53 protein-coding genes, 1 tRNA gene and 1 riboswitch (1 of these 55 only partly in view) are annotated in these 57,069 nt (G+C 71.1%); of the genes, 42 read left to right on the top strand and 12 right to left on the bottom strand.

The annotated features are described in order from the left end of the window. Positions 1-1,596: 1,596 nt before the first annotated feature. The 5 genes from J4557_RS30440 (at position 1,597) to J4557_RS30460 (ending at position 5,323) form a co-directional block, all read left to right on the top strand. On the top strand, positions 1,597-2,322 hold the full coding sequence (locus J4557_RS30440) for a site-specific integrase (protein WP_208270200.1): 726 nt from the start codon (positions 1,597-1,599) through the stop codon (positions 2,320-2,322). Then, entirely contained in the window at positions 2,316-2,708 is a 393-nt protein-coding gene (locus tag J4557_RS30445; protein WP_208270201.1) for a tyrosine-type recombinase/integrase, read from the top strand. Before J4557_RS30440 ends, J4557_RS30445 begins: the two co-directional genes overlap by 7 nt. Then, the gene (locus tag J4557_RS30450; RefSeq protein ID WP_208270202.1) at positions 2,705-3,043 is read left to right on the top strand and encodes a helix-turn-helix domain-containing protein; all 339 of its coding nucleotides are present in this window, start codon (positions 2,705-2,707) and stop codon (positions 3,041-3,043) included. The genes J4557_RS30445 and J4557_RS30450 overlap by 4 nt, the downstream gene beginning before the upstream one ends. Positions 3,044-3,135: 92 nt before the next feature. Next, positions 3,136-4,590, top strand: a complete 1,455-nt coding sequence (locus J4557_RS30455) for a site-specific integrase (protein WP_208270203.1) — start codon at positions 3,136-3,138, stop codon at positions 4,588-4,590. A 64-nt stretch (positions 4,591-4,654) separates the two neighbouring features. Continuing rightward, on the top strand, positions 4,655-5,323 hold the full coding sequence (locus J4557_RS30460; RefSeq protein ID WP_208270204.1) for a hypothetical protein: 669 nt from the start codon (positions 4,655-4,657) through the stop codon (positions 5,321-5,323). Positions 5,324-5,521: 198 nt separating this feature from the next. Here the strand turns inward: J4557_RS30460 and J4557_RS30465 are convergent, their stop codons facing one another. Next, on the bottom strand, positions 5,522-6,115 hold the full coding sequence (locus J4557_RS30465; RefSeq protein WP_208270205.1) for a TetR/AcrR family transcriptional regulator: 594 nt from the start codon (positions 6,113-6,115) through the stop codon (positions 5,522-5,524). Between the two features lie 27 nt (positions 6,116-6,142). On the opposite strand from J4557_RS30465, the gene J4557_RS30470 reads away from it, so the two are divergent. The 8 genes from J4557_RS30470 to J4557_RS30505 all read left to right on the top strand — a co-directional run bounded on the left by J4557_RS30470 (position 6,143) and on the right by J4557_RS30505 (position 15,666). Then, positions 6,143-6,724 carry a nuclear transport factor 2 family protein gene (locus tag J4557_RS30470; protein ID WP_208270206.1) on the top strand — a complete coding sequence of 194 codons (582 nt, stop codon included), beginning with the start codon at positions 6,143-6,145 and terminating at the stop codon, positions 6,722-6,724. A 70-nt stretch (positions 6,725-6,794) separates the two neighbouring features. Next, positions 6,795-7,745 (top strand): quinone oxidoreductase family protein, encoded by a 951-nt coding sequence (locus tag J4557_RS30475; protein WP_208270207.1) that lies wholly within the window; start codon positions 6,795-6,797, stop codon positions 7,743-7,745. Positions 7,746-8,050: 305 nt separating this feature from the next. Further along, entirely contained in the window at positions 8,051-8,254 is a 204-nt protein-coding gene (locus tag J4557_RS30480; protein WP_208270208.1) for a hypothetical protein, read from the top strand. A gap of 109 nt (positions 8,255-8,363) precedes the next feature. Then, positions 8,364-9,044 carry an integrase core domain-containing protein gene (locus tag J4557_RS51790; protein ID WP_208270209.1) on the top strand — a complete coding sequence of 227 codons (681 nt, stop codon included), beginning with the start codon at positions 8,364-8,366 and terminating at the stop codon, positions 9,042-9,044. Between the two features lie 542 nt (positions 9,045-9,586). Then, positions 9,587-10,927: a tyrosine-type recombinase/integrase gene (locus J4557_RS30490; protein ID WP_208270210.1), complete on the top strand. Its 1,341-nt coding sequence runs from the start codon at positions 9,587-9,589 to the stop codon at positions 10,925-10,927. Positions 10,928-11,352: 425 nt separating this feature from the next. Then, entirely contained in the window at positions 11,353-11,526 is a 174-nt protein-coding gene (locus J4557_RS30495; RefSeq protein WP_208270211.1) for a hypothetical protein, read from the top strand. 1,983 nt (positions 11,527-13,509) lie between these two features. Further along, entirely contained in the window at positions 13,510-13,830 is a 321-nt protein-coding gene (locus tag J4557_RS30500; protein WP_208270212.1) for a hypothetical protein, read from the top strand. Between the two features lie 189 nt (positions 13,831-14,019). Next, positions 14,020-15,666 (top strand): relaxase/mobilization nuclease domain-containing protein, encoded by a 1,647-nt coding sequence (locus tag J4557_RS30505; protein ID WP_208270213.1) that lies wholly within the window; start codon positions 14,020-14,022, stop codon positions 15,664-15,666. On the opposite strand, the gene J4557_RS30510 is transcribed toward J4557_RS30505, so the two are convergent. Further along, positions 15,667-15,909 carry a hypothetical protein gene (locus J4557_RS30510; protein WP_208270214.1) on the bottom strand — a complete coding sequence of 81 codons (243 nt, stop codon included), beginning with the start codon at positions 15,907-15,909 and terminating at the stop codon, positions 15,667-15,669. Between the two features lie 74 nt (positions 15,910-15,983). Next, positions 15,984-16,376: an ATP-binding protein gene (locus J4557_RS30515; RefSeq protein WP_208270215.1), complete on the bottom strand. Its 393-nt coding sequence runs from the start codon at positions 16,374-16,376 to the stop codon at positions 15,984-15,986. Positions 16,377-16,530: 154 nt separating this feature from the next. Between J4557_RS30515 and J4557_RS30520 the strand changes: the two genes are divergently transcribed. The 7 genes from J4557_RS30520 (at position 16,531) to J4557_RS30550 (ending at position 22,363) form a co-directional block, all read left to right on the top strand. After that, positions 16,531-17,313 (top strand): helix-turn-helix domain-containing protein, encoded by a 783-nt coding sequence (locus J4557_RS30520; RefSeq protein WP_208270216.1) that lies wholly within the window; start codon positions 16,531-16,533, stop codon positions 17,311-17,313. Continuing rightward, on the top strand, positions 17,304-17,477 hold the full coding sequence (locus J4557_RS30525; RefSeq protein ID WP_208270217.1) for a DUF397 domain-containing protein: 174 nt from the start codon (positions 17,304-17,306) through the stop codon (positions 17,475-17,477). The genes J4557_RS30520 and J4557_RS30525 overlap by 10 nt, the downstream gene beginning before the upstream one ends. A 429-nt stretch (positions 17,478-17,906) precedes the next feature. After that, complete coding sequence (locus tag J4557_RS30530) at positions 17,907-18,245, top strand: helix-turn-helix domain-containing protein (protein ID WP_208270218.1); 339 nt, start codon at positions 17,907-17,909, stop codon at positions 18,243-18,245. Between the two features lie 96 nt (positions 18,246-18,341). Continuing rightward, positions 18,342-20,255, top strand: coding sequence for a protein kinase domain-containing protein (locus J4557_RS30535; RefSeq protein ID WP_208270219.1), 1,914 nt, complete (start codon positions 18,342-18,344; stop codon positions 20,253-20,255). A 23-nt stretch (positions 20,256-20,278) separates the two neighbouring features. Next, positions 20,279-20,959, top strand: a complete 681-nt coding sequence (locus J4557_RS30540) for a vWA domain-containing protein (RefSeq protein WP_208270220.1) — start codon at positions 20,279-20,281, stop codon at positions 20,957-20,959. A 5-nt stretch (positions 20,960-20,964) separates the two neighbouring features. Continuing rightward, a complete protein-coding gene (locus tag J4557_RS30545; RefSeq protein ID WP_208270221.1) occupies positions 20,965-21,645 on the top strand; it encodes a PP2C family serine/threonine-protein phosphatase in 681 nt (226 codons plus the stop codon). Positions 21,646-21,895: 250 nt separating this feature from the next. Continuing rightward, a complete protein-coding gene (locus J4557_RS30550) occupies positions 21,896-22,363 on the top strand; it encodes a COG4705 family protein (RefSeq protein ID WP_208270222.1) in 468 nt (155 codons plus the stop codon). Between the two features lie 61 nt (positions 22,364-22,424). Here J4557_RS30550 and J4557_RS30555 read toward each other — a convergent pair. Beyond that, positions 22,425-22,498 (bottom strand) — tRNA-Pro (locus tag J4557_RS30555). 47 nt (positions 22,499-22,545) lie between these two features. Here J4557_RS30555 and J4557_RS30560 point away from each other — a divergent pair. The 12 genes from J4557_RS30560 (at position 22,546) to J4557_RS30615 (ending at position 38,165) form a co-directional block, all read left to right on the top strand. Further along, positions 22,546-23,292, top strand: a complete 747-nt coding sequence (locus tag J4557_RS30560; RefSeq protein ID WP_208270223.1) for a serine hydrolase — start codon at positions 22,546-22,548, stop codon at positions 23,290-23,292. A gap of 135 nt (positions 23,293-23,427) precedes the next feature. Further along, entirely contained in the window at positions 23,428-25,320 is a 1,893-nt protein-coding gene (locus J4557_RS30565; RefSeq protein ID WP_307800301.1) for a SpoIIE family protein phosphatase, read from the top strand. Positions 25,321-25,800: 480 nt separating this feature from the next. Next, a riboswitch (cyclic di-AMP (ydaO/yuaA leader) is annotated at positions 25,801-25,956 on the top strand. Positions 25,957-25,968: 12 nt separating this feature from the next. Then, on the top strand, positions 25,969-26,769 hold the full coding sequence (locus tag J4557_RS30570; RefSeq protein ID WP_243776597.1) for a CHAP domain-containing protein: 801 nt from the start codon (positions 25,969-25,971) through the stop codon (positions 26,767-26,769). A 195-nt stretch (positions 26,770-26,964) separates the two neighbouring features. After that, entirely contained in the window at positions 26,965-29,868 is a 2,904-nt protein-coding gene (locus J4557_RS30575; RefSeq protein ID WP_208270224.1) for a bifunctional glycosyltransferase/CDP-glycerol:glycerophosphate glycerophosphotransferase, read from the top strand. Further along, the gene (locus J4557_RS30580; RefSeq protein ID WP_208270225.1) at positions 29,846-31,150 is read left to right on the top strand and encodes a glycosyltransferase; all 1,305 of its coding nucleotides are present in this window, start codon (positions 29,846-29,848) and stop codon (positions 31,148-31,150) included. The genes J4557_RS30575 and J4557_RS30580 overlap by 23 nt, the downstream gene beginning before the upstream one ends. Before the next feature lie 24 nt (positions 31,151-31,174). After that, on the top strand, positions 31,175-32,356 hold the full coding sequence (locus tag J4557_RS30585; protein ID WP_208270226.1) for an acyl-CoA dehydrogenase family protein: 1,182 nt from the start codon (positions 31,175-31,177) through the stop codon (positions 32,354-32,356). Continuing rightward, positions 32,353-33,132, top strand: a complete 780-nt coding sequence (locus J4557_RS30590; RefSeq protein ID WP_208270227.1) for an SDR family oxidoreductase — start codon at positions 32,353-32,355, stop codon at positions 33,130-33,132. The genes J4557_RS30585 and J4557_RS30590 overlap by 4 nt, the downstream gene beginning before the upstream one ends. Positions 33,133-33,141: 9 nt before the next feature. Further along, positions 33,142-33,759: a TetR/AcrR family transcriptional regulator gene (locus J4557_RS30595; RefSeq protein WP_190858525.1), complete on the top strand. Its 618-nt coding sequence runs from the start codon at positions 33,142-33,144 to the stop codon at positions 33,757-33,759. A 19-nt stretch (positions 33,760-33,778) separates the two neighbouring features. Beyond that, complete coding sequence (locus J4557_RS30600) at positions 33,779-34,933, top strand: acetyl-CoA C-acetyltransferase (RefSeq protein WP_208270228.1); 1,155 nt, start codon at positions 33,779-33,781, stop codon at positions 34,931-34,933. A 124-nt stretch (positions 34,934-35,057) separates the two neighbouring features. Continuing rightward, positions 35,058-36,230 (top strand): NADH:flavin oxidoreductase, encoded by a 1,173-nt coding sequence (locus J4557_RS30605; RefSeq protein ID WP_208270229.1) that lies wholly within the window; start codon positions 35,058-35,060, stop codon positions 36,228-36,230. A gap of 34 nt (positions 36,231-36,264) precedes the next feature. Then, positions 36,265-37,251 carry an SDR family NAD(P)-dependent oxidoreductase gene (locus J4557_RS30610; protein WP_208270230.1) on the top strand — a complete coding sequence of 329 codons (987 nt, stop codon included), beginning with the start codon at positions 36,265-36,267 and terminating at the stop codon, positions 37,249-37,251. 101 nt (positions 37,252-37,352) lie between these two features. After that, positions 37,353-38,165 carry an HTD2 family dehydratase gene (locus tag J4557_RS30615; protein WP_208270231.1) on the top strand — a complete coding sequence of 271 codons (813 nt, stop codon included), beginning with the start codon at positions 37,353-37,355 and terminating at the stop codon, positions 38,163-38,165. A 12-nt stretch (positions 38,166-38,177) separates the two neighbouring features. Here the strand turns inward: J4557_RS30615 and J4557_RS30620 are convergent, their stop codons facing one another. The 3 genes from J4557_RS30620 to J4557_RS30630 all read right to left on the bottom strand — a co-directional run bounded on the left by J4557_RS30620 (position 38,178) and on the right by J4557_RS30630 (position 42,434). Then, positions 38,178-39,842 carry a glycerol-3-phosphate dehydrogenase/oxidase gene (locus J4557_RS30620; protein WP_208270232.1) on the bottom strand — a complete coding sequence of 555 codons (1,665 nt, stop codon included), beginning with the start codon at positions 39,840-39,842 and terminating at the stop codon, positions 38,178-38,180. Positions 39,843-39,936: 94 nt separating this feature from the next. Next, positions 39,937-41,454, bottom strand: a complete 1,518-nt coding sequence (glpK, locus tag J4557_RS30625; protein ID WP_208270233.1) for a glycerol kinase GlpK — start codon at positions 41,452-41,454, stop codon at positions 39,937-39,939. 155 nt (positions 41,455-41,609) lie between these two features. Next, positions 41,610-42,434, bottom strand: coding sequence for an MIP/aquaporin family protein (locus J4557_RS30630; protein ID WP_208270234.1), 825 nt, complete (start codon positions 42,432-42,434; stop codon positions 41,610-41,612). Positions 42,435-42,682: 248 nt separating this feature from the next. Between J4557_RS30630 and J4557_RS30635 the strand changes: the two genes are divergently transcribed. Both J4557_RS30635 and glpK (J4557_RS30640) read left to right on the top strand, forming a co-directional pair. Continuing rightward, the gene (locus J4557_RS30635) at positions 42,683-43,450 is read left to right on the top strand and encodes an IclR family transcriptional regulator (protein ID WP_151594760.1); all 768 of its coding nucleotides are present in this window, start codon (positions 42,683-42,685) and stop codon (positions 43,448-43,450) included. A gap of 99 nt (positions 43,451-43,549) precedes the next feature. Beyond that, positions 43,550-45,076, top strand: coding sequence for a glycerol kinase GlpK (gene glpK / locus J4557_RS30640; protein ID WP_208270235.1), 1,527 nt, complete (start codon positions 43,550-43,552; stop codon positions 45,074-45,076). 17 nt (positions 45,077-45,093) lie between these two features. Here the strand turns inward: glpK (J4557_RS30640) and J4557_RS30645 are convergent, their stop codons facing one another. Beyond that, entirely contained in the window at positions 45,094-46,245 is a 1,152-nt protein-coding gene (locus J4557_RS30645; RefSeq protein ID WP_208270236.1) for an acyl-CoA dehydrogenase family protein, read from the bottom strand. 167 nt (positions 46,246-46,412) lie between these two features. Between J4557_RS30645 and J4557_RS30650 the strand changes: the two genes are divergently transcribed. From J4557_RS30650 to J4557_RS30680, 7 genes are all read left to right on the top strand, one after another. After that, positions 46,413-47,108 (top strand): GntR family transcriptional regulator, encoded by a 696-nt coding sequence (locus J4557_RS30650; RefSeq protein WP_208270237.1) that lies wholly within the window; start codon positions 46,413-46,415, stop codon positions 47,106-47,108. Between the two features lie 135 nt (positions 47,109-47,243). Then, positions 47,244-48,032, top strand: a complete 789-nt coding sequence (locus J4557_RS30655) for an enoyl-CoA hydratase/isomerase family protein (RefSeq protein WP_208270238.1) — start codon at positions 47,244-47,246, stop codon at positions 48,030-48,032. A gap of 55 nt (positions 48,033-48,087) precedes the next feature. Continuing rightward, on the top strand, positions 48,088-49,263 hold the full coding sequence (locus tag J4557_RS30660; protein WP_208270239.1) for an acyl-CoA dehydrogenase family protein: 1,176 nt from the start codon (positions 48,088-48,090) through the stop codon (positions 49,261-49,263). A 5-nt stretch (positions 49,264-49,268) separates the two neighbouring features. Beyond that, entirely contained in the window at positions 49,269-50,480 is a 1,212-nt protein-coding gene (locus J4557_RS30665) for a CaiB/BaiF CoA transferase family protein (protein WP_208270240.1), read from the top strand. Positions 50,481-50,549: 69 nt separating this feature from the next. Continuing rightward, the gene (locus tag J4557_RS30670) at positions 50,550-51,410 is read left to right on the top strand and encodes a helix-turn-helix transcriptional regulator (protein ID WP_208270241.1); all 861 of its coding nucleotides are present in this window, start codon (positions 50,550-50,552) and stop codon (positions 51,408-51,410) included. A 111-nt stretch (positions 51,411-51,521) separates the two neighbouring features. After that, on the top strand, positions 51,522-52,526 hold the full coding sequence (locus J4557_RS30675; RefSeq protein ID WP_208270242.1) for an aldo/keto reductase: 1,005 nt from the start codon (positions 51,522-51,524) through the stop codon (positions 52,524-52,526). Further along, positions 52,526-53,506, top strand: a complete 981-nt coding sequence (locus J4557_RS30680; protein WP_208270243.1) for a quinone oxidoreductase family protein — start codon at positions 52,526-52,528, stop codon at positions 53,504-53,506. The genes J4557_RS30675 and J4557_RS30680 overlap by 1 nt, the downstream gene beginning before the upstream one ends. A 3-nt stretch (positions 53,507-53,509) precedes the next feature. On the opposite strand, the gene J4557_RS30685 is transcribed toward J4557_RS30680, so the two are convergent. Beyond that, a complete protein-coding gene (locus tag J4557_RS30685; protein ID WP_208270244.1) occupies positions 53,510-54,286 on the bottom strand; it encodes a class I SAM-dependent methyltransferase in 777 nt (258 codons plus the stop codon). Then, positions 54,283-54,858, bottom strand: a complete 576-nt coding sequence (locus tag J4557_RS30690; RefSeq protein WP_208270245.1) for a peroxiredoxin-like family protein — start codon at positions 54,856-54,858, stop codon at positions 54,283-54,285. Before J4557_RS30690 ends, J4557_RS30685 begins: the two co-directional genes overlap by 4 nt. A 69-nt stretch (positions 54,859-54,927) precedes the next feature. Here J4557_RS30690 and J4557_RS30695 point away from each other — a divergent pair, with 69 nt between their 5' ends. Beyond that, on the top strand, positions 54,928-55,542 hold the full coding sequence (locus J4557_RS30695; protein ID WP_208270246.1) for a TetR/AcrR family transcriptional regulator: 615 nt from the start codon (positions 54,928-54,930) through the stop codon (positions 55,540-55,542). Here J4557_RS30695 and J4557_RS30700 read toward each other — a convergent pair. Both J4557_RS30700 and J4557_RS30705 read right to left on the bottom strand, forming a co-directional pair. Next, positions 55,539-56,600 (bottom strand): NAD(P)H-dependent flavin oxidoreductase, encoded by a 1,062-nt coding sequence (locus J4557_RS30700; protein ID WP_208270247.1) that lies wholly within the window; start codon positions 56,598-56,600, stop codon positions 55,539-55,541. The two genes, J4557_RS30695 and J4557_RS30700, sit on opposite strands and share 4 nt — an antisense overlap. Beyond that, positions 56,600-57,069, bottom strand: partial view of a CoA-transferase subunit beta gene (locus tag J4557_RS30705; protein WP_208270248.1) — the 3' portion only. It continues 262 nt past the right edge of the window; only the last 470 of its 732 coding nucleotides appear in the window; the start codon falls outside the window, past its right edge; it ends in the stop codon at positions 56,600-56,602. The genes J4557_RS30700 and J4557_RS30705 overlap by 1 nt, the downstream gene beginning before the upstream one ends.

Consider the following 57,069-nt stretch of genomic DNA (forward strand, 5'->3'; position numbering starts at 1 on the left):
CCAATCCCTGCTGGCCACCTTCATCGCCGACAAGACCGTCGTCGACGAAACCGCCGCCCGCTCCGCCGTCAACGAGGTCATCGCGACAGAGTGACCACCACCGCGCCAACCTGCACACCACGGCCCCGCCAGGACGCCCCTGGCGGGGCCTTCGCGCGCAACCACGTCCTCACCAGCAATGACGCCGTCGTCCTCAACTTGAGTGATCGCTAACACCTCAACCAAGAGCCGGAGTTCTCGAACAGGCACTGATGAGTGTCAGATGGAGCACACGAGTGATGACCCGTCAGTTGAGGTCTCGGAGGCCTTGTCCGCTGCGGTCCCGGGCCACCACCCACACTCCCGGTGCGACCTCCCTCGATCTGGCCCGCATCTCCGCCCTCATGAGGGCCGATGCAAGGACCGGCCGCGATCGACCACTCGTCGATCAAGGCCAAAGGGGCCCGGTTCACGCCGGGCCCCACCTGATATCCGTCACGCGTTGCAGCAGCAAGCGTCTGGCACGGACCCGGGACGACACATAGCCCGGCAGATCAGACGACAGATAGCCGTGGCGCGTCACAATCAGACGGCGGCGCGGTCATGCGGCCTACCAGGCGGTGTTCTCCCGAACGTGACCCCAGGCCCAAAGTAGAGCTCTCTGTGCAGGTCACAGGGCCGTACACGGTGTCCGGCGTCTGGCCGGGTTTCGGTCCGGGCACGGCGGGATAAGTCCGGCGCACCGCGTGCCGGCCGGGCCGGATAACGGCGCGCCGCCGCCTCGGACGCGGTCGGATCTGTGAAAGGACCGCAGGTCGGGACCGGCGGCCGGCGGCGGCCGCGCGGGCCCGGCGCCGGTCGGGTCCGGACACTATGTCCACTCACCCGTCACGCTCCGCCACTTTGGCCCTGGGGCCACGTTCGGGAGGAGGATGCCAGATGCCGCAGCGACCGGCAGCGCGGCGGGCTCTTCAGTCCACCGGTCTGCAGCAGGAATCGCCGCACGTGCTGCAGTTGCGCTCCCATGCTCCTGGCGATGCCGCCCAGCGACTCACCGCTACGCCAGCGCCCCCACAGCTCCTCTTGTTGTGCTGTGGAGAACCCGTAGTCCCGCACCCGTACCTCCGTAATGATCAAGATCATTCTCGGTGGTGCATTGACCTCTTGAATCCAAAACCGTTTTCGGGACGGGCGGATTTCGATGTTTCCGTCCGCAGGCGAGGAGGTTGCGGACTGCGGGTACGCGGATTACGACTTGGCTGCCCCGGCGAATGCCTCGAGTTCGCCGGGGATGTCTGGTCCGGGTGAACAGCCTGGTCGGCGCATCCCTGAAGCCTTCAAGATCATCTCAATGTGGGTTTTGAGCTTATGTGGGAACCGGCGCGGATTGCATCCGATGCGAATACGTGCTGCTGTGCGGCCGCTGCGTCGGCTTGCTGCGTTCGTGGCCTGTGAGCTGGCCGTTCTTGGCTATGCGCAGGAGTGCCGAGGATAACGGCGCCGGTGGGGCCGCTGTGGCTGGTTGGCCGGGTCCGGCCGATTGACCTGCACGTCCTTAGCTGGGTCGCGTCTGGTGCGAGTATCTCGCATCAGACGCGATCGACGGAGCGTGACGAGATGGGCACGGATCTTCCGGGTTCGGCTCGGTTGCAGCTGGCGGCCGGGGTGCCGCTGCTGCAGCCCGAGGAGCAGGTGTTCGAGGCGATGCTGACCGGCTGGCGGAACCAGCAGCTGGCCCGCAACCTGGCGTTCTCCACGATTGAGGGACGGGAGAAGCGGGTGCGGGCGTTCGCCCGGCATTGCGAGGCGTTCCCGTGGGAGTGGAGTCACCAGCTCGCGGATGAGTGGTTCACCGACATCCGGGCGGTGCGCGGCAACGCCCGTTCCACGCTGCGGTCTTATCAGGAGGCGCTGCGTTCGTTCTGCACCTATCTCGTCGACCCGGCCTACGGGTGGGTCGACCAGTGCCAGACCCGGTTCGGCACACAGCCGGTGCATGTCGTTACCGAGGTCAACACCGCGGTCCACGTCCAGGAGTATGAGGGCGAGCCGACCAAGCGGGCCTTCACCATCGATGAGCTGGAGGCGTTCTTCGACCACGCCGACCAGCAGGTATCGCGGATCCGCGGCCGAGGCCGCAAGGGCTGGCTGCCGGCGTTCCGGGACGCGACATTGTTCAAGGTCGCGTACGCGTTCGGGTTGCGCCGCAACGAGACCCGGATGCTGGACGTCGCCGACTTCGGCGCTAACCCGCAGGGGCCGGAGGGCGGCGAGTACGGCGTGCTGGATGTCCGCTGCGGCAAGCCAAGAAGGGCTCACCGCCCAAGCGCCGCGGCGTGCTGACGGTCTGGCCCTGGTCGGCGGAGATCGTCGAGCAGTGGGTGACCGAGGCCCGGCCGCTCATGGCCGCTGAGGGCAACCCGGCGCTGTGGCCGTCCGAACGCGGGCGGCGGATCGGAGTGAAGCGGCTGGACTCCCGGTTCGCCGCCTACCGTGACGAGCTCGGTCTGGATCCGGGGGTCGACTTCCATAGTCTGCGCAGGTCATACGCCACGCATCTGATCGAATCAGGCATGGACGCGCTGTTCGTCCAAGCTCAACTCGGGCACGAGGTCGCCAGCACCACCGCTCTTTACACCTGCGTCTCCTCAGACTTCCGCACCCGCACGCTGCGGCGGGCCCTGGACCAGACGCTGGATGCGGCACTGCGAGACAGGAGCGCCCGATGAGTGCTAAACGCCAGGTCATCTACCGGTGGCGGCTGCGGGAACTGATGGCCACCCGCGGCATGTTCTCCACCACCGAGCTGGTCCCACTGCTGGCCGACCGCGGGATCAGGCTGTCGGCCTCCCAGGTCCACCGCCTGGTCACCGGCATCCCTGAACGGCTCTCGCTGCCGGTGCTGGCCGCGCTGTGTGACATCCTCGAGGTCACCCCCGCCGACCTCATTGCCACCAAGGCCGAGAACCGCGACGTCCGCCGCACCGGCACCACCGGCGACCTGCACGCCGTCGACACCACGGCGATCCGGCCCAAGCAGGCCCGCCTGCGGCCCGAACCGTGACCCGCCCGGCCGCCGAGGAGGTTCACGGCGACCGGCCGCGGTGTGTTCGCTGCGGCCGGCTTCCCGGCTGGCTGCATCGCTGGCCCGAGGGCGTGGTCTGCTCCACCTGCCGCAACGACGCGCTGGAGGTCCAGGGCCGGTGCGCCAGCTGCGGCGCCCAGCGGATGACACCCGGGATCGCCGCGGGCGGCGGGCGGCTCTGCGTCGACTGCGCCGGAATCCCGGGCAACTTCTTCTGCATCCGGTGCGGGCACGAAGGCCTCCGCCAGCGCGACCACGTCCGCCGCCGCTGCATTCTCACCGAGATGCTTCGCGACGTCCTGGACGATGGCTCCGGCCAGGTCAGCTCGACGCTGCGGCCGCTGTTCGACAGGCTTCGGCAGGTCGAGCGCCCACTGGGTTGCCAGACCTGGCTCCGCCAAGAGCACGTCCAGCGGATGCTGCGGAGCCTGGCCCGAGGCCGCACGCCTCTCACCCACGAGGGCCTCAGCACGCTCGGTGCTCCACGGACGGTCGCCTATCTACGCGACCTGTTGATGAAGTACGGCCTGCTCCCCGCCCGTGACCGGCACCTGCTGATGTTCGAATCATGGCCGGCCGGCCACCTGGCCGCCGTCGACGACGCCGAGCAACGCAAGCTGCTCAACCAGTACGCCACCTGGGATGTTCTGCGCAAACTTCGCGAGTCCGCCGCCCGCGGATCGCTCGGCCCATCACGTGACAGCACCGCCCGTGACAGGCTCCGCAAGGCCACCGAGTTTCTGATGTTCCTCTCCGGCCGGAGCCGCACCGCCGCCCAGTGCACCCAGGCCGATCTGGACGCCTGGCACGCCGAGCACCGTCTCGCCCGGCGGCACGCACAGCAGTTCCTGCGCTGGTGCATACGAACCGGGAACATGCCCCGCCTGACCATCCCGAACATCTCCACGCGCAATCCGGCGCCGCTCGACCAGCACCGCCGGATCACGTTGATCCGCCGGGCCGTCACCGACGAGCAGATCCCGGTGATGGACCGCGTCACAGCGATGCTGTTGCTGCTCTACGCCCAGCCCATCACCAGAATCGTCCAGCTCACCCTCGACGACATCAGCCACCACGACGGCCAGGTCCTGCTCCGGCTCGGCGACCCGCCCACCCCGGTGCCCGAGCCCTTCGCCATCCTCCTGCTCGGCTACGCGGCGGCTCGCCCGAACACCAAGACCGCCACCAACCCCGACGGCCGCTGGCTGTTCCCCGGACGCCGGGCCGGCCGGCCCATCCACCCAGCACCATCGAAAAGCGGCTCCGCGACCGGGGCTTCGCCCCGGGCAGGGCCCGCACCTCAGCGATCCGCCACCTCGTCCTGCAAGCCCCGGCACCAGTCGTCGCGAGCATGCTCGGCTACAACAACGAAAGCCTCACCGTCATCGCCGCCCAAGCCGCCGGCCCCTGGAGACGCTACGCACCCGGAGACCATAGGCGGTGACCAACTTCGCCCTCCACTCAAGGGAATACGCGCGCCGATTGGTCACGAGTCTTTACGAGTTCTGGATCCGTTTCGGGATTAGCCCGGCTGCATCTTGCTCGATGTGGTGCTGTTGCTGCCTCCCCGACGAGCAGATCTTCGAGGTGATGCTCTGGCTGGAGATCCCCGTATCCTCAGCCGACATGAGCCCTGCCGACATTCCCTCCCGCGCGGAGAGTGACGAACCTTCCAAGGACCAGCCGGCTGCGCAAATCGGCCTCATGAGGACGTCGGTCCGGATGCTCGCCGGCACGGCGGCCGCAGCGAGCCTGCTGCTGGCTCTCACCACGGCCCTGATATGGGCGACCGGTGTGGCCTGGCACGTCGACCAACCGCAGGACACGACCAGTTCGGTCTTCGTGTCCGTCGACGTCCACTCGACGGGCCCCTGGGGCGGTCCGAATGTCTGGACCGCACTCCTGCTGCTGGCAACCCCACTTGCCGCCGCAGCGCTTTCCGGAATGGGCGCACTACGACAACGACCCCGCTTGATCCGGCTGTCGACCCCACCGGCCGCAGTCGCCTTCGCCGTCACATGGGCGTTCATCGTCAGCGCCTACATCTGGGGAGGAATTCAACAGACAATTAATGCCGACGACCACCTGATCCCGAAGGCCTACGGTCACCTGGTCCCCCTCAGGATGGAGCCCCGTCCCCGCATCGAAGCCACCTGGCCGGCCGCTCTTCTCTTCTCGGCCGTAGCGTTGGTGGCTGCGAGCGGTGCCTGGTGGGTCATGCGGCGGGCCCGATCTACTGCAGTAGACCCGACGCAGTAGACATCCGTCTCGAAGACCCGACCCCCCACGCCCGGCGATCACACACAGTGGCCGACCGTGCCCTCCACCCATCGAATACGGGCCAGACGGTTACGAGACTTCACCAGTTCTGGACCCGTCGACGGGCAGTCTCGCCGGCAAAGGGTGTGGTGTCCCTGGTTGCGTCAGGCGAATTGAGGGTGCAAAAGGGAATCGGCGTCAAGGCCGCGAGGCGGACAGCCGCTGGGCGGCCTCCACCACGAACGCTCGTCGCCTTGCCCGCTCATCGGGGTCGTCGGCCTCGGCGCCGGTCATCATGGCGGCGAGCTGCGGGACGCTGAACCACCAGGCGGCAAGGCCGATGATCATGAACATGAGGTGGCCAGCGTCGATCCGGCCGTCGATGACACCGTCACGCTGGGCCCGCGCCGCCGCGTCGACCTTGCGGCTGTAGTGGGAGACGCGGGCGGCGGCGTTGACCGGTGGCGCCCCGCGTAGACCTTCCCACTGCAGCAGTCGGGCCAGTTCGGGGTGCTGGACGTAGTAGTCGAAGGTGCGCCCGGCGAACTCACCGAGGTTGTCGAAGCGCAGACCGTCCGGGGCCACCACGCGGGAGAGTTCCTCGAGTGCCTCGGTGAGCACCTCGTCGAAGAACGCGTCCTTGTCGCCGAAGTAGGCGTAGAGCCGCTCCTTGTTGACGCCGGCTCGGGCCGCGATTCGAGTCACGGTGGTGCCGTCAGGCCCGTGTTCGGCGAACTCGGCCGTCGCCGCCGCCCGCAACCGGTGGCGCGTCTCCTCGACGGTCCGCTTCACCAGCCCAGGGTAGCACCGTCGCCAACGTTGCCGTTGGTCACGACCGGTGATAACTTCGATTACCAACGCCAACGTTGGCGTTGGAAATCGCACGATCCCCGAGATGGGAGCGTTCTGATGAATCTCACCGAGACGACGGCGTACACGGACCGCGACGGCATCGTGGACGCGGTCATCCGGATCGTCGAGGGAATCGATTTCGGCAACGAGGATCTGCTGCGGTCGGCTTTCACCGAGGACGCCGTGTTCGACCTCGGCGGCATCGACCACAGCATCCACACATTCGAGCCGTACGTCGGCCGTGAGCAGGTCGTGCAGACCCTGATGAAGACCGTAGGAACGGCGATGGACACCTTCCACGCGCTGTCCAACATCCGGGTGTGGGTGGACGGCGACACCGCCAAGCTGACCTGTTACCTGATCGGACAGCACCACCGGACCGGCGAGGGGCCGTCGGTCGAATTCCAGGACCACCTGTTGCTGGGCAACCGGTTCGAGACCGACCTGGTCCGCGATCACGGCCACGTGTGGCTGGTTCGCCACAACCGGGTCAGCTCGCGCTGGTCGGTCGGGAATCCCGCGGCCGCCACGATCCCCACCGTCGAATGAGGCCCGTGTCCCGGCGCCGACGCGCGGACACCAAGCAATACGACAATGCCCCGCGAGTGGAGATGTGGATATGCGTGCGATCGGCCTGACCGAGTTCGGCGGCCCCGAGGTGCTGCGAGTGATCGACCTGCCCGATCCCGTGCCCGGCCCCGGCGAGGTGCGCATCCGGGTGCACGCCGCTGCCGTCAACCCCACCGACACCATGCTGCGCGCCGGGCTGGCACGGGCGTGGTTCGAGGGCCGGCCCGCTCCGTACGTGCCGGGCATGGACGCCGCTGGCGTCGTGGATGCGATCGGCCCGGACACCGATACCCCGCTGCGGCCCGGGGATCCGGTCGCCGCGATCGTGCAGGCCTACGGTCCACGCGGCGGCGCCTACGCCGAACTCATCGTGGCGCCGGCGGAATCGGTGGTTCTGATCCCGACCGGCGCGGACTTCCCGGCCGCGTCCACCCTGCTGATGAACGCCCTGACCGCCCGGCTCGCGCTGGACCTGCTGGCCGTTCCCGTCGGCGGCACCATCGCGGTGACCGGTGCGGCCGGAGCGTTCGGCGGGTACACGGTGCAGCTGGCCAAGAGCGAGGGCTTGCGTGTGTTCGCCGATGCGTCGGCCGGTGACCGGCAACTGGTGGCCGAATTGGGCGCGGACGAGGTCGTGGCTCGCGGTGACGACGTCGCCGATCGGTTCCGCGCACTCGCGCCGGACGGGGTGGACGCCGTCGTCGACGGTGCGGCGCAGCACACGCTGATCGTCGCGGCGGTCCGGGACGGCGGCGGCCTGGCCGTCGTTCGCGGCTGGGACGGCCCGGTCGACCGCGGCATCCACCTACACAAGGTCTTGGTCACCGAGATGGCCACCGACCATGCCCGCCTGCTTCGGTTGCGGGACCAGGCAAGCGCGGGCGTGTTGACGTTGCGTGTGGCCGACGTGCTCCCCGCAGGCCAGGCCGCCCAGGCGCATCGACGGCTGGCCGAGGGCGGCGTGCGCGGCCGCCTCGTGCTCGATCTCACCACCTTCTGAGGATTGCTGGAACCGCAGCGCCGCGGCCTTCACTGGCGCTCCGGAGCTGGAGGACCTTCACCAGCAGGGCGGGCGGTGGACAGTGTGCCTGCCGAAAACTACGTCCGTGCAGGTGAGAGGCGCAGGGGGTGGGCTGCGACGCGGGGCTTGATCAGTAGCAAGGACGGGCCGCGGCGTGGTGGTTGCCGCGGGATGATGGGCGGCTGTGCTGTTGCGACTGGCCTAAATGACGGTGACCAACGCGTTCGCGGTGCTGCGTCTGCTTCCAATGACCGATTGGGACAAGGACTCCGAGATCTTGGTGTTTGCGGCATCAGATCGCCGTGCTGGAGCGCCGGCTTGCCGGGAAGCGGGTGCGATTCACTACGGCGGACCGGGTGTTTGTGGCGGCGCTGCTGCACCGATTGCCTTCCGGGGTGCTGCGGCGGATGCGGCTGCTGGTGCGGCCGGACACGGTGCTGCGCTGGCACCGGGACCTGATCGCCGGGCGGCACGCTGCTCGCTCGTAACCCAAGCGGCCGGGCCGTCCGCCGACCGTCCGCTCGATCCGGGCTCTCGTCCTTCGCTGTGGCGGGAGAACCCGAGATGGGGCTATCGGCGGGTGCACGGCGAGTTGCGGTGCGCGGCGTCACGGTAGCCGCCTCCACCGTCTGGGAGATCCTCAAGGACGCCAGTATCGACCCGGCACCTGAGCGTTCCGCCACCACCTGGGCCAGCTTCTGCATTCCCAGGCCGGGGCGCTGCTGGCGTGGCTTCCTGGAGACCGTGACGCTCACCGGTGCGCGGATGTACGTGCTGGCGGTTACCGAGCACCGTACCCGCCGCATCCGGGTTCTGGCCGCCACCGCCCGCCACACCGCAGCGTGGGTAACCCAGGCGGCGCGGAACCTGCTCATGGACCTTCAGGACGCCGGCTGCCGGGCACGGTTCCTGATCCGCGACCGGGACGGCAAGTTCCCTGGCCTGTTCGACGCCGTTCTGGCAGATTCCGGTATCCAGGCGGTGCTGACCGGGGTGCGGATGCCGAGGATGAACGCGGTGATGGAGCGGTGGGTGCAGACCTGCCGCCGTGAGCTCCTGGACCGCCCGTTGGTCTGGAACCAGCGGCACCTGCTCCACGCCCTCCGCGAGTTCGAGACCTTCTACAACGAGCATCGCCCGCATCAGGGCATCGCCAACGCCCGTCCGTTGAAGCCGCTGCCTCCGCCGATCAGTGAACCAGACCAGATTGCCCACCTGAACATCCGAAGAAGGCAACGTCTGGGCGGGATCCTCAACGAGTATGAACATGCTGCTTGACCTGCGCAGACGAGGTTTCGGCAGGGGCAGGGGCAGGCTGGCAGGTATGCCGCCCCCACTATCCGCACGCCCTGCTCACTCGCGCCCCCAGTCCGCCCTGCCTTGGATCACAAGGGAGGTCGACCGATACATTCCGCTGCGCGTGACCGGGAAGGACCTTTTGACCAAGTGTCATGTGCTTGGTGCGGCGTTTCCGGCGAACGTGATCTATCCACCGGGACGAAGGCCGCTTTCCGGCCGTGAGTCTGCGGGAGCTGGCTCCCCCTGTGGCTCCCGAGTGCCGTTCGGGGAGCCACAGGGCGACTCTAGCTTAGCCCTCTGACCTGCATAAACTCTGTCGGGACGGCGGGATTTGAACCCACGACCCCTTGACCCCCAGTGCCCTGAAAGCATTCATCCGGCCTCCTTCGTGATCAGTCGAATCCGTGAGAACATGCAGGTCAGAGGCCTAATGTGCGTGACGTGCAGTCATCGTGGATGTCGCCCCGTGGGGCAGAGTCCACTAACGAGCCACTAACAAACGATCATTCGGGGGAGTGACGTTGGGGTACGCGTTCAAGCGCATCGACCGGCACGGCAAGCCGCGCTACACCGCCTGCTACGAAGACCTCAAAGGCAAGATCACCTCGGCGGGGACCTTCTCCTCCAAGAAGGAGGCCGACAGGGCCTGGCAGCGCGCCGAGGCCGAGGTCGGCAAGGGGCGGGACCTCAACCTCAAGCGAGGCCGGCAGACCTTCAAGAAGTACGTCGAGGAGACCTGGCTGCCCAACCACGAGGTCGAGCCGAGCACCATGCAGAGCTACCACTACTCGATCTACAAGCACGTCATGCCCGAGTTCGGCGCGATGCGGATGATGGACATCCTCCCCGAGCACGTCCGCGCATGGATCAGCGGCATGAAGAAGAACGGCGTCTCCGCCGCCACCATCCGCTACAACAAGGTCGTCCTCAGCGCCATCTTCACCACCGCCCTGAACGACCAGGTGACCTACATCCACCCCTGCAAAGGAGTCCGCACCCCCACCGTCCCTGAAAAGCCGCTGGAAATCATCAGCCCCGAACAGTTCGACGACCTCTACCACGCCCTCCCGGACGCCGACTCCAAACTCCTGGTCGAAACCGCCATCGAAACCGGCCTGCGCTGGGGCGAACTCACCGAACTCCGCGGCCGCGACCTCAAAACCCGCTCCCGCCTCCTCACGGTCAGCCGCGTCGTAGTCGAACTCAACCCGAAGTTCCATCCCGAGGGAAAACGCTTCCTGGTCAAGGACTACCCCAAAGACAAAGAGTGGCGCCGCTTCAAGCTCAGCGACCAGATCGTCACAAAACTCGAAGACCACATCATCGAAGAGAAGCTCGGCACCGACGGGCTCCTGTTCGTCTACCAACCGGAAACCCCGGTCGAGGAGCCACCCGCCCCGCTCGACCCCGAAGCACTCGGCTGGACCGAAGAGAACGCCAAGGGACGCCGCTACCGCCACGGCACGCTGAGCGCCTACAACGCCGCAAAATGCCGCTGCGACCACTGCAGGCGAGCCTTCGCCGAATACCGCGCCCGCCGCCGAGCCGACGGCAAGGACAACCCCCGCGAACCCCGCCGACGCGAAACCGACGGCCACGTCCCCGCCAACTGGTTCCGCAACCGGATCTGGAAGCCCGCCCTCAAGAAAGCCGACCTGGACCCCAAGGTCCGCATCCACGACCTCCGCCACGCCCACGCATCCTGGCTCCTGGCCGGCGGAGCCGACCTTCAGGTCGTCAAGGAGCGCCTTGGCCACGGCTCGATCTCCACCACCGAGCGCTACCTCCACACCCTCGACGACGCCGACGACACCGCCCTCGCCGCCTTCGACAAGATCCGCAGCCGCCGCCGCACCGACTGACGAACTAAACGTTCTGCTCCTGAGCAGGGTCAACAGCTCTCCGAGGAGGAGGCCGCCCAGCTTCGCGGGCTGGTCGCGCTGGCGTCCCGGTACACCGCGCACCTGTCCGCCGGCGACCTGACGACATCCTCACCGAGCGCGTCCGCTCGGCCCGCGATCTGGCCGGGCTGCTGCGCTACCGGCTGCAAGCCTGCTGCGCGAACTCCGGCACCGCCGGAACCTGCGCGGCGACCCGACCGGCGAGCACTACGCCAAGCGGGTCGACCGCGCCTCTGGACCGTCATGAAGATTTCCTAATTCCTTAACCCAGGCATGGCCACTCGAGAGAAGGAGGACCGGGACGTGGCTGCGAACAAACCGTTCGTGTCGATGACACCGGAGCAACTCGACTACTGGCTCCGTGAGATCCGGCCCTGCTGATTCGGATGCGGGAGCGGTCCGAGAAGCGCACCCGGCAGCAGGCGCTGGAACTGATCCGCCGCCTGGGGGTCAGTTTTCACCCGTCGTCGACAACCCCACACAGAGGGGAACATGCGGGCACCCCTGCCGACGGCCAGCTGACCGTCACCGGTTCGTTCGTCGTGGGCGACTACCGGTGACGGTCATGGCTATGCGATGCCAGGCGCGCGCGGGCCAACATGCCCGACGATGGCATCATCGCCGGCACGCGAGGCCGACGGTGCTCGTCGTGCGGGTCGCAGCGCGAGCACCGAACTAATCCCGCGTCCGCGGGGCCACCCACAGCCACGCTTCCTTCTTCTCGTTTGTCAAGGATTCTTTGGAGGGCTTGCGGGCGCATGGTCACGGCAAGCAGCCGGCATCCGGATGCGGGGCCGACGCGCTGGAGCCGAGGGTCTCGATCTGCGCGGCAGAACCATCCCCGCAGGCGCAGGGCCGACCTGGCGCTCTGGCGAATGCCCAGCGGTCGGCTCGAACAGTCCCCGCAGGCGAGGGGCCGACTCCCGGTCCGCCACCGAGACCTGGACGCTCCACGGACTATCCCCGCAGGCGCGGGCCGACGCACCTACCAGCACGTACTGCGGGAGCGCGCCAGGACCATTCCCGCGCGTGCGGGATCGACCTCTTCACGTTCGCGGCCGGGACCGGGTCGCCCGGACCATCCCCGCGGGCACGGAGCCGACGATACCGCCAGCGTCATGATGGCCAGCGAGGTCGAACCATCCCCGCAGGCGCGGGGCCTACTCTGGTGGCGCGGTTGAGGTGCCGCCGTGTGAGAGGAACCATCCCCGTGTGTGCGGGGCCGACTTCAGCAGCGGGTTCACGACCTTCTTCGCCGCGGAATCATCCCCGCGGGCTCGGGGCCGACGCGGAGCACTACGGCCCAGTGGAACAGGCTCGCGGACCATCCCTGCGGCGCGGGGCCGACCGGGTGAGGAGCTTGTAGTACGGGCCGACGGGAGAACCATCTTCGCAGGCGCGGGGCCGACGCGACGGCAGGTTACGCGATCGAGGGCGACCTGGGACCATCCCCGCGCGTGCGGGGCCGAGGGCGTACATCTGCGGTTCCAACAGAAACATGTCGAACCATCCCCGCGTGTGCGGGGCCGACGACGCCTACCTGCGACAGCTGCTCGCCGACATCGAACCATCCCTGCGTGTGCGGGGCTGACTTGCCCTGCCCCGACTGCCCGCCGGCGGCGAAGGGACCATCACCGCAGGCGCGGGGCCGACGACTCGCCTTACCAGGCCGCTTAGCCACACCTAGGACTGCACGAGTTCAGAACCTACCTTCACCATCTGATCGACATGATGATGGAGTCCCCGGCGCGCTGACTGACGCCGGTCCGACCCCTGCGCTGCCGGAGGTGGAGCAGGGGCATGGCGGGATCGATCCCGCAATGCGTACGTCAGCTCGTGCCGTCGAGCGCGGAACGCCCTCGACCACGCTTACTCGCTCGGCTTTGTGATCTGCGGCATCGTCACGCTGGTCGCGGCACTGCTGGCCGCCGCCGTCTTGCGCCCCTCCGCCGAACCCTCGACCGCGGCTGAAGAAGACGCTACGGGCGACTGAAGCGCACCAACTGCTCGAGGGCACACTGCTCTCGCGTAAAGAGGACCTGTGTAGACCGCACAGCCTTCGGGCTCTCCTGGGGGTGCCACAGGTTGCGCGGATGGGGAAACTGCGGCGCGCCGGTCGCAAAGCTGGTGCTCGGCCAGCGGGTCGGCCATCATCTGGCGCAAGCAACTCTAGGAGATCGTGCAAGGGCTTCGTCGCTTCGGATTGACTTGTGTGCGAAAGCCAGACGACGTGAGGGTACGCCGCTGTGCGGAAGTCGCCTCTGCGCGCCGCAGTGCAGAGCCCGATCAGGGGCGGGCGCTCGGGGTCGGGCACCGTGATGCCGTTATGGTCTCGCGGGCCTACGCCACGGCGGAGCAAGTAATAGAGATCGTTCATTTGTGGTGGCTGACCGGGCGCGGTCCAGCCACGGGTAGGGGGATCGGGCGCGATCTCCGAGGGGGTGAGGCGTACGGCTGAGGTGGGCAGGTCGGTGTCGGGTTCTGGGGTGCGGAGGCGTCGGTCGCTTCGGTCGCCGCAGCGGAACCGGTCGGTGAGGATCGCGTTGTCGGAGCAGGAGCATGCGGTGATGGCGGCTGCGGCGGCGAGCGAGGGGTTGGCGTTGGGGGCGTTCGTTGCGCAGGCGAGTTTGGCGGCGGCGCAGGGACGAGTGGTGTCGGAGTACGCGGTGCTGCGGGAGGCGCTGGCGGCGGTGTTGCTGGCGGCCGGGCAGGTGCAGCGGGTCGGGGTGAATCTCAATCAGGCTGTTGCGGCGTTGCACTCTGGTGAGCTGGTCGAGCAGCTTCGCTGGTACGCCCAGGCGGCGGCCCGCTCTATTGACCGGCTCGATGGGCTGGCTCAGGAGTTGCGGCATCGGCTCCCTTGAGCGGCCGGCCGGGGGCCGTGGTTGATCGGGAAGATTCGGCGTGGTCGGCGTGTGCAGGGCTTGCTTCGTTATCTGTACGGTCCTGGGCGGAACGAGGAGCATGCCGATCCTCATATCGTCGCGGGCTTTCGGACGCCGGCGGAGTTGGAGCCTGGTTTGCGGGCGGACGGGAGCCGGGACTTTCGGCGTTTGGAGGCGTTGCTCACTCAGCCGTTGGCGTTGCTGGGGGATCGGAGCTTTCGGCAGCCGGTGTGGCATCTGCCGTTGCGGGCGGCGCCTGAGGACCCGGTGATGTCCGATGGGGAGTGGGCCCGGATCGCTTGCGAGGTGATGGACCGGGTCGGGCTTGCCCGGGAGGGGGACTTGGGGGCGGTCCGGTGGGTGGCGGTCCGGCATGCCGCCGACCATGTCCACATCGTGGCGACCTTGGCCCGCCAGGACGGCGGGCGGCCTGATGTGTGGAATGACGGCTACCGGGTCCGGGACGCTTGTAGAGCGGTCGAGCGGCGGTACGGGTTGCGGGGGACGGCGCCGGCGGACCGGACGGCGGCGCGGCGGCTGACCCGCGGCGAGATGGAGAAGGCCGTCCGCCGTGGCCGGGAGGTCCCGTCTCGTACGTTTCTGCAGCGGGCTGTCCAGACGGCGGCGGCCGGGGCGTGCAGTGAGGGGGAGTTCTTCCAGCGTCTGCAAGACGATGGTGTCCTGGTCCGCCTGCGTTTCAGTCAGCGGGCGGCCGGTGAGGTCACGGGCTACGCGGTGGCGGTCCGCGGCGATGTGAACGAGGACGGCCGGCCGGTGTGGTTCGGCGGTGGCAAGCTCGCCGACGACCTCACGCTGCCCAAGCTTCGCCGCCGGTGGACGGGTGCGGACGACTTTGGTCCGGCGCGGTCCGGCGTCGGTCCGCTGGACGGACGGTACATGTCCGCGCGGACGAAACGAGTCCTGGTGTGGTCCGCCGTCCGCCGCGCGGCGGACGAGTCCGGGACGACCACCGAATTCTTCGACCGGCTGCGAGATGGTGGACTCCTCGTCAAGGCCCGCTACAGCCAGACAAGTCCCGGGCAAGTGACCGGATACGCCGTCGCGTTTCCCGTCGAGCGTGATGGCGTGGAACCGACTTGGTATCCCGGCAGCCGCCTTGCCGACGACCTGTCACTGTCCCGCCTTCACCGACGTTGGGCCTCGCCGGGGCCGCCGCATGCACAGGCTGGCGAGCATGACGAATTGACGCCGGAGGAGCGCCAGGCGTTCTACGACGATGCGGCACGGGCCGCTGCTTACGCCACCGCGCAGATCCGCCGGTACCTGGCCGTCAGCCCGCACGCGGTGCAGGACGCCTGCTGGGCGGCGTCCGACGCCCTTCGCGTCGCGGCCAAGGTCACCGGCAACCGTCACCTGCATCGTGCCGCCGACGCCTACGACCGTGCGGCGCGCGCACCTTACGGGCGCATCCCTGCTCCGACTCCGGCCGGGGACGCTTTGCGTACTGCAGCCCGCCTGCTCGCGCGCACCGGCGTCATCAAGAACCGGGCGGTGGTGTCCACGGTGCTGCTCATCGCCAACTTCGTCACCTTGCTCGACACCATCGCCGAACTCCGCCACCTCCAGCAGCGCCAAGCCCAGGCCGACGCCGCCCGAAGGGCCGCCGCGCATGCCAGAGAAGCAAGACCCGCGGCCGAGCGTCCTGTGTCGCAGTCGCCTGCCCCCAGCGCACAAGCGCGCCTGGCCATGGCCGGTTTCCCGAGTCCGTGGGCTCCGCTACAGCAGGATCTATCAAGGAGTTCGGCGCCGTCTGATCCCACTCGCCCTGTCCGGTCGCCCCGACGAGGCCGTTGATCAATAGATCCTTCGTGGTTGTCGTCCGTCCTCTCGGAAGCTGGCTGTTCCTCGAGGTTCTTGGAGCAGGAGGATTGCGCGTTCGAAGGCTTCGGGGTCGACGACGTGGAGCATGTTCACCAGGCCGTCCAGGTCGGACGCGGAGATCAGGATCCGTCCGGTCGCTCTCCAGATGCCTTCTCGGTCCAGGGTGATCGACCAGTCCGGAAAGAGGTGCTGCAGTAGTAGCGACGTGACGTTCATCGTCTCCTCGCGCGAGGGGCCCGCCCTTGTCCTTCCGGGGGGATCGGGGCCGTTGTGTTGGGCACCTGTCGAGTTCAGAGCAGCTTGGCCCAGACGACCTTGCCGCCTTCGGTGAGGCGCCTGACTCCCCATCCGCGCACGAGCTCGGCCATGAGCTGCAGGCCGCGGCCGGAGGTGGCGGCGTAGTTCTGGAGCTGGACCACTGGGTGTCCCGTACCGGTGTCCGATACCTCGATGACCGGTTGTCCGTCGTGCGGGTCGAGGAACAGCCGGACGACGATCGGGCCTTCGCCATGCTTGTAGGCGTTCGTGGTCAACTCGCAGACCACGAGCCGGCCCATGTAGTCGTCGGTGATGCCCCAGCCGGCGAACTGCTCGGCGAGGAACCGGCGCGCGAGGCGCGGTGCCTGATCGTTCGGCTCAAGGACGAGCGTCGGGACTTCAGGGGTTTGCGGTGCTGCGGACATCGGCACGACCTTCGCTGGCCACTGACTGCTTCTAGTAACTCGCTGCACACTCTGAACTCCACGGCGTAGCGTTACCACCGAAGTGCAGCAACACACACGTGGCGCTGCCGATCGCTGGTAGGTGGGTTCCCCTCGCTCACACGGAGGCGAAGCAGTGGCCGCACGCAAACCCACATCGAAAACCGTCGCCTTCGGCGCAGAGGTCACGCGCCTGCGAGAGGAAGCAGGACTCAACCGCACGGAACTCGCCGCACGGTCGGCGGTCACGCGCAGCTACATCTCCCAGGTCGAGTCCGGGCGCACCAAGTGCCGCAGGGACTTCGCCGAACGCCTGGACAAGGCGCTGGACACAGGCACCGCTCTGGTCGATGCCTGGGACGAACTCCTCCGCTCCAGCAGCTACCCGAAGTTCTTCGCCGACTTCCCCTGCGCTGAGGCGTCCGCCGATGCGCTACGCGCGTTCGAGACCAGGCTCGTCTACGGGCTTCTCCAGACCGAGGCGTACGCGAGCGTGCTCATGAACAGCGATGAGGCCGTCCGTGAACGGATGCAACGTCAGAAGGTGCTCACCAAGCCGTATGCTCCGACCGTGTTCGTGGTGCTGGACGAGTCCGTCCTGCTCCGAGAGGTCGGCTCCGCGGAGATCATGCGCGAACAGTTGGAGCACCTGATCGACATGTCGGAGCGCGACAACATCACGATCCAGATCGCCCTGATCGGCTACTACCGCGACGCCCGAGCGCCGTTCGTGATCGCGACCCAGCCGGATCGCAGCGAGATCGTGTACCTGGAGAGCAACATCGGGGGCGAGACGAGCGCCGAGCCGAGAGACCTGGCGCTCGTCAGCGAGGCTTTCAGTAGGCTCCAGGCGGCGGCGCTTTCACCGATGGCGTCGGTCGAACTGATGCGGAAGGTTGTGAGAGAGCGATGGACGTGACCTGGCGCAAGTCATCGCGTAGCAGTGAGGCCGGAGACAACTGCGTCGAACTGGCCGACCTCGGCGAGACCGTGGGCATCCGTGACAGCAAGAACCCGGCCGGCGCCAAGCTCACCCTGCGCCGCGACGAGTTCGCGGGCCTCGTAGCGGTCCTCAAGCGCTGACACCCCAAGCAGCGTCTTTAGGAAGCCCCGGTCCCCGAGAGGGCCGGGGCTTCCTTGGCTAGAGGGCGCTGCGTTCACGACCGCCGATGCGAGGGCCGTTCCCTTGCGCTTCCTCGATGGTGCGCGAATTGATCGGTCTGCCCTCTCTGGCTGGTTCGTGCCGTCGGAAGTTGCGCCGCCATGCGTGCTGACCGTGGCAAGGCGGGGTTCAAGGACGGGCCGCGCAGGTCGGCGGCTGGGCTGGTCAGCGATGGGTTGGTGTGGTTTGGAGGAGACTCACCTGCTACCTCCAGATCGTTGCCCTGGGGTGGTCGGTAATCACAGAATCGTGGAGCGCAAAGATCGTGTAAGGACTTCTTGACAGTTCACACGGTCCGCACTGTGCTTTTGTGGCATCGCATCCGCCTCGCTGACGGGATCCGCGTAACCGTGACCACCACACTTGAAGGGCTGGCGATGACCGACATGCCTGGCCGCGATCCCGATGTGCTCACCACGGCCGAGCTTGCGACCAAGCTGGGTCTGTCGCCCCAGACCGTTCGCCGGATGGCCAACGCCGGGCAGATCCCCGCGCTGAAGACCGGTAAGGACTTCCGGTACTCCTGGGAAGCGGTCCGCGAGGTGCTGCGGCGGCGCCACCATCAACCTGCGGACGTCGCCGATGACTCACGTGACACCGAGGCGTCGAAGAAGGGTGCCGGCTACCGCGCCCAGCGCCGGGCTCGGGTCGGCGCCTCAGGCTCCATCACGAACAGCGGCGGCAACTAATCGCGCAATGCCTGCGTAAACGACATCGGCTACGCGGGACGTCGATGTTCTTCTGAGATCATGGTGCGTTCTGTGCGGCACCCATACAATATGCGCGTGCTGACGGTAGAGGCCGGCGGGGAGTTGAGGCTCGGTCCTCCGTTGAGGCGCGGCGGGCAGGGTGAGCTCTTCACCGTTTCTGGGCGTTCCGATCTGGTCTTCAAGCGTATCCACGAAGCGGAACTGGAGCGGGACGATGCCTGGTCAGACCGGCTGCGCGTCATGGTGGCCCATCCGCCACCGGGGGTCTGCGACGCGCAGGGGCATGTGCTGCTCGCCTGGCCGTCCGACCGCGTTCTGGACGGCGACCGTTGCGTCGGGTTCCTCATGCCGCGCCTGGATATCTCGCGCACCGCGGAATTGCATTTGCTGGCCAACCCGTCCGACCGGCGTTCTCCGGCGCCCGGGGGGCCGCGCTGGGCGGTCCGGTGGACGTGGCGGGAATTGCTGCACACCGCGGCGAATCTGGCCACGGCCGTCCGGGCGGTCCATGAGGCCGGCGTCGTGGTCGGCGATTTCCAGGAGCGCAACGTTCTCGTCGACCACAGGGGGCGGGTGTCGCTGGTCGACTGCGACTCGATGCAGGTTGTCGACCCCGCGTCGGGACGGGTCTTCCATTGCACGGTCGGCCGTCCCGAATACACCGCTCCGGAGCTGATCGGCGCCGATGTTGGGACCGTCCGGCGGCAGCCCTCGTCCGACCTGTTCGCTCTTGCCGTCCATATCCATCAGCTCCTCTTCTCCGGAGCCCACCCCTTCGACGGCTTGTGGACAGGAGAAGGCGAGAAACCGCGCCGGGACCGGTTGGCAGCCAAAGGCTGGTATGCCAACGGCCGCCGAGGGCCGCTGCGCCCGCCGCCGGGCGTGCCCGGCTTCGAGCTGGTGCCGCGTGCCATCCGCGAACTGTTCGACCGGGCGCTGGCCGAGGGGGCGCGGCGTCCGGAACGGCGGCCCACGGCGGTCGAATGGCAGGCGGCCCTTCGAGAGCTGGCCGCCGACCTGACGACGTGCGCGCTGGATCGGACGCATGTCCATCCGAGGGCGGCGGCGCCGTGCCCCTGGTGTGCCGCCGAGCGTGCGCAGTCCGAGCATGTGCCGCCGGCCCCGGCTTCCACCCCCCGGCAGCACCCGCCCCAGCCGATGGCAAAGGGCCAGCCAGCACTGCCCGGCCGGAGCCGCCGTCGGTGGCCCGCCTGGGTCGGTGCGTTCGCGATCGCGGCGGCGGTTTGCGCTTTCGCCGTCCCAAAGGTCGTGGGCGGGGTGAGATCCGAACCGGCGCCCCCTGACGTCGCGGCGCCTCGCTTGTCGGGGGCCGAGGTTCACACCGTCGCGGCCAAGCCCCAGATTGCGAACGCCTACCCTTCGACACTGAAGATCGAGCGGCCGGTGCTCAAGGGTTTCAGCCTGACCGTGGTGTTCGACGCGCGCGGCGACTACGTGTCCAACCCAGGCTTCGGCGGAGCGCGGCTCCTCGTCCACACGCGGCAGGGGCTGATCGAGGCTGCCCCGATGAAGCTGGAGCCCATCGCCCTGGAGCAGAAGCATATCGCGGCTCGGATCACCTATCCCGCGAGCCTGCCGGGAACCTACGAATTCACCTCCGACCGCGAAAGGTTCCCATGGACCCGGATCGGGCGGGTCGACGTCCCCGCCGTGGCCGTCGTCCCGACGCGGGCGTTCGGCGCCCCGTCGTCCTGGACGCTCTTCCGTAAAACGTCACTGCCGGATGGCAGGCTCCGGCTGGACATCGGAGGCTACGGACGTCCGGGGCGTGCCTGCCTGCTTCCGAAGAAGGCGGAACCGAAGACGACCGAACGCGAATACCAGAATCAGACCTACTACTACTGGCACGGCTCCTCCACCATGGCCACCAGGAACGCCCCGTTCTACCGGGCCACGCTCACTTTCCCCCACGCGGGCAACGCATTCCGTTTCTACTGCGATATGCCCGATACCCAGATCCCGCTTTGATCCTCACAAGGAGCAGGACCAGGATGACCGCACCGTTCACCCCGCGCTTGAAGCTGGACAATCGCGATCCGCGGGTCGCTTGCGTCCTGCTGCTCGACGTCTCCCTGTCGATGGGCGGCACACCGATCGACGAGCTGAACCGCGGGTACGCGCAGTTCTGCGGCGAGCTCGGCGAAGACCCACTCGCCCGTAAACGCACTGAGGTGGCGGTCGTGACGTTCGGCGGCGAGGTGCGCGTGGCGCAGCCGTTCGCCGAAGCCAGAGAACTCGCGCCGCAACGGTTCTCCGTCTCGGGCACGACCCCGCTGGGCGAGGCTCTGGATACGGCGATGGACCTCGTCGAAGGGCGCAAGGCCGAGTACCGCGCGGCGGGCCTGGAGTACTACCGGCCGTGGTTGTTCGTCCTGAGCGACGGATCGCCGACTGACGGAGACAGGTTCGAACGCGCGGTCCAGCGCCTGTCGGACATGGAGAAGGCCAAGGGAGCCACCGTGTTCGCGGTGGGCATCGGCGACACCGCCGACATGACCCAGCTCGCACGGCTCTCGCAACGCGGCCCGGCACGGCTGCGCGGCCTGCAGTTCGGGCCGATGTTCGCGTGGCTGTCGGCGTCGATGCAGCAGGTCAGCAACTCGGTGGCGTTCGGCCCCGAGAGCGACACCACGCAGATTCCCCTGCCTCCGGTCGGCTGGGGCACCGCGTGAAGGTCATGGCCGCCTCGGTGACCGGCTCCGCCCATCAACGGCTCGGCCAGGGGTGCCAGGACGCGTGGGCATCCGCGAGAAGCTCGGCGGGCCTCGTCCTCGCGGTCGCCGACGGTGCGGGGTCCCGCCCGCGGGCGGCGGAGGGCGCGCGGACGGCGGTCGCGGCGGCATGCGCGGCGGCCTCGGACGGTGATCCGCTGCCCCGCGCGTTCGCTAGGGCGCGGCATGCGGTCCTCAGCCTGGCCGCCGACCCCGCCCCCTTCGCTTGTACGCTCACCGTCGTGGTCGTCGGTGCGACCGAGGTGACGGCGGGACAGATCGGTGATGGAATCGTCGCCGTCGAGCAGGGCGCGGCCGCACGCAGCGCCGCGGTGGCGGCGCGGGGCGAGTACGTCAACGAGACGGTGTTCCTGACCTCCGACGACGCCATGGACCGATTGGTGGTCGATTGTTTCCCCGCCGCCGAGGTGACCGGAGTGGCACTGTCCACGGACGGGCTGCGCTCGGTGATCCTCGACGACCCCGCCACGGGGGCCCTGTACACGCCCTTCTTCACCGACCTGTGGTCCTATGCACGCCTTGACACCGCGGCTTCGGACGGACTGCACACCTTTCTCTCTGAGGTTCCGGACGGCACCGGCGACGACAAGACCCTCGTGGTCGCAGTCTGCGCCGCGGAGAGGTGAAAACCTGCGGGGTGCCGACTGCACGGTGCTGGTCAGGGGCAAGCCAACACGCGTGCTATGTGGTCGGCAGCTACTGGTGTCGGTTGTGCTGATCCGCGTCGTCGGTACCCTCAACACCGATAAATGAGCTCACTGACGGTCTCGGCATGCCGCCGGCCGTCACCACTGCGGCCTTCACTGCCGTCCTCGCGGCGACCTTCGAGGCCTGTATGCGGCCGAGCGGACGCTGTCCATCCACACCATCCTCACCATGCGCCGCGAGGGGTTCTACTGGAGGGCCGTGCTGTTCACCTTCGCGCTCGGCACGGCCGCGGGTGACCTGGTCGCCGAACGGCTGGACCTGGGGTACCCGCTGTCGGTGGTGCTGTTCGGCGCCCTGATCGTCGCGATGGCCGGTGCTCCTGCCGTGGTGGGAGTAAACGCGGTTGCGGCGCTCTGGATCGCCTACGTTCTGACCCTGCCAGTGGGGGCCTTGATCGGGGACTACTTCTCCCAGGCCCGCGGGGACGGCGGGCTCGGAACGGCGCTGCGGCCCGGGCTGAGGCGTCCGGTCTCGGTCGTCGACGGCGCTCTGGATCTCAGGACGATCACGAGGGTGGGCGAGGCCGGGACGTGTGAACCTCCGGTGGGCTGGAGCGGGCCGGTGCGGGTTCTTCTGGTCCTGTGTGAACCGGGTGAGTGCCGTGTGGGGCGGCTGGGTTCACTAACGAACGGCTAACAAACGATCAAGAGGCCGGTTCTCCGTGGTGGAGAAACGGCCTCTGAGCTGGTACTTCTTGTCGGGACGGCGGGATTTGAACCCACGACCCCTTGACCCCCAGTCAAGTGCGCTGCCAAACTGCGCTACGTCCCGGTGCCCGTCTGAGCGGGCGTGATTACTCTAGCGCAGTCTGGAGGGTCGTGCGTACCGGGTTCTCGGCGGTGGAGGTGCCCGCGGGGGTGCGGGCCTCCTGGGCCGTCTTCGATCTGGCGGCGGGGCGTGCGGTCGCGGAGCGGCGGCCGGCGGAGGTGTTCCGGTCGGCCTCGGTGGTCAAGGTGCTGATGGCGCTCGACTTCCTGAGGGGACGGGTGCTCGAGGCCCGGGACCGGGAGCTGGTCGAGGCGATGCTGCGGGCGAGTGATGACGCGGCGGCGGACGAGGTGTGGGAGCGGGGCGGACGGGCGGAGATCGTCGAGCGGATGGTGCGGCGGGCCGGGTTGCGGGAGACGGTGCCGCCGCCTGCGGACATGCCCGGGTGGTGGGGGTACACGGGGATGAGCGCGGGGGACGTGGTGCTGGTCTATCGGCATGCGATGGCGGTGCCGGAGGGGCGGTTCGTGCTGGAGCAGCTGGGGCGGATGGCCAGAAGGGGCGCGGACGGGTTCGATCAGGTCTTCGGCATCGCGGAGGCGGGGCCGTCGGCGGTCAAGCAGGGGTGGTCGGGGTTCGAGGGCGAGCCTGACCGGCGGCCCGCGCCGGCGGAGCTGGGGCTCGGGCGGCCCGTGCTGCACACGACCGGCGTGGTGTCCGGCAAGATCGTCGTGGTGCTGACGCTGCATCCGGAGGGGACCTCCGTGGAGGCGGCGGCGGGGTGCGTGACGGCGCTCGCGAAGGCTGTGACGGGGGTCACACGCGTGGGTAGCGGTTCGTCTTCGGACGGTCAGTAAAAGCGGTCTTATCGGGGCGAAAAGAAAAAGCCGGGTAAAGATCCGGACTGGTAACGAAGATGGGGGCGAACGGACCTTCGTCGACGTATGTAGCTTTTTTCTCCCAGGGCATGAAACGCCGAACGGGGGACTGGGGTGTCGGAAGCGGACGGCACGTGGGGGCCGCCTGGAGTGCACGCGGCGGACCTCGAGGGCCTGCGGGGGGCGGCGCACGACCGTGCGGTGCTGGCCGAGGCGCGGGTGATGCTGGCCCGGCGCCTGGGGGTGCCGCCCGGCGAGGCGCTGCAGCACCTCATCTGGCTGGCGCGTGACCTGGAGATGGAGCTGCCGGAGGCGGCGGCCATGGTCGTCCAGGGCGGCGGCACGGGGGCCGAGGGCGCGGTGGTGGCGGGGCGCCGGCCGCCGCGCACGGAGGACACCGACCGGCGGGGCGTGGTCTCCGAGGCCGAGGATCTCCTGCACCGCCTGGCGGCCGAGGACACCGGGGGCGACGCCGGGATCATCGAGGGGCTGCCCGAGGATCCGGTGGCGCGGGGCCTGCTCGACGGGGCGCTGGACTCGGCGGCCCACCTGGTGCCGGTGCGGGACTCGGACGGCGAGGTGCAGGACTTCCTGTACGCCGAGCTGAACGGAGCCGCACGGGACCTGTTCGGGAGGGGCGCCGAGGAGCTGACGGGGCAGCGGCTGCTGCGGACGGATCCGGGCGCGGCGCTCAGCGGGCTGTTCGAGGACTACGTCGCGGTGCTGGAGGGCGGACCGACCCTGGACCGCGACTCGATCATGTACTCGACCGTCCAGGGCGGCCTGTCGCGGTCGTCGCGGATGAGCGTGCGGTGCGTCCGGGCGCCGACGGGCGTGTGCCTCACCTGGCGGTACCACACCGGCGAGGACCGCAGCGCGCGGCGGCTGGAGCGGGTGGAGCGGCTGGCGCTGATCGGGTTCGGCGAGTGGGACCTGGTCACGGGGCAGGCGGACTGGACGCCGCAGATGCTGGCGAACTACGGGCTGGGGCCGGACGAGGTGCCGCCGGCGCCGCACGACCTGCCGAAGGTGGTCGCCGACGACGACCTGCCGCTGGTCGAGGAGGCCGTCCAGACGATGTTCTCCCGCCGGGAGCCGGTGGAGGCCGAGCACCGGGTGATCGGCAAGGACGGCGCCGCGCGGCATCTGTGGGTGTTCGCCGAGCCGGTGCTGGACGACTCCGGGCTGCCGGTGTCGATCAACATCGTCTCGCAGGACATCACGCGGCGCCGCGGGGTCGAGCGGGCGCTGGCGGAGACGCGCCGGCAGATGCTCAAGCAGCAGGCGCGGACGGCCCAGGAGCGCAAGGTGGCGGTGACGCTGCGCCGGGCGATCCTGCCGGACGAGGGCGAGGTCGAGTGGCTGCCGGGGCTGCGGGTGGCGATCCGGGCGCTGGCGGCGGAGAGCACGGCGCGGATCGGCGGGGACTGGTTCGCCACCCGCGCCATGCCGGACGGGCGGGCGCTGGTCGCGATCGGGGACGCGGCGGGGCACGGCCTTCCGGCGGCGGCGTCGATGGCGCGCAGCCGCAACGGGCTGCTCGGCCTGTCGTGCACGGGGGAGCCGGCGGGGCAGCTGGTGGGCTGGCTGAACGAGCTGGTCGGCAGCATGGACCCGCCGGCGACCGGCACCGCGATCGTGGGCTACTACCGGCCGGACCGGCGCGTTCTGGAGTGGACGTGCGCCGGGCATCTGCCGCCGATCCTGGTGCGGGACGGCCACGCCGAGCCGCTGGAGGTCCATCGCGACCCGATGCTCGGCGCGCTGCCGGATTGGGAATACACGACGATCTCCACGGAACTGCGCCCCGGGGATCTGCTGTTCCTTTACACCGACGGTCTGGTGGAGCGCCGGGACGCCGATCTCGACGAGCGGATCGAACGGCTCACCGGCATTCTGCGGGATTCCTCGGCGGGGCCGGAACTGGCGCTGGACGAGGTGCTCGCGCGGATGGAGCACGACCGGGCGGCCGACGACACCACGATGTTCGCCCTGTACGTGGAGTGATCTTCGGCAGGTCAGAACCGCCGCGACCTGGAGTGACGTAGGACACATTGGCGGGGGAGCGGCGCGGCCGGTGTGATCTGCGCCGCGGCGGGCGGGCGGGTCGTGAAGGGCGTGACCGCCGGGCGCCTTTTGATCATTTTACCTTTTCCGGTTCGGGGGACGGCGGCGGAAACCCCCTATGCCGTAAGGGTTCGCGGCCGTCCGGAGAAAGATCGGGAAGGTCCGGCCGCGGGCGGCCGTTGAACCGGGGTTGGAACGGCACTGAGCAGGCAAAAGATCCTTTTGCGGCTGGTTTGCTTTTCTCGTGACAGTTGGTACCTTCTTGCACGAATAACGCAGCGCGTTCCATGCGTTGCACGCCGGCCGCTTCCATGCGCGGCCGAGGGTCGCTGAGCGGAATCCGCACGCGACGCGCGCCGACACATGCGCGCCCCCTCGAGATCAGTCGCTGAGATACATCCGAATATCCGGCACCGCTTCCGCGGTGCGAGGCCGAGTCCGTCCAGGTCCACCCGACCGGACGGAGCCGGGGACCCAAGGTTCCAGGGGTGAATCGGCGCGTCCGCCAGGCCGCGCCGTAGGGCTCTTCCATGCCCGAATCCGTCAGCTAACCCGGTAGGCGTCATGGGAGACAAGGAGATTCCCTGCATGACCGGTCGTTTCGATCGTCTTACCAAGAACCTGGCCCCCCGTCTGAGCGCGCTGCGTCTCACCGGCGCCGCTCCCCGCGCCGCGCTCGCCCGCATGAGCCCCGAGGACCGGGCCGTGGGCGTCGCCGTGGCGGGTGTGATGGCCGGGGCGGTCGGACTCGCGATCTTCAACCCCCTGACCGGGGGCACGGCGTCCGCCGAGACGCCCGCCCAGGCCGCCGCGCAGCACCGTGAGAGCGCGGTGTCCGAGCGCTCCGGGACCGAGCACGCCCCCCGCAAGGCGGCCCGGTCCGCGTCCCGCACGGTCGCCGCGTCCACCGTGATCAAGCTGGCGAAGTCGCAGCTCGGCGAGGGCGAGAGCCGCAACGGCTCGACCAAGTACGCGGACTGGTACGCCTCCACCCCGCACGCCGCGGTGACCGCCCGGCGCGACGGAGGCAGCGTCGGCGACTACCGGGGCGCCGAGTGGTGCGACATGTTCGTGTCGTGGCTCAGCGCGCAGACGGGCGTGAAGAACATGGGCTGGGACGCCTACACCGTCCAGCACGCCTCCTGGTTCGAGAAGACCCACCGCTGGGGTGACATCGCCAGGCCCGGCGCCGTCGTGTTCTTCGACTGGCAGAACGGGTCCCGCGGCGGGATCGACGGCATCGACCACGTCGGCCTCGTCGTCAAGGACAACGGCAACGGAACGATCACCACGATCGAAGGCAACACCGACAACGCCGTCAAGGAGAAGATCCGCGACAAGTCCGAAGTCGTCGGCTACGGATACCCCGACTACGCCAAGTCCCGATGATCCGTCCCGCACGGGAATGATCTATTTCGTGCGGATGGAAGGCGCCCGGTCCTTGACCGGGCGCCTTTTGCGTTCCCGGGTGGTCTGCCGCGACGTGTCGGGTAATGCTAAGCATTGACAGCTTTTGATCCGAGTTGGCCCTTGACGCCTCCTTGCTGGAAAGGAACCCCTGACACGCCGGAGGAGCGGAAGGGGATGCCCATGCGGGTGCGCCCGGATGTGAGCGTGGTGGTGATCGCCTACAACGACGCCGCCCGGCTCCCGCGGGCGGTCGCATCGTCGCTCGCGCAGTCGCTGGGCGGCGTCGAGACGGTGATCGTCGACGATGCGAGCACCGACGGCACCGGCGAGGCCGCGGACCGGCTCGCCGCGGCGCACCCCGGCCGGGTCGGCGCGGTGCACCTGCCCGTCAACTCCGGCGGCTGCGGCCGTCCGCGCAACGTCGGCGTCGAGCGGTCGAACGGCCGGTACGTGATGTTCCTCGACAGCGACGACCTGCTGGACCGGCACGCCTGCCTCAACCTGCTCTCCGCCGCGCAGGAGACCGGCGCCGACCTGGTCTCCGGGCTCTGCGACCGGGTCTTCCTGGACATGCCCAAGGGCGCCAAGGGCCGGGTCCGGCCCTGGTACCCGTGGCTCTACGAGCGCAGCGCCGTGTACGGGTCGCTGGAGGAGAACCCCGACCTGCTCTACGACACCCTGTCGACGAACAAGCTCTACCGCCGGGGGTTCCTGGAGGACGGCGCGCTGCGCTTCGTCGAACGGCTCCACTACGAGGACCTGCTGTTCAGCGCGGAGGCGTACACCGCCGCGGCGCGCATGGCCCTGATCCCGCACCGGGTCTACAACTGGCTGGTCCGGGACCGGCGGGTCAAGCCGTCGATCTCCAACCGCCGGGACGAGCTGGCCAACTTCGCCGACCGGCTGGAGATCCACCGGCGCATCGACATGCTGTTCGAGCTGCGCGGCGCGGACGGCCTGAAGCGCGCGAAGGACGCCAAGTTCGTCAACCACGACCTGCTGCTCTACCTGCGCGAGCTGCGGGACCGCGATCCGGTGTACCGGGCCAGGTTCCTGGACCTCGCGGCCGGCTACCTGGCCGGGCTGGACCCGGTGGTGTTCGAGACGGCCAACCCGCTCGCCGCGATCGCCGCGTTCCTGATCAGGGAGGGCGACCGGGAGGGGGCGCTGGCCGCGGCCGAGTACCTGCCCGGCCGGCGGTCCGACCTGCACGCCCGGCTGGTGGAGCGGGACGGCCGGGTCTTCTGGGGCGGGAACCCCCCGCGCGGGGACCTCGGCCGCCGCGTCCTCGACGTCACCGACCTCGGCTTCCACCTCTACCCGCTCAAGGAGCTGCGGCCCGCCGCCGTCGTGACCCGGCTGGAGGCGAGCGGCGACCGCGCCCGCCTGGACGGGCACGTGCTGAACCCGCTGGACCGGATCCCGCGCGGCGCGGCGCTGTCGGCGTCCCTGGAGTTCCGCAGCCGACGGCGCGACGCGCCCGGGGCGCGGGTGCCCGCCGAGATCGTCCACGAGGGCGGCCGGCTGGCCTGGCACGCCGAGTTCGACCCGCGCGCCCGGATCCGGCCGATCGGGTTCGTCGACCCGGTCTGGGACGTCCGGCTCCACGTGAAGGTGGACGGCGAGGAGATCGTCACCCGGCCGGGCGGGTCCGCCGGCGCCGCCGCCGCGAAGGCCCCGGTCCTCCACGGCGTCGGGCTGCCCGTCCGGCCGCGCCTGACGCGCCTCGCGGGCGACGTGCTCCGGTCGTTCGTCACCGAGGACGGGCACCTGGCGTTCAGGCTGGCGGTCGGGGACCCGCGGACGCGGCGCACCGCCACCGCCGTCGCGCGGGTCGCGGGGAGCCCGCCGGCACGGCTCGGCTGGCGGCGCGCGCGGCGGATGGAGCGGTCCATGCGCCGTGCGCTGGCCTCGAGCAGGACGAAGGCCGCCGTGTTCAACCGGATCCTGACCCGGCTGCCCGTCCGCAGGGGCCTGGCGGTGTTCGAGAGCCATCTCGGGCTGCACTACTCCGACAACCCGAAGTACATCTACCGGGAGCTGCGCCGCTCGGGCCGCCCGGTCGAGGCCGTGTGGTCGTACGCGACGTCCGCGAAGGGCTTCCCGTCCGACGCCAGGCTGGTGCGGCGGGACTCGTGGCGCTACCACCTCGCGCTCGCGCGGGCGGAGTTCTGGATCGACAACCAGGGGTATCCGGACCGCCTGCGCAAGCGCCCGGAGACCACCTACATCCAGACCTGGCACGGGTCGGCGTACAAGCTCATGGGGCTCGACCAGCCGCGGATGAAGAGCGGGCCCGCGTCCGCCCGCGCCCGGCTCGCACGGATGGTGGACCGCTTCGACTGCTTCCTCGTCCGCTCCGGCCACGACGTGGACACCCTGGTCAAGGGCCTCGGCGTCCGGGCGGAACTGCTGCCGGCCGGGTACCCGCGCAACGACCCGCTCGTCAACGGCCTGGACGGGGACGCCGAGCTGGCCGCGGAGGTCGCCGCGCTGCGCCGCTCGCTCGACCTGGATGACGGGCGCCGCGCCGTGCTCTACGCGCCGACCTTCAGGCCGGGGCCGACGGGGAAGCCGGTCGAGCCGATGGAGCCGCCCGTCGACCCGGTGCGGTTCGCCCGCGAGCTCGGGGACGAGATCGTCCTGCTCGTCCGCCCGCACTACCTGAGCAGGGCGAACCTGCCGCCGTCGGCGGGCCGGGCCATGCGGGACGTCGGGGGAGTGGCGGACGTGACCCTGCTGCTCCTGCTCGCCGACGCGCTGGTCACCGACCACTCCTCGATCATGTTCGACTACGCGCTGCTGGACCGGCCGATCGTGCTGCACCTGCCGGAGGACGGCGAGCACGCCGCCGGCTACTTCGACCTGGAGGAGCACGCGCCGGGCCCGGTCACCCGGACCGAGGACGAGCTGATCGCCGCACTCGCGGACCTGGACGCCGCCGGGTCCGCGCACGCCGCGGGGCGCCGCGCGTTCGCCGAGCGGTTCGGCGAGCACGACCGCGGGACCGCCGCGCGCACCGTCGTGGAACGTTACTTCGGAGAGAGGAGCGCCCATGGTTCCCACCGGAACCGCTGAGCACGCACCGCGCGACGTCTTCATCGTCTGCAACAACGTCGACGAGATAGGGGGCCTGCAGCGCTGGGCGCACCACATGGCGCGGATGCTGGCCGAGCGCGGCGACCGCGTCACCCTCGTCGGGATCGTCCGCGGGCCGGACGGGCAGCACCACGACCACGACGGCTCCTACCGGGTGGAGGTCCTGCACGACACGTGGCGGCCGCCGGTGCTGGAGTGGCGGCCGGACCGGCTGCGCGACCGGGTGAACGCGGCGGCACGGGGGCGTGACGTGTGGCGGTCGGCCGTGCAGCGGCGCGGCGCCGCCCGCCTGACGCGGATGTTCGCCGCGGCCCGTCCGGGCGCCGTCGTGATCGTGCCGCAGGTCTGGGCGATGGAGTGGGTCCGGCGGGCCGGCACCTCGGGGCTGCGGGTGATCGGGATGAGCCACGAGTCGTACAAGGCGAGCCGCAAGTCGAGCCGGTACCAGCGGGTGAAGCGGCACTTCGCGCACGTCGACCGGTTCCTCACCCTGACCCCGGAGGACGCGGACGCGTGGGCGAGGGACGGCATGACGAACGCCGACCACATCCCGAACGCGCTGCACGTCACCCCGTCCGTCTACCCGACGCTCAACCTGCCGGCGGTCGCCTGTGTGGGGCGGCTGTCCTACGAGAAGGGCGTCGACCTGCTGCTGGAGGCGTGGGAGCGGGTGCACGGGCGCCATCCGGAGTGGCGGCTGCACGTCTACGGCACCGGGCCGGACGAGGACGCGCTGCGCGAGCAGGCGGCCGCCGCCGGGCTGACCGGGTCGGTCGAGTTCCGGGGCGTCGTCGCCGACGTCGAGGAGGCGATGGTCGAGGCGTCGGTGTTCGCGCTGCCGTCCCGGGCCGAGGGGGTGCCGATGTCGGTGATGGAGGCGATGGCGTACGGGCTGCCGACCGTGGCGTTCGACTGCGCGCCGGGCGTCCGCATGCTGCTCGGCGAGCGGGGCGGGGAGACGGGCGGGCTGCTCGTGCGGCCGGGGGACACGGCCGCGTTCGCCGAGGCGCTGGAGCGGCTGATCGAGGATCCGGAGCTGTGCTGCGACCTCGGTGCGGAGGCCCGCGCGTCGGTGCAGCGCTTCCGGCCGGAGACGGTGCTGGCCCGCTGGGACCGGCTGTTCGACCTGCTCCACCGGGACCTTCCGGCGATGCGGGAGCGCACCGCGAGGGAGCGGTCCGCGGTGCCCGCGCCGGGGTGCGGGCGGCCCGCCGCGCAGGCGAGCGAGGCGGAACCGGCCCTGGAGGCCGATTCTTTCTAACAACTGTTTGGTAGAGTTTCTGGCGTGAACCAGAACGAGTCCCCTGCGGACCGGGCGTTCCGCGCCGAGGTCCGCGGCTGGCTGGAGGCCAACCTGTCGGGCGAGTTCGCGCACGCGCGCGGCCTCGGCGGGCCCGGCCGCGAGCACGAGGCGTTCGAGGAGCGGCTGGCCTGGGAGCGCCACATGGCCGCCGCGGGCTGGACGTGCGTGGGCTGGCCCGAGGAGCACGGCGGCCGCGGTGCGACCGTCCGGCAGCAAGTGATCTTCAACGAGGAGTACGCGCTCGCCGGCGCCCCGGCCCGCGTCGGGCACATCGGCGAGAACCTGCTCGGCCCCACGATCATCGCGTTCGGCACCGACGAGCAGCGGGCGCGGTTCCTGCCCCCGATCGTCGCCGTCGAGGAGCTGTGGTGCCAGGGCTACTCCGAGCCCAACGCCGGCTCCGACCTCGCCAACGTGCAGACCCGCGCCGCGCTCGAAGGCGACCACTGGAGGATCGACGGGCAGAAGGTCTGGACGTCCAACGCCCTCGAATCGGACTGGTGCTTCGTCGTCGCCCGCACCGAGCCCGGCTCGTCCCGCCACCACGGCCTGTCCTACCTGCTCGTCCCGATGAAGCGGGACGGCGTGGACATCCGGCCGATCGTCCAGCTCACCGGCACCTCGGAGTTCAACGAGGTCTTCTTCGACGGCGCCCGCACCGACGCCGGGAACATCGTCGGCGCGCCCGGCGAGGGCTGGAAGATCGCGATGGCCACGCTCGGCTTCGAGCGCGGCGTCGCCACCCTCGGCCAGCAGGTCGGGTTCCGCCGCGAGTTCGAGGGCGTCCTCGACCTCGCCCGCCGCACCGGCGCCATCGACGACCCGCTCCTCCGCGACCGCCTCACCCGCGCGTACATGGGCCTGGAGGTCATGCGGCTGAACGCGGTCCGCACGATGGCGGGCGTCGCGTCCGGCGCCCCCGGGCCCGAGTCGTCCATCTCCAAGCTCGTCTGGGGCACCTGGCACCGCGAACTCGGCGAGCTCGCCATGGACGTCCTCGGCGCCGCCGGGATGGTCGCCGACGGCGAACCGTACGACCTCAACGACTGGCAGCGGCTGTTCCTGTTCTCCCGCTCCGACACGATCTACGCCGGGTCGAACGAGATCCAGCGCAACATCATCGCCGAGCGCGTGCTCGGTCTCCCCAGAGAGGCTCGCGGATGACGCCGCCCCCCTACGTCCCCGGGCACGGCCTGCTGAAGGACCGCGCCGTCGTGATCACCGCCGCGGCCGGCGCCGGGATCGGCGGCGCCACCGCCCGCCGCTGCCTGGAGGAGGGCGCCCGCGTCCTGGTCTCCGACGCGCACGAGCGGCGGCTCGCCGCGTCCGCGCAGGAGCTGGAGAAGGAGTTCGGCGCCGACCGCGTCGCCTCCCTGCCCTGCGACGTCACCGACGAGGAGCAGGTCCGGGCGCTGTACGCGCTCGGCGTCGAGCGGTTCGGCCGGATCGACGTCGCGGTCAACAACGCCGGCCTCGGCGGCACCGCCGAGCTGGTCGACATGACCGACGACCAGTGGGGACGCGTCCTCGACATCACGCTGAACGGGACGATGCGCTGCACCCGCGCCGCGCTGCGCGTCATGCGCGACCAGGGCGCCGGCGTCATCGTCAACAACGCGTCGGTGATCGGCTGGCGTGCGCAGAAGGGCCAGTCCCACTACGCCGCCGCCAAGGCCGGCGTGATGGCCCTCACCCGCTGCTCCGCCCTGGAGGCCGCCGAGTTCGGCGTGCGGATCAACGCCGTCTCCCCGTCCCTCGCCATGCACCCCCACCTGGTCAAGGTGACCTCGGAGGACCTGCTGGACGAGCTGACGCGGCGCGAGGCGTTCGGCCGCTACGCCGAGCCCTGGGAGGTGGCCAACGTTATCGTCTTCCTGGCCAGCGACTACTCCTCGTACATGACCGGGGAGGTCGTCTCCGTGTCCTCTCAGCACGCTTAGGAACCGACCATGAGTCCACGACGGCGCGACGCCGAGGGCACCGCCGCCGCCCGCGCGGAGCGGCGGGCCGAGCTGCTCGCCACCGCCGCCGAGGTGTTCGCCTCGCAGGGGTACTCCGCCACCACCGTCCGGAAGGTGGCCGACGCCGCCGGCATCCTCGGCGGCAGCCTCTACTACCACTTCGACTCCAAGGAGGCGATGGCCGACGAGATCCTGTCGACCTTCCTGGACGAGATGTGGGCGGCCTACGAGCGCGTCCTCGCCGCCGGCCTCAGCGCCCGCGACACCATGGAGGGCGTCATCGTCGAGTCGTTCCGCTCGATCGACCGGCACCGGCCCGCCGTCGTCCTCTACCAGAACGAGTCCAAGCACCTCGCGACCAGCGAACGCTTCCACTACCTGCTCGAGTCGCAGCGCCGCTTCGAGACGATGTGGATGTCCCTGCTGGACCGGGGCGTCGAGGAGGGCGCCTTCCGCGCCGACCTCGACCGGACGCTGATCTACCGCTTCATCCGCGACACCGTCTGGGTCGCGGCCAACTGGTACCAGCACGGCGGGCGGCTGTCCGCCGACGACATCGCCAAGCAGTACCTCGCCATGGTCCTCGAAGGCATCCAGGCGAGCTAGCCCCGAAGGAGACACCCCCATGGCCGAGGCCTACATCGTCGAGGCGGTCCGCGCCCCCGTCGGCCGCAAGAAGGGCGGGCTCGCCGGCGTCCATCCCGCCGACCTCGGCGCCCACGTGCTGAAGGCGCTGATGGACCGCGCGAAGGTCGACCCCGCCGCCGTCGAGGACGTGGTGTTCGGCAACGTCGACAGCGTCGGCCCGCAGGCCGGCGACATCGCCCGCACCTGCTGGCTCGCCGCCGGGCTGCCCGAGGAGGTCCCGGGCGTCACCGTCGACCGGCAGTGCGGCTCCTCGCAGCAGGCCGTGCACTTCGCGGCGCAGGCCGTCCTCGCCGGGACGTCCGACCTCGTCGTCGCGGGCGGCGTGCAGAACATGTCGCAGATCCCGATCTCCTTCGCGATGACCGCCGCCGAGCCGCTCGGTTTCACGCAGGGCCCGTTCGCCGGCTCCAAGGGCTGGACCGAGCGGTACGGCGACACCGAGGTGTCGCAGTTCAACGGCGCCGAGATGATCGCCCGCGACTGGGACGTCTCCCGCGAGGAGATGGAGGCGTTCGCCTACGAGTCGCACCAGCGGGCCATCCGCGCGATCGACGAGGGCCGGTTCGAGCGGGAGATCGTCCCGCTGGAGGGCGTCACCGCCGACGAGGGCCCCCGCCGCGACACCACCCGGGAGAAGATGGCCGGGCTGAAGACCCTCGTCGAGGGCGGCCGGCTCACCGCCGCGCTCGCCTCCCAGATCTCCGACGGCTCCGCCGCGCTGCTCATCGCGTCCGAGCAGGCCGTCAAGGACCACGGCCTCACCCCGCGCGCCCGCATCCACCACATCTCGGCGCGCGGCGAGGACCCGATCCGGATGCTGTCCGCGCCGATCCCCGCCACCGCGTACGCGCTGAAGAAGACCGGCATGACGATCGGCGACTTCGACGCCGTCGAGATCAACGAGGCGTTCGCGTCGGTCGTGCTCGCCTGGCTGAAGGAGACCGGCGCCGACCCGGCGAAGGTCAACCCGAACGGCGGCGCCATCGCCCTCGGCCACCCGCTCGGCGCCACCGGCGCCCGGCTAATGACCACCCTGCTGCACGAGCTGGAGCGCACCGGCGGCCGCTACGGCCTCCAGACGATGTGCGAGGGCGGCGGCCAGGCAAACGTCACCATCCTCGAAAGGCTCTGATCCCCAGGGGGGCGACCCTCTGGAACCCCCGGTTACGGCCGACGGGCAGGCGCTGCGCTCGCTGCGCGTGCCTGCCCGCGAGCCGTGGCCGAGCTTGAACGGATCCTTCTGACCGGAGGTCGTTGTGGACGTCTTCGAGAGCGCGAAGCTCGGGCCCGTCACCCTGCGGAACCGTGTCATCAAGGCCGCCACGTTCGAGGGCATGACGCCGGACGCCCTCGTCACCGACGACCTGATCGAGTACCACCGGCGGCCCGCCGCCGGGGGAGTGGCGATGACGACCGTCGCCTACTGCGCGGTCGCCCCCGAGGGCCGCACCGAGCGGCGGCAGATCCACATGCGGCCCGAGGCCGTTCCCGGGCTGCGGCGCCTCACCGACGCCGTGCACGCCGAGGGCGCGGCCGCGGCCGCGCAGATCGGGCACGCCGGGCCGGTCGCCGACGCGAGCTCCAACGGGATGCGGGGACTGTCGGCCGGGCGGTTCTTCAACCCGCTCGGGATGCGCTTCACCAAGGCGGCGACGGCCGAGGACATCGAGCGGGTCACCCGCGCCCATGCCGCCGCGGCGCGGCTGGCGATCGAGGCGGGCTTCGACGCGGTCGAGATCCACTTCGGGCACAACTACCTCGCCAGCTCGTTCCTCAGCCCGCGGCTGAACAAGCGCGACGACGCCTACGGCGGGCCGATCGAGAACCGCGCCAGGGTCGCGCTCGGCATCGCCCGGGCGGTGCGCGAGGAGGTCGGCGACCGGATCGCCGTCACCGCGAAGATCAACATGCGGGACGGCGTGCCGGGCGGGCTGGAGGTCGACGACAGCCTCCAGGTGGCGCGCTGGCTGCAGGAGGAGGGCACCATCGACGCGCTGGAGCTGACGGCGGGCAGCTCCCTGCTGAACCCGATGTACCTGTTCCGCGGCGAGGCGCCGGTCCGCGAGTTCGCCGCCAACTTCAAGCAGCCGCTGCGGGCGGGCATCCGGATGTCCGGCACGAGGTTCCTGCGCGCCTACCCCTACCAGGAGGCGTACCTCCTCGAACACGCCCGCCGGTTCCGCGCCGAGCTGGACCTCCCGCTGATCCTGCTCGGCGGCGTCACCAACCGCGAGACCATGGACAGGGCGATGGCGGAGGGCTTCCAGTTCGTCGCGATGGGACGCGCGCTGCTGCGCGAGCCCGACCTCGTGAACAGGATCGCGGAGGACCCCTCGACGCGGTCGCTGTGCATCCACTGCAACCGCTGCATGCCGACGATCTACACCGGCACGCACTGCCCCGAGATCCCGGCGGAGGGCCCGGCTTGACCTGGAGCGCGCTCGAACTCGTACCGTGATGTGCATGATCACTCCGCAGCACGGGATCGGTTCGGGTTTCGGGTTCGAGAGCACGGCGCGCGAGGTCCTGGCGGGCGTCGACCTGTCCGGGAGGCTGGCCGTCGTGACCGGCGGCTACTCCGGCCTGGGGTTGGAGACGACCCGCGCCCTGGCCGAGGCCGGCGCGCGCGTCGTGGTGCCGGCGCGGCGTCCGGCGGCGGCGAAGGAGGCGCTCGAGGGCGTCGGCGACGTCGAGGTGGACGAGCTGGACCTCGCGGACCTGGAGAGCGTGCGCGGCTTCGCCGACCGCTTCCTCGAGTCCGGACGCGGCATCGACATGATCATCGGCAACGCGGCGGTCATGGCCTGCCCGGAGACCCGGGTCGGGCCGGGCTGGGAGGCGCAGTTCGCGACCAACCACCTCGGCCACTACGCGCTGGTGAACCGGCTGTGGCCGGCGGTCAGGCCCGGCGCCCGCGTCGTCGCCGTCTCCTCGCAGGGGCACCACTTCTCCCGGATGCGCTGGGACGACCCGCACTTCACGCGCGGCTACGACCGGTGGGAGGCGTACGGGCAGGCGAAGACCGCCAACGTGCTGTTCGCCGTGCACCTGGACGCCCTGGCGAAGGACGCCGTGCGCGCGTTCTCCCTCCACCCGGGCAGCATCCTCACGCCGCTGCAGCGCCACATCCCGAAGGAGGACAAGATCGCGTACGGGTGGATCGACGAGGACGGCAACGAGATCGCCCAGGGCTTCAAGACCCCGGAGCAGGGCGCCGCGACCGCGGTGTGGGCGGCGACGTCGCCGCGGCTGGACGGAATGGGCGGCGTCTACTGCATGGACTGCGACATCGCCGAGCCCACCCCGGCCGACATGCCGGAGGTGCGCGGCCGGAAGGCCGGCGCGCCCGCGCCCGTGGGCGTCCGGCCCTACGCGACCGACCCCGGCGAGGCCGCGCGGCTGTGGGCGTACTCGGCCGAGCTGACCGGCGTCGACGCCTTCGCGGAGTAGGCGCCGCCGCACCGGCCGTCCGGTGCGGGGGCCAGGCCCGGCACCGTCCCCGCCCGTCGGCATAATCCCTGGGGGACGACCGACGGCCGAGGGGTGTGGCGATGATCGACGTGGGCGGCTGGTCGCCGGAACCGGTGGAGACGGCCGAGGCGATCGGCGCGGCGCCGTCCGCCGCGCTGGCGGGAGTGCTCGACGTCGAGCCGCCGGGGGAGGAGCTGCCGCCGCTGTGGCACTGGCTGCACTTCCTCGAACGGCCCGCGCAGCACGAACTCGGCCCGGACGGTCATCCGCTCGCCGGGCACTTCCTGCCGCCGATCCCCGACCGGCGGCGCATGTTCGCCGGCGGCCGGTTCCGCGTCCGCGAGCCGCTGCGCGCCGGCGACACCGTCACGCGCCGCACCGAACTGGCCTCCACGGCCGTCAAGCAGGGACGCAGCGGCGAGATGCTGTTCGTGACCGTCCGCCACACGTTCCTGCGGGACGGCGCCGAGATCGCGGTCGAGGAGCAGGACCTCGTCTACCGCAGCGGCGACACGGCGTCCCGCCCGCCGGAGGTGTCCTTCGCGGCGCCGGACACGAAGGCGCCGTGGACGCTGCCGGTGACCGCCGACCCGGTGCTGCTGTTCCGGTTCAGCGCGCTCACCTACAACGCCCACCGCATCCACTACGACGAGACCTACGCGACCGAGGTCGAGGGGCACGGCGGGCTCGTCGTGCACGGGCCGCTGCTGGCGATCCTGTGCCTCGAACTGCCGCGCCGGGCGGGCCTGAAGGTGAACGGGCTGTCGTTCCGCGCCCGCAGGCCCGTCTACGCGCGGCAGCCCTTCGTCGCGGCCGGCTCGCCGGACGGGGAGCTGTCGATCGAGGCGCCCGGCGGCGTCACCGCGATGACCGCGACGTTCTCCACCGCCTGAAGGACGACGCCCCTAGGCGGCCGTCACGGGCGGCTCCACGACGGCCGGCCCGTCGCGGCGCTCCGTCCTGATCTGCAGCACGTACCGCTTGACCTCGTCGGCGGCGTCCTCGCGGCTCCAGCCCAGCCGGGGCGCGAGGAGCCCGGCGACGTGCGCCGCCGCGGCGAGGCCGCCGTCCCACTCCTCGATCGACACGCGGAGCCGCCGCGCGAGGACGTCCTCCAGGTGCAGCGCGCCCTCGTGCGTCACCGCGTAGACGGCCTCGGCGCACAGGTAGTCCTCCGCGCCGGGGATCGGCGCGCCGAGCTCCGGTTCGGCGGCCACCAGGTCGAGGACGTCCTGCGCGCACGACCCGTACCGGCGCAGCAGGTGCTCGATCCGCGCGACGTGCAGCCCGGAGCGGGCGGCGAGCCGGCGCCGCTCGTTCCACAGCACCTCGAAGCCGACCGCGCCGAGGATCGGCAGCCGCCCGGTGACCGACGCGGGCACCGACTCGTCCAGGCCCTCGGCGACCACGTCGACCGCGTCGCGCGCCATGACCCGGTAGGTGGTGAACTTGCCGCCCGTGACGACGACCAGCCCCGGCACCGGCTCCGCGACGGCGTGCTCGCGGGACAGGCGCGCTGTGTCGTCCATCTCGCCCGACAGCAGAGGGCGCAGCCCCGCGTACACGCCCTCGACGTCGTCCATGGTCAGCGGCGTGCGCAGCACCGCGTTCACCCGCTCCAGCAGGTAGCCGATGTCGGTGTGGTCGGCGACCGGCTCGTCCGGGCCCTCGTCGTGCGGGGTGTCGGTCGTGCCGACCAGCCAGTGCCGGCCCCACGGGATGATGAACAGCACGCTGCGCTCGGTCCGGGTGATCAGCCCGGTGTCCATCGGGATCCGGTCGCGCGGCACCACCAGGTGGACGCCCTTGGACGCGCGCACCGCGAACGTCGCCCGCGCCCCGGTCATCGCCTGCGCGCCGTCCGTCCACACGCCCGTCGCGCAGACCACCCGGCGGGCGCGGACGGTGATCTCCCGCCCGCCCTCCAGGTCCACGACGTGCGCGCCGGTGACCCGCTCGCCCTCGCGCAGGAACCCGGTCACCTCGGTACGCGTGGCGACCCTGGCGCCGTACTGGGCGGCGGTGCGGGCGACCATCATCGTGTAGCGGGCGTCGTCCACCTGCGCGTCGTAGTACTGGATCGCGCCGACGAGCGCGTCCGCGCGCAGGGCCGGCGCCTCCCGCAGCGCGCCGCGCCGGGTGAGCTGCCGGTGCCGGGGCAGCGACCGGGCGCCGCCCATCGTGTCGTAGAGGGTCACCCCGGCGCTGACGTACGCCCGCTCCCACACCCGGTTGCGCAGCGGGTACAGGAACTGGACGGGCCGCACCAGGTGCGGCGCGAGCCGCTGCAGCAGCAGGGCACGCTCCCGCAGCGCCTCGCGGACCAGGCCGAAGTCGCGCTGCTCCAGGTAGCGGAGCCCGCCGTGGATCAGCTTGCTGGAGCGGCTGGAGGTGCCGGCCGCCCAGTCGCGGGCCTCCACCAGGGCGACGGTCAGGCCCCGGGAGATCGCGTCGAGCGCGGCGCCGGCGCCGACGATGCCGCCGCCGACGACCAGGACGTCGAACTCGGTCTCGGCCAGGTCGCGCAGGGTGTCCTCGCGGTACCGAGGGCCGAGGGCTACGGATGTCACTGCATGCTCCCGATGAGGGGTGATCGGTCAGGATGGTGCGGGCGGGGCCGGCGCCGGTGTCCCGGCCCCGCCGCGCGCGGTGTCCCGGCCGGGTCTAGTCGACGTCGACCCAGTCGAGGGTTCGGTTGACGGCCTTCTTCCAGCCGGCGTAGCCCTTCTCGCGCTGCTCGTCGCTCCAGGTGGGCAGCCAGCGCTTGTCCTCGTTCCAGTTCCGGCGCAGCTCGTCGGTGGTGTTCCAGAAGCCGACGGCGAGGCCGGCGGCGTAGGCGGCGCCGAGGGCGGTGGTCTCGGCGACGACGGGGCGCGACACCGGGACGCCGAGGATGTCGGCCTGCATCTGCATGCACAGCTCGTTGGCGGTGATCCCGCCGTCGACCTTGAGCGTGTCGAGGGCCACGCCGGAGTCCTCGCGCATGGCCTCCACGACGTCCCGCGACTGGTAGCAGATCGATTCGAGGGTGGCGCGGGCCAGGTGGGCGTTGGTGTTGAACCGCGACAGCCCGACGATCGCGCCGCGCGCGTCCGACCTCCAGTAGGGGGCGAACAGCCCGGAGAACGCGGGGACGAAGTACACGCCGCCGTTGTCCTCGACCTGCCGGGCGAGGGCCTCGCTCTGGGCGGCGCCGGAGATGATGCCGAGCTGGTCGCGCAGCCACTGCACCGCCGACCCGGTCACCGCGATCGAGCCCTCCAGCGCGTACACCACCGGGTGGTCGCCGAACTTGTAGCAGACCGTGGTCAGCAGCCCGTTCTTCGACCGCACCAGCTCGTTGCCCGTGTTGAGCAGCAGGAAGTTGCCGGTGCCGTAGGTGTTCTTGGCCTCGCCGGGCGAGAAGCACACCTGGCCGACCGTCGCGGCCTGCTGGTCGCCGAGGATGCCGGTCAGCGGGACCTCCCCGCCGAGCGGGCCGTCCGGGCGCGTCAGCCCGTAGGCGTCGGACGTCGACGACGGCCTGATCTCCGGCAGCATCGCGCGCGGGATGCCGAAGAACGACAGCAGCTCGTCGTCCCAGTCGAGGGTCTCCAGGTCCATCAGCATGGTGCGGCTGGCGTTGGTGACGTCGGTGACGTGCACGCCGCCGTCCGTCCCGCCGGTCAGGTTCCACAGCACCCAGCTGTCGGTCGTCCCGAAGATCGCGTCGCCCCGCTCGGCCGCCTCCCGGACCCCGTCGACGTTCTCCAGGATCCACTGGATCTTGCCGCCGGAGAAGTAGGTCGCCGGCGGGAGCCCGGCCTTCCGGCGGATGACGTCGCCCTTGCCCTCCCGCTCCAGCGCCGAGGCGATGCGGTCGGTGCGGGTGTCCTGCCAGACGATCGCGTTGAAGTAGGGCCGCCCGGTGCGGCGGTCCCACACCAGTGTCGTCTCCCGCTGGTTGGTGATGCCGAACGCCGCGAGGTCGGTGTGGCTGAGGTTCGCCTTGTTCAGCGTGCTCTGGACGACCGCGCGGGTGCGCTCCCAGATCTCGGTGGGGTTGTGCTCGACCCAGCCGGCCTGCGGCAGGATCTGCTCGTGCTCGAGCTGGTGGCGGGCGATCTCGTTGCCGCCGTGATCGAAGATCATGAACCGGGTGCTCGTGGTGCCCTGGTCGAGCGCTCCGACGAAGTCAGCCATGTGCGGAATCTCCAGTGGAAAGGGCCTGCGGACGGGGACGGAAGCCGATCATGCGGGTTGCCTGCGGGGGACGACCCCCCGCGCCCCCCGGTTCGCTTTGCTCATGCGGGTTGCCTGTGGGGGGACGACCCCCCACGCCCCCCGGTTCGCTTCGCTCATGCGGCTTCGTACTCGGGCTCGGGCTTCGCGACGTCCGGCTCCACGTCGTCGGACGGCAGGAACCAGCCGATCAGCAGCTTGTACAGCCCGGCGCCGAGCACGCCGCCGATGAGCGGGGCGACGATCGGCACCCAGAAGTACAGGTCCCCGTGCTGGTCCTTCCAGGCGCCGCCGTAGCCGGTGATGAACTCCGCGAGCCGGGGCCCGAAGTCGCGCGCCGGGTTGATCGCGTAGCCGGCGTCCGAGCCGAACGCCATCCCGATCGCCACGACCAGCAGCCCGATCAGGAAGGGGCCGAGGTTGGCCAGCGGCGGCGAGTTGCGCACGTCGGTCAGCGCCTTGATGACGAACAGCAGGATGGCGGTGCCGATGACCTGGTCGCGGAACGCGCCCCAGGTGCCGACGGGCAGGGTCCCGTTGCCCGGCAGCGTCGAGAAGACGCCCTGGGTCTTGATGGTGTGGCCGGGGTCGACCTTGGCCAGGATCTCGCTGTAGTTCCATCGGACGATCAGCGCCGCGATGAACGCCCCGGCGGTCTGGGCGGCGATGTAGGGCGCCACCTTCCGCCAGGAGAACTCCTTGAACGCGGCCAGCGCGACCGTGACCGCGGGGTTGAGGTGGGCGCCGCTGATCCGCGCGGCGACGTAGACGCCGAGCGTGACGCCGAGCCCCCAGGCCCAGGCGATGCTGTCGTGGTCGCCGATGTTCGCCCCGGCGACCTGCGCGACGACGCCGACCCCGAACAGGATCAGGATCATCGTCCCGGCGAACTCGGCGGCGAGCTCACCGGCCAGGGATGGGAATTTCCGGCGTTCCGCCATGTCTGTCTCCTCGGCTGCGGGGGTGGACGCAAAGCCCCATGAGGCTGGCCAGAACGTAAGACGCGGATGACCCGGAAACAACGGAAGGCTGCCGACAATGTCGAACACTTTCCCCGCCGCCCGGTGCCGGTTACCCTCCCCCCTGTGCACCAGATCACAGAATCCGGGCAGCTCGGGACGGAAACGGCGGTGATGACGACAGGTGCCGACATTGTCGGCACCTCAACCCGAGAACTAGCATCGGGTTCATGCCCGGACCTGTGCAGTCGATCGAGCGGGCCGCCGCGATCCTGCGGCTGCTCGCGGCCAGCTCCGGCCGGCTCGGGGTCGGTGAGATCGCCAGCTCGCTCGGGCTCGCCCGCGGCACCGCGCACGGCATCCTGCGCACCCTGGAGCGGGTCGGCTTCGTCGAGCAGGACGGCGGCACCGGAAAGTACCAGCTCGGCGCCGCCCTGCTCCACCTCGGCACCAGCTACCTGGACGTCAACGAGCTGCGCTCCCGGGCGATCAACTGGGCGGACGCGCTGGCCTCGCGCAGCGGCGAGGCCGTCCGCATCGGCACCCTGCTCGACGGGAAGGTCCTGGTCGTCCACCACGTGTTCCGGCCCGACGACACCCTCCAGGCGCTGGACGTCGGGTCGCTGCTGCCGCTGCACGCCACCGCCCTCGGCAAGGCGCTGCTGGCGCACGACGCCAACGCGGCGGCGTCGATCCGCGACACCGAGCTGGAGTCCTACTGCCGCCGGACGATCACCGATCCGCGCCTGCTCGCACGGGCCGCCACCCGGGTCCGGGAGAACGGCTGGGCGGCCGAGGTCGAGGAGCTGTCCATCGGCGAGGCGGGCATCGCCGCCCCGATCCGCGGGTACGGGGGACTCGTCGTCGGGGCCATCGGCATCTCCGGGGCGGTCGAGCGGATCTGCGACACCGGCCGCGTCCCCGAGCCCCGGCTGGTGGCGTTCGTGCGCGACGCGGCCCGCGCCGTCTCCCGGGACCTCGGCGGCTCGCGGTGGTGACGCGCGGAGACCCCCCGTGACGGGACGGACGGCCGCCCGGGCCGGCGGGCGGCGGGAGCGCGGGACGAGGAAGGGGCACGGCGGGGGAGAGGGCGCAACGTGACCGAACGCTACGTGATGTCGATCGACCAGGGCACCACCTCGACCCGGTGCATCCTGTTCGACCACGGCGGCCGGCTGGTGTCGGTGGCGCAGCGCGAGCACCGGCAGCACTTCCCGCGGCCGGGCTGGGTCGAACACGACCCGATGGAGATCTGGCGCAACCTGGAGCGGATCGCGCCGGAGGCGCTCGCCCAGGCGGGCGTGACGGCGAACCAGGTCGCGGCCGTCGGCATCGCCAACCAGCGCGAGACCACCGTGCTGTGGGACCGGCTCACCGGCGTCCCGATCGGCCGCGCCATCGTCTGGCAGGACATGCGGACCGGCCCGCTGGTCGACGAGCTGGGCCGCGCGCCCGGCGCCGCGATCGTCACCGAGCGCAGCGGGCTGCCGCTCGCCACCTACTTCTCCGCGCCGCGCATCCGCTGGCTGCTCGACCACACGCCCGGCCTGCGCGAGCGCGCCGAGCGCGGCGAGGTGCTGTTCGGCACCATGGAGAGCTGGCTGATCTGGAACCTCAGCGGCGGCGTCGACGGCGGCGTGCACGTCACCGACGTCACCAACGCCAGCCGCACCCTGCTGATGGACCTGCACACGCTGTCCTGGGACGACGACCTGCTGGCGTTCTTCGGGGTGCCGCGGGCGATGCTGCCGGAGATCAGGTCGTCCACCGAGACCTACGGGACGGCCCGCCGGGTGTTCCCCGGGGTGCGGGTCGGCGCCGCGCTCGGCGACCAGCAGGCCGCGCTGTTCGGCCAGACGTGCTTCGCGCCCGGCGAGACCAAGTGCACCTACGGGACCGGCGCGTTCCTGCTGATGAACACCGGGACCAAGCCGGTGCGGTCGGAGAACGGGCTGCTCACCACCGTCGGCTACAAGATCGGCGACGAGCCGGCGGTGTACGCGCTGGAGGGCTCGATCGCGATCACCGGCGCGCTCGTCCAGTGGTTCCGCGACGGGCTCGGGCTGATCACCACCGCGCCGGAGATCGAGACGCTCGCCCGCACCGTGACCGACAACGGCGGCTGCTACATCGTGCCGGCGTTCTCCGGGCTGTTCGCCCCGCACTGGCGGAGCGAGGCCCGCGGCATCATCGTCGGCCTGACCTCCTACATCACCAAGGGCCATCTGGCGCGGGCGGTGCTGGAGGCGACCGGCTGGCAGACCCGCGAGGTCGTGGACGCGATGAACCGGGACTCCGGGCTCAGCCTCCGGGAGCTGAAGGCCGACGGCGGCATGACCTCCGACAACCTGCTGATGCAGATGGTCGCCGACATGCTGAACGTGCCGGTGGCGCGGCCGATGGTGGTCGAGACCGTCTCGCTCGGCGCCGCGTACGCCGCCGGGCTGGCGGTCGGCTACTGGGCGGGCCTGGAGGGGCTGCGGCGGAACTGGCACCGCGCGGCCCGCTGGGTCCCCGCCATGGAGTCAAGCCGCCGCGACCACGAGTACGACAACTGGAGGCGCGCCGTGGAACGCACCTTCGACTGGATCCGGGCCGGCGAGGAGCCCGGCGACGCGCCCTGACCCGGCCCGCGCCTGCGTCAGACGCGGTTCCGCTCGACCAGCTGCTTGACGATCACGTTGCGCTGGATCTCGTTGGTCCCCTCGCCGACGATCATCAGCGGGGCGTCCCGGAAGTAGCGCTCGATGTCGAACTCGGTGGAGTAGCCCGCCGCGCCGTGGATCCGGACGGCGTTGAGGGCGATCCGCATCGCCGCCTCGGAGGCGTAGAGCTTGGCCATGCCCGCCTCCATGTCGCAGCGCTCGCCGGCGTCCAGCCGTCCGGCGGCGTCCAGGGTGAGCAGCCGTGCCGCGCGCAGCTCGGTCGCCATGTCGGCGAGGTAGTTGCCGACCGACTGGTGCTTCCAGATCGGCTTGCCGAACGCCTCGCGCTCCTGGGCGTAGCGGACGGAGTCCTCCAGCGCGGCCCGGGCCACGCCGAGCGCGCGCGCCGCGACCTGGATCCGGCCGACCTCCAGGCCGCGCATCATCTGCGCGAACCCGCGGCCCTCCTCGCCGCCGAGGACCGCGTCCAGTGGCGCCTCGTAGCCGTCGAACGACAGCTCGCAGCTCTCCACGCCCTTGTAGCCGAGCTTCGGCAGATCGCGGGAGACCGTCAGGCCCGGCCCCTTCTCGACGAGCAGGACGCTGATGCCGCGGTGGCGGGGCCGGGCGTCCGGGTCGGTCTTGCACAGCAGCGCGATCAGGCCGGACGTGCGCGCGTTCGTGATCCACATCTTCGCGCCGTCGATCACGTAGCGGTCGCCCTCGCGGCGCGCGGCCGTGGTCATCGCCTGGAGGTCGGAGCCCCCGGACGGCTCGGTCAGCGCCATCGTGGCGCGCAGCTCGCCGGTCGCCATCCGGGGCAGGTACCGGCGCTTCTGCTCCTCGGTCCCGAAGACCGCGAGCAGGTGCGAGACGACCGTGTGCCCGCCGAACGCTCCCGCGAGCGACATCCAGCCGCGCGCCAGTTCCTCGGTGACGAGGGCGTAGCAGGCCTTGGAGACCGCGGACTCGCCGTACGGTTCGGGCACGGCGAGCCCGTAGACGCCCAGCTCCTTCATGCGGGCGATCAGGTGCTCGGGATAGGCGTTCGCGTGCTCGAGGTCGCGGGCCACCGGCCGGACCTCCCGGTCGACGAAGTCCGCGACGACCTCGACGATGGCGCGCTCCTCGTCGTTCAGCGTGAACACGGCTGCCGCCCTCCTCCGGCCCTGGCACCGGCCGGCACCTTTTCATATATTTGATTTGAAAATCACGGCTGTCAACTTGCTGGAGGTCGGGAGCGGCTGATCGGACACGAGCAGGGACGGTCCTCCCCTACATAATGTTGGGGTCACGCGAGGCGCACGGGGAGACGATGACGGTGGCGATTTCCGGCGGCCAGGCGCTCGGCAGGCGCCGCCAGCTCAGCGACGAGGTGGCCGCCTACGTCCGCGAGCTGATCATGTCCGGCCAGGTCAGGCACGGGGAGTTCCTGCGACTGGAGCGGATCGCCGACGATCTCGGGATCAGCGTCACCCCGGTCCGCGAGGCGCTGCTGTCGCTGCGCGGCGAGGGCTTCGTGACGCTGGAGCCGCGCCGGGGGTTCATGCCGGCGCCGCTGTCGCGCCAGGACGTCCAGGACCTGTTCGAGGCGCAGGCGTACTTCGCCGGGGAACTGGCGTCCCGCGCCGCCGAGAAGATCACGCCGGACGAGCTGGAGGCGCTCGACCGGACGCAGCGGCTGCTGGAGCGGGCGTCCAAGGCCGCGGACGCCGAGGGCATCGAGCGGGCCAACCACCAGTTCCACCGGGTGGTCAACCTGTGCGCCGCATCGCCCAAGACGGCCTGGCTGCTCCAGCTGGTGGTGCGGTACGCGCCGCGCCGCTTCTACTCCAGCATCCAGGGCTGGAGCCAGGCCTCCGTCGACGACCACCGGCTCATCCTGGCGGCGCTTCGGGCCGGGGACCCCGAGGCCGCGCGCGGTGCGATGCGGGCTCACATCAGGCACGCCGGAGCGCTGCTGGTCGTGCATCTGGAGGCGCAGGGCTTCTGGGCCGACCCCACGGCCTGAGGGGCCGCCCCCGGGCGCGCCCTTCCCCGGAGCGCCCCTCTCGCCATATCGTATAAAAAATTGCGAGGAGGGTTCGATGGACGACCGGGACTCCGGAGCGGTGCCCGCCCCGGCGCGGGGATCGGCGGCGGGCGCGTGACCGGCGGCCCCGCCGGCGACGTCGTCGAGGTCGCCGACCACGGCGCGACCCGGGTCCTGACGCTGAACCGCCCCGACGCGCGCAACGCGATCGACATCCCGATGCGCCTGCGGCTCCTGGAGGAGCTGCGGCGCGCCGCCGACGACCCGGCCGTCCGCGCGATCGTGCTGACCGGCGCGGGCGGCACCTTCTGCGCGGGCGGCGACCTGCGGTCGATGGAGGGCGCGGACGCCGAGGCGGTCCGCGAGCGGCTGGCGCCGGTGCACCGGGCCGTCCGGATCATCGCGACCTGCGGAACCCCGGTGATCGCGGCCGTCGAGGGCGCCGCCGCGGGGCTCGGCGTGTCCGTCGCCGCCGCCTGCGACCACGTGGTGGCCGCCGAGGACGCCCGGTTCGTCGCCGCGTTCGGCAAGGTCGGGCTGGTCGCCGACGGCGGGCTGCTGTGGACGCTCCCGCAGCGCGTCGGGATGGGCCGCGCCAAGGAGATGCTCGTGTTCGGCCGGACGGTACCCGCGCGGCGGGCCTTCGAGATCGGGCTCGCCGACTCCCTCGCACCGCCCGGCGGTGCCCTGGACGCGGCGCTGGAGCTGGCCGCCGGCGCGGCGTCGCTCGCCCCGCTCGCGGTCGCCGCCGCCAAGCGGCTCCTCGCGCGCGCCGACCACAGCCTGAAACGGCTGCTGGAGGCCGAGCGGGAGGAGCAGGCCGCGCTGTTCGGCACCGCCGACTTCGCCGAGGGCCGCGCCGCGTTCGCCGAGCGCCGCGCCCCCCGCTTCGAGGGCCGCTGAGCCGCCGGCGCCGCGGCCACGTCGCACAGGCGCGTGATCCGGGAGGGAATGGAACGTGAGCAGGCTGCAGCAGACCTACGGGCTGACCGACGAGCAGCGGGAGATCGTCGCGACGGTGCGGGCCTTCGTCGACAAGGAGATCCTCCCGGTCGCCACGGAGCTCGAGCACGCGGACGCGTACCCGCAGGAGATCGTGGACGGGATGAAGAGGCTCGGCCTGTTCGGGCTGATGATCGGCGAGGAGCACGGCGGGCTCGGCGAGTCGCTGCTGACCTACGCGCTCGCGGTGGAGGAGCTGTCGCGCGGCTGGATGAGCGTGTCCGGCATCGTCAACACGCACTTCATCGTCGCCTGGATGATCACCCATCACGGCACGCCGGAGCAGCGGGCGCACTACCTGCCGAAGATGGCGACCGGGGAGATCCGCGGCGCGTTCTCGATGTCGGAGCCGGGCTGCGGCTCGGACGTGTCGGCGATCAAGACCCGCGCCGTGCCCGACGGCGACGACTACGTGATCGACGGCCAGAAGATGTGGCTGACCAACGGCGGTTCCGCGAACCTCGTCGCCACGCTCGTCAAGACCGACCCGGACGCGGGCCACCGCGGCATGACGACGTTCCTGGTCGACAAGACGCCCGGGTTCGGGGAGGTCGCGCCGGGCCTGACCGTCCCCGGGAAGATCGAGAAGATGGGGTACAAGGGCGTCGACACGACCGAGCTGGTCTTCGACTCCTACCGGATCCCGGCCGCGCAGATCCTCGGCGGGACGCCCGGCCGCGGCTTCTACCAGATGATGGACGGCGTCGAGGTCGGCCGCGTCAACGTCGCCGCGCGCGGCTGCGGCGTCGCCCGCCGCGCCTACGAGCTGGCCCTGGACTACGCGCGGCGGCGCGAGACGTTCGGCAAGCCGATCGCCGAGCACCAGGCGGTCATGTTCCGGCTCGCCGAGATGGCGACGAAGGTCGAGGCCGCGCACCAGATGATGGTGATGGCGGCGCGCCGCAAGGACTCCGGCGAGCGCAACGACCTCGAGGCGGGCATGGCCAAGTACCTGGCCAGCGAGTACTGCAAGGAGGTCGTGGAGGACGCCTTCCGCATCCACGGCGGCTACGCCTACTCGAAGGAGTACGAGATCGAGCGCCTCTACCGGGAGGCGCCGATGCTGCTGATCGGCGAGGGCACCGCCGACATCCAGAAGATGATCATCGGCCGCCGGCTGCTGGAGGGCTGACGCGGATGCTCCCCCTCGAAGGCATCACCGTCGTCGCGCTGGAGCAGGCGGTCGCGGCGCCGTTCGCCACCCGGCAGCTCGCCGACCTCGGCGCCCGCGTCATCAAGGTCGAGCGCGTGGACGGCGGCGACTTCGCCCGCGCCTACGACGCCGACGTGCGCGGCGGGCTCGGCACCCACTTCGCGTGGCTGAACCGGTCGAAGGAGTCGGTCGCGCTCGACCTCAAGCGGGACGAGGGCCGGGCGATCCTCGCCGAGCTGGTCGCGGGCGCCGACGTGTTCCTGCAGAACCTCGCGCCCGGCGCCGCCGCCCGCCTCGGCTTCGGCGCGGACGGCCTCCGCGCCCGCGACCCCCGGCTCATCGTCGTCGACATGTCCGGCTACGGGACGCGCGGCCCGTACCGCGACAAGCGCGCCTACGACATGCTCGTGCAGGCCGAGGCGGGCTTGATCTCGGTGACGGGCACCCCGGAGACGCCGGTGAAGGCGGGCTCGCCGCTGGCCGACATCGCCGCCGGGATGTACGCCTTCTCCGGGACGCTCGCGGCGCTCGTCCGGCGCGGCACCACCGGCGAGGGCGCGGCGATCGAGGTCACGATGTTCGACGCGGTCGCCGAATGGATGAGCCAGGCGATGTACACGACCCTCTACACGGGCTCGGTGCCGCCGCGGACCCGGCTGAGCCATCCGGTGATCTCCCCGTACGACGCCTATCCGACCGCCGACGGGGTCGACGTCGTCATCGGCGTGCAGAACGACCGCGGCTGGGCGGCGATGGCCGACGGCGTCCTGGACCGTCCCGACCTCGTCACCGACCCGGAGTACGCCACGAACCAGGCGAGGGTCCGCAACCGCGAGAAGGTGGACGCGATCGTCGCGGGCGTCACCTCGTCGATGGACCGCGAGGAGCTGATGCGGCGGCTGGACGAGGCGGGCGTCGCGAACGCGTCGCTGAACGACGGGCACGGGCTGATCGCGCATCCGCAGCTCGCCGAGCGCGACCGCTGGCGCGAGGTCGGTTCCCCGGTCGGGCCCATCCGCGCGATCCGCCCGCCGATCACCTTCGCCGACGTCGAGGCGCGCATGGACCCCGTCCCGGCGCTCGGCGAGCACACCGAGGCCGTCCTGCGCGAACTCGGACGCGACGACGCGGCCATCGCCCGGCTGAGCGGGTCCGGGACCGTGCGGCTGCACGCGGAGCCCCCGCCCGCCCCCTGACCGGCGTCCGCCACCTGACCGGCCGCCGCCTCCGGTGATCAGGGCCGGGCCGCCGGATATCGTGGCGGCATGGCCAGTACGACCCCCGCCCCCGTCCCCGATCGCCGTCGCGAGGAGATGCGCGACTTCCTGCGCACCCGCCGCGCCCGGCTCACGCCCTCCGACGTCGGCATGCCCGACGCGGGCCGGCGCCGGACGCCGGGACTGCGGCGCGAGGAGGTCGCCGTGCTCGCCGGGGTCGGCGTGTCCTGGTACACGTGGCTGGAGCAGGGGCGCGACATCAAGGTCTCCGGCGACGTGCTGGACGCCATCGCCCGCGCCCTCCGGCTCGACGCCGCCGAGCGCGAGCACCTGTACCTGCTGGCCGGGCTGAACCCGCCGCGGCGCGAGGCCGGCCCCGCCGTCCCGATCACGCCGGAGCTGCGGCGGGTGCTGGACGCGTGGTCGCCGCGCCCCGCCTACGTCCGGGACCGGCACTGGAACTTCATCGCCATCAACGACGCGGCCCGCGAGGTGTTCGGGTTCTCCGACGTGGACCACAACTGCCTGGTGACGTTCTTCACCAACGCCCGCTACCGGGAGATGCACCTGGAGTGGGCGGCGGCGGCCCCGGGCGTCGTCGCCCGGTTCCGCGCGGACGCGGCCCGCTATCCCGACGACCCCGAGTTCGGCCGGATCGCCGAGGACATGATCGCGGCCAGCCCGGAGTTCGCCGAGCTGTGGCCGCGGCACGACGTGAGCGCCGCCACGCAGGCGGTCAAGGGGGTCCGGCACCCGGAGGCCGGCGAGATGATCTTCGAGGGGACGCTGCTGCCGCTCGCCGACCGCCCCGGCACCGACCTCGTGCTGCAGAACCCGCGGCCCGGCACCGGGACCATGGAACGCCTGGAGCGGCTGATGGCGCGGCGCGGGCTGGCCGCGGCGAGCTGACCCGCGGTCCGCCAGGGTGGTGGTGGCACACCCAGGATGAACGGAGTCTCCCTGTCCCTCCGGCGATCCGCCACGATCGTTCCCGAACGAACCGGAGGAAGGGGAACGACCGTGAGGAATCGCGATTTCGCGGGCACGCCGGTGGGCGCCGTCGGGCTGGGCTGCATGGGGATGAGCTGGGCCTACACCGAGTCCGAGCGCGACGACGACGCGTCGGTGGCGCTGATCCGCGAGGCGCTCGACCTGGGCGTCACGTTCCTGGACACCGCGCAGCCCTACGGCGACGGCCACAACGAGACGCTGGTCGGGCGGGCGCTCGCCGGCCGCCGCGACGAGGCGGTGCTCGCCACGAAGACGGGCCTGGTCGTGGAGTCGCTCGCCACCCGGAAGATCGTCCGGAACGGGCGGCCGGAGCACGTCAAGGCGTCCGCCGAGGACAGCCTCCGCCGCCTGGACACCGACGTGATCGATCTCTACTACCTGCACCGCGTCGACCCGGACGTGCCGCTGGCCGACACCTGGGGCGCGATGGCGGAGCTGGTCGCCGAGGGCAAGGTGCGGCGGCTGGGGCTGTCGGAGGTCAGCGTCGCGCAGGCGGCCGAGGCGCACGCGATCCACCCGGTGGCGGCGATCCAGTCGGAGCTGTCGCTGTGGACGCGCGACGCGCTGGGGCAGCCGGGGACGGAGGCCGCCGGCGCCGGCGCGGTCTCGGGCGCCGGCGAGGCGGGCGACGTGGTCGGCTGGTGCGCCGCCAACGGCGCGGCGTTCGTCCCGTTCTCGCCGCTCGGCCGGGGGTTCCTCACCGGGACCGTCACCGCAGCCGACTTCGAGGACACCGACTTCCGCGGCGCCAACCCGCGCTTCCAGGAGGAGGCGCTGAAGGCGAACCTGCGCATCGTCGACGTCGTCAAGGCGGTCGCCGAGCGGCACGGCGCCACCCCGGCGCAGGTCGCCATCGCCTGGACGCTCGCGCAGGGCGACCACGTCATCCCCATCCCCGGCACCAAGAAGCAGCGGTACCTGCGCGACAACGCCGCCGCCGCCGACCTGGACCTCACCGAGACCGACCTGGCCGAGCTGGACGCCGTTCCCGCGGCCGTTGGAGGGCGTTACTGATGAAGGCCGTCACCATTCCCGCGTTCGGCGAGGCCGACGTGCTGCGGGTGGACGAGATCAAGGTCCCCGAGCCGGGGCCGGGGCAGGTGTCGATCGACGTCGCCTACGCGGGCGCCAACTTCGCCGAGGTGCTGTACCGGCGGGGCGTCGTGGACGTGCCGCTGCCGTTCGTCCCCGGCATCGAGGTGTCCGGGCACGTCCGCGCGGTCGGCCCCGACGTCGAGGGGCTGCGGCCCGGGCAGCCCGTCGCCGCGCTGACGATCGTGGACAGCGGCGGGTACGCCGAGGTCGCCGTCACCTCCGCCGACCTGGTCGCGCCGCTGGACGGTCTCGGCCTCGGCCTGGACGTCGCCGCCGCGATCCCGTCGAACAGCACGACCGCGTTCCTCGTCCTGGACCGGGCGGCGCGCATCGAGCCGGGCGAGACCGTGCTCGTGCACGCCGCCGCCGGAGGGGTCGGCAGCCAGCTCGGGCAGGCGGCGCGGCAGCTCGGCGCGGGCCGCGTGGTCGGCACCGTCGGCGGCCCGGCGAAGATCGAGACGGCGCGCGGCTTCGGCTACGACGACGTCGTGCTCCGCGACGAGCTGCCGGACCGGGTCGCGGACCTGACCGGCGGGCGCGGGTTCGACGTCGTGGTGGACATGGTCGGCGGCCCGGCGCGCCGCACCAGCCTCGACGCCCTCGCCCCGATGGGCCGGATGATCGTCATGGGCAACGCGTCCGGCGCGGACGACGTGGGCGTGTCGGCGAACGAGCTGTGGTTCACCAACAAGTCCGTGGCGGGGTTCAACCTCGCGGCGTTCTCCGGTGCGTTCCCCGCCGACGCGGGCCGGGGCCTGCGCCGCGCCGTGGCCGCCGCGGCCTCCGGCGACCTGCGGGTGCAGGTGGAGGAACTGCCCCTGGAGCAGGCCGCCGAAGCGCACCGGCGCATCGAGTCCGGCGCCACGACCGGCAAGCTCGTCCTCGCGGTGCGCGGCTGACGCTCACACCGCCGTGACCAGCCATGCGGTGCCGCGCAACCGGACGCCGCCGGGCGTCTCGAACGGGCGGGCCGCGTCGGTCAGCGCGGCCCGCGCGCGTCCGGCGGCGGCCTCGTCCAAGGCACCGCCGAAGGCGCCCCAGGCGAGGAGGAACGAGGCGGCCGCCTCCGCGTCCGGTCCGAGGACGACGGACGTCTCGACCGGTTCGGAGCGGACGGCGGCGAACCCGGCCGCGCCGAGCACGGCGGCGATCCGGTCGGGGTCGGACAGCGAGTGCACGTCGGAAGGGGGCCCGCCCGCCGGCGCCGGGGGCATGGCCGCCGCGACGATGCCCGGCAGGTCGTTGCCGTCGGGCGGGCCGACGGTCGTGAACACCAGCCGTCCCTCCGCCTTCAGGGCCCGGCGGACGTTGCCGAAGGCGGCCACGGGGTCGCGGAAGAACATCATGCCGAACCGGCTGATCGCGACGTCGAACTCGCCGCGGGGGAAGGGATGCGTCTGCGCGTCGCCCGCCTCGAACGCGACGTTGCCCAGGCCCTCCTCCTCGGCGAACGCGCGGGCCTGGGCGAGCAGGGGTTCCACGATGTCGTTGCCGAGGACGCTTCCTCGGGCGGCGAGCCGTGCGGCGCGCCGCGAGGTCGCGCCGTAGCCGCAGCCGATGTCGAGCACGCGCCCGGCGGGAGGGACGGCGGCGGCGGCGAAGAGGGCGTCGTCGTAGCCGCCGCTGATCACCTCGTAGCGGGCGGCGTCGGCGACGCGGTCGAGGGTCTCCACGGTCATGCCTTCCGTGCCGGGGCGGGCGCCTCGGCGGCCAGGGCGAGCAGTTCGTCGACCGACCACTGGTCGTAGGCGTGCTCGCCGTACTTCGCCGCGAGCAGCCGCCCGTCCGCGCCGATCAGGAAGTCGCCGGGCAGGCCCAGCCGGCCACCGGTCGGGCGGGCGGCCGGCGGGCGCTCGCGGCCCCGGAGCACCCGCCAGGTCTTGATGGCCGAGGACCAGAGGAGCGGGCCCCACACGCGCGGGTCGAGCAGCGCGCGGCGCGCGGACTCGACGCCGAACTCGGCGTACAGGCGCTTGCGGGGGTCCCCGACGACGGGGAACGGGAGCCCGGTGACGTGCTCGCGCAGTTCCTCCTCGGTGGAGTGGAACACGACGATCTCGCGTATCCCGGCGGCCTCGATCTCGGCATGCCGGGTGACGAACGAGCGCAGGTGCAGGTTGCAGATCGGGCAGCCCGCGAACCGGCGGAACTGCAGGTGGACGAGGTGGGCGGGGTCGGGGACGGGGACCGGCGGGCCGCCGACGGGGGTCAGCTCGCGGGCCGGGACGTCGGATCCGGGGACTAGGTGCATGCGTCGCTCCTTTTAAGCGTATGGCGTACACCTACGATCGTAGGCGTATGCCGTACGCTGTCAAGCGCCATGCCTCGACCCCGCTCGCTCACCCAGGACCAGGTCGCCGCCGCGGCGCTCGCCGTCATCGACCGGGACGGCCTCGCCGGGCTGTCCATGCGCGCCGTCGCCAAGGAGCTCAAGCTGAGCACCATGGCGCTGTACCGGTACGTCCGCGACCGGGAGGAGCTGGAGGGCCTCGTGATCGACCTCGTCTACGCGGAGGTCGACCCGGCGCCGCCGCCCGGCGGCCCGTGGGAGGAGAGGATCGAGACCATGGCGATGCGGCTGCGAGACGCGTTCGGCGCGCACGCGGCGATCATGCCGCTGACGCTCACGCACCGGCACGACTCGACCGGGTCGCTGTGCTGGGGGGAGACGGTGGCCGGCATCCTGCGCGACGCCGGCATCACCGGGCCGCGCGCCGCCGTCGCCCTGCGCGCGGTGATCGCCTACATCATCGGCGCCATCCAGCTGGAGCACCTCGGCCCGCTGGAGGGCGAGGGGACGGCCGCCATCGCCGCGCTGCCCGCCGACCGGTTCCCGAACATGGCGGAGACCGCGCGGCACGCCCGCCACATCGGTCCCGACGAGGAGTTCCGCGGGGGACTGGCGGCCGTGCTGCGCGGCCTCGGTACCGCCTAACGCACCAGCAGCGCCTGCTGCGCGCCGATGGCCGCCACGGCCTGCCCGACGATCCCGTCGATCAGCTGCGCGCAGCTCGGCAGGTCGTCGATGACCCCGACGACCTGGCCCGACGCCATCACGCCGAGATCGGGACGGCCGTCCACCATCGCCGCCTTCAGCAGCATCGGGGTGTTGGCCGCCATGAGGACCTGCGACCAGGACAGGTCCTTCCCGTGCTTCATCGCCTTCCCGTCCGCGATCATCGCGCGCCACGACATCCCGGACAGCTTCTTGAACCGGGCCCCGTTGCGCAGCGCCCGGACCAGCCCGCTGACCCGGCCGGACGACTCCAGCCCGTCCACCAGCTCGCTGCGCAGCACCCGGTGCGGCATCCCGTCGACCTGCCGGGTCACGATCGTCTCGCCCGTCTCCAGGTACACCTGCTTGACCGCGTCGGGGACCGAGCTGTCGGAGGTCAGCAGGAACCGGGTGCCCATCGCCACGCCCGCCGCCCCGTAGGACAGCGCGGCGGCGAGCCCGCGCCCGTCGAAGAAGCCGCCGGCGGCGATCACCGGGATGTCGACCGCGTCCACGACCTGCGGGAGCAGCAGCGTGGTCGCGACGGCGCCGGTGTGCCCGCCGCCCTCGCCGCCCTGCACCAGCACCGCGTCCGCGCCCCAGCCCGCGACCTTCTCCGCGTGCCGCCGCGCGCCCACCGACGGGATCACGACGAGGCCCGCGTCCTTGAGCTTGGCGATCAGCTCCTGCTTCGGCGCCAGCGCGAACGACGCGACCTTCACGCCCTCCTTGATCAGCAGGTCGATGCGGTCGCCCGCGTCGCCGGCGTCGGCCCGCAGGTTGACGCCGAACGGCGAGTCCGTGCGGTCCTTCACCTCGTGGATCGCGTCCGCGAGCTGGTCCAGCGTCATCGTCGCCGACGCCAGGATCCCGAGGCCGCCCGCGTTCGCGACCGCGGTGACCAGGCGCGGGCCGGCCACCCAGCCCATGCCCGTCTGGACGACCGGGTGCCGCACGCCCGTCAGCCGGGTCAGCGGGGTGTCGAGCCGCTGCTCCATCAGGCCGGGACCTCCCGCTCGCGCAGGCCCTTCGGGTCGAGCACCTCGCGCATGACCCGCAGCTCCTCGTCGTCCGGGAGGCGGGTCTGAGGCACCTCGTCCGGGACGACCAGCTCGAACCCGGTGGCGGCCACGACGTCCTCGACGGTCACGCCGGGATGCACCGAGCGCAGCCGCATCCGGTGGTCGGGGGTGGCGAAGTCCAGCACCGCCAGGTTGCTCACCACGGCGCGGATCTCGTGCGCGCCCCGGTCCCAGCCGACGCCGCTGACGAAGTCGACCTTGTCGGTGAACACCCGCGTCGAGTGCTTCGGCACCCAGTAGCTCGTCGGGTTCAGTAGCGTGTTGCCCGGCCCGCCGCGCGATCCGAGGAGCTGCCGCGACGGCCGCTCCCAGTCGCCGATGCACGAGATGTTGGTGTTGCCGTACCGGTCGATCTGCGACGGCCCCATCACCACGTGCCGCCGCG

It is taken from the genome of Actinomadura nitritigenes (assembly GCF_017573545.1).
Taxonomy (GTDB): Bacteria; Actinomycetota; Actinomycetes; order Streptosporangiales; family Streptosporangiaceae; genus Spirillospora; species Spirillospora nitritigenes.

What these genes read in the sequence shown, in the direction of transcription:
- J4557_RS30685 (WP_208270244.1), bottom strand. Translation starts at nt 54,286, where the DNA reads ATGACCGTGGAGACCCTCGACCGCGTCGCCGACGCCGCCCGCTACGAG.
- J4557_RS30475 (WP_208270207.1), top strand. Translation starts at nt 6,795, where the DNA reads ATGCGTGCGATCGGCCTGACCGAGTTCGGCGGCCCCGAGGTGCTGCGA.
- J4557_RS30600 (WP_208270228.1), top strand. Translation starts at nt 33,779, where the DNA reads ATGGCCGAGGCCTACATCGTCGAGGCGGTCCGCGCCCCCGTCGGCCGC.
- J4557_RS30525 (WP_208270217.1), top strand. Translation starts at nt 17,304, where the DNA reads ATGGACGTGACCTGGCGCAAGTCATCGCGTAGCAGTGAGGCCGGAGAC.
- J4557_RS30540 (WP_208270220.1), top strand. Translation starts at nt 20,279, where the DNA reads ATGACCGCACCGTTCACCCCGCGCTTGAAGCTGGACAATCGCGATCCG.
- J4557_RS30630 (WP_208270234.1), bottom strand. Translation starts at nt 42,434, where the DNA reads ATGGCGGAACGCCGGAAATTCCCATCCCTGGCCGGTGAGCTCGCCGCC.
- J4557_RS30495 (WP_208270211.1), top strand. Translation starts at nt 11,353, where the DNA reads ATGCGGGAGCGGTCCGAGAAGCGCACCCGGCAGCAGGCGCTGGAACTG.
- J4557_RS30700 (WP_208270247.1), bottom strand. Translation starts at nt 56,600, where the DNA reads ATGGAGCAGCGGCTCGACACCCCGCTGACCCGGCTGACGGGCGTGCGG.
- J4557_RS30615 (WP_208270231.1), top strand. Translation starts at nt 37,353, where the DNA reads ATGATCGACGTGGGCGGCTGGTCGCCGGAACCGGTGGAGACGGCCGAG.
- J4557_RS30670 (WP_208270241.1), top strand. Translation starts at nt 50,550, where the DNA reads ATGGCCAGTACGACCCCCGCCCCCGTCCCCGATCGCCGTCGCGAGGAG.
- J4557_RS30545 (WP_208270221.1), top strand. Translation starts at nt 20,965, where the DNA reads ATGGCCGCCTCGGTGACCGGCTCCGCCCATCAACGGCTCGGCCAGGGG.
- J4557_RS30580 (WP_208270225.1), top strand. Translation starts at nt 29,846, where the DNA reads ATGGTTCCCACCGGAACCGCTGAGCACGCACCGCGCGACGTCTTCATC.
- J4557_RS30695 (WP_208270246.1), top strand. Translation starts at nt 54,928, where the DNA reads ATGCCTCGACCCCGCTCGCTCACCCAGGACCAGGTCGCCGCCGCGGCG.
- J4557_RS30510 (WP_208270214.1), bottom strand. Translation starts at nt 15,909, where the DNA reads ATGAACGTCACGTCGCTACTACTGCAGCACCTCTTTCCGGACTGGTCG.
- J4557_RS30570 (WP_243776597.1), top strand. Translation starts at nt 25,969, where the DNA reads ATGACCGGTCGTTTCGATCGTCTTACCAAGAACCTGGCCCCCCGTCTG.
- J4557_RS30635 (WP_151594760.1), top strand. Translation starts at nt 42,683, where the DNA reads ATGCCCGGACCTGTGCAGTCGATCGAGCGGGCCGCCGCGATCCTGCGG.
- J4557_RS30590 (WP_208270227.1), top strand. Translation starts at nt 32,353, where the DNA reads ATGACGCCGCCCCCCTACGTCCCCGGGCACGGCCTGCTGAAGGACCGC.
- J4557_RS30665 (WP_208270240.1), top strand. Translation starts at nt 49,269, where the DNA reads ATGCTCCCCCTCGAAGGCATCACCGTCGTCGCGCTGGAGCAGGCGGTC.
- J4557_RS30690 (WP_208270245.1), bottom strand. Translation starts at nt 54,858, where the DNA reads ATGCACCTAGTCCCCGGATCCGACGTCCCGGCCCGCGAGCTGACCCCC.
- J4557_RS30650 (WP_208270237.1), top strand. Translation starts at nt 46,413, where the DNA reads ATGACGGTGGCGATTTCCGGCGGCCAGGCGCTCGGCAGGCGCCGCCAG.
- J4557_RS30440 (WP_208270200.1), top strand. Translation starts at nt 1,597, where the DNA reads ATGGGCACGGATCTTCCGGGTTCGGCTCGGTTGCAGCTGGCGGCCGGG.
- J4557_RS30610 (WP_208270230.1), top strand. Translation starts at nt 36,265, where the DNA reads ATGATCACTCCGCAGCACGGGATCGGTTCGGGTTTCGGGTTCGAGAGC.
- J4557_RS30680 (WP_208270243.1), top strand. Translation starts at nt 52,526, where the DNA reads ATGAAGGCCGTCACCATTCCCGCGTTCGGCGAGGCCGACGTGCTGCGG.
- glpK (WP_208270233.1), bottom strand. Translation starts at nt 41,454, where the DNA reads ATGGCTGACTTCGTCGGAGCGCTCGACCAGGGCACCACGAGCACCCGG.
- J4557_RS30460 (WP_208270204.1), top strand. Translation starts at nt 4,655, where the DNA reads ATGCTCTGGCTGGAGATCCCCGTATCCTCAGCCGACATGAGCCCTGCC.
- J4557_RS30515 (WP_208270215.1), bottom strand. Translation starts at nt 16,376, where the DNA reads ATGTCCGCAGCACCGCAAACCCCTGAAGTCCCGACGCTCGTCCTTGAG.
- J4557_RS30575 (WP_208270224.1), top strand. Translation starts at nt 26,965, where the DNA reads ATGCCCATGCGGGTGCGCCCGGATGTGAGCGTGGTGGTGATCGCCTAC.
- J4557_RS30595 (WP_190858525.1), top strand. Translation starts at nt 33,142, where the DNA reads ATGAGTCCACGACGGCGCGACGCCGAGGGCACCGCCGCCGCCCGCGCG.
- J4557_RS30550 (WP_208270222.1), top strand. Translation starts at nt 21,896, where the DNA reads ATGCGCCGCGAGGGGTTCTACTGGAGGGCCGTGCTGTTCACCTTCGCG.
- J4557_RS30450 (WP_208270202.1), top strand. Translation starts at nt 2,705, where the DNA reads ATGAGTGCTAAACGCCAGGTCATCTACCGGTGGCGGCTGCGGGAACTG.